This is a genomic window from Neobacillus sp. plas4 (assembly GCF_057221695.1).
In genome coordinates this window covers 2,134,776-2,192,446 of the sequence record NZ_CM170152.1, presented here as the reverse complement: position 1 = coordinate 2,192,446, position 57,671 = coordinate 2,134,776, and the positions used below count along the sequence as shown (strand labels likewise).

General features: G+C 37.8%; 46 protein-coding genes and 1 pseudogene (2 of these 47 cut by a window edge). 10 read left to right on the top strand and 37 right to left on the bottom strand.

Translation table 11 applies throughout. The features are described 5' to 3' along the window. The 8 genes from AC2TFD_RS10885 to AC2TFD_RS10850 form a co-directional block, all read right to left on the bottom strand. A protein-coding gene (locus tag AC2TFD_RS10885) for a response regulator (protein WP_335568316.1) crosses the window boundary here: on the bottom strand, positions 1 to 127 show its 5' portion. It extends 584 nt beyond the left edge of the window; 127 of the gene's 711 nt are visible here — the first part of the coding sequence; it begins with the start codon at positions 125 to 127; its stop codon lies off the left edge, out of view. Then, entirely contained in the window at positions 93 to 1,718 is a 1,626-nt protein-coding gene (locus AC2TFD_RS10880) for an ATP-binding protein (RefSeq protein ID WP_335568317.1), read from the bottom strand. The genes AC2TFD_RS10885 and AC2TFD_RS10880 overlap by 35 nt, the downstream gene beginning before the upstream one ends. 71 nt (positions 1,719 to 1,789) lie before the next feature. Then, the gene (locus AC2TFD_RS10875; RefSeq protein WP_335514039.1) at positions 1,790 to 3,316 is read right to left on the bottom strand and encodes a tripartite tricarboxylate transporter permease; all 1,527 of its coding nucleotides are present in this window, start codon (positions 3,314 to 3,316) and stop codon (positions 1,790 to 1,792) included. Between the two features lie 33 nt (positions 3,317 to 3,349). Further along, positions 3,350 to 3,805: a tripartite tricarboxylate transporter TctB family protein gene (locus tag AC2TFD_RS10870; protein WP_484675631.1), complete on the bottom strand. Its 456-nt coding sequence runs from the start codon at positions 3,803 to 3,805 to the stop codon at positions 3,350 to 3,352. A gap of 60 nt (positions 3,806 to 3,865) precedes the next feature. Further along, on the bottom strand, positions 3,866 to 4,894 hold the full coding sequence (locus tag AC2TFD_RS10865; protein ID WP_335514033.1) for a Bug family tripartite tricarboxylate transporter substrate binding protein: 1,029 nt from the start codon (positions 4,892 to 4,894) through the stop codon (positions 3,866 to 3,868). Positions 4,895 to 5,195: 301 nt separating this feature from the next. Further along, positions 5,196 to 6,170, bottom strand: coding sequence for a carbamate kinase (gene arcC / locus AC2TFD_RS10860; RefSeq protein WP_335514029.1), 975 nt, complete (start codon positions 6,168 to 6,170; stop codon positions 5,196 to 5,198). Continuing rightward, positions 6,167 to 7,348, bottom strand: a complete 1,182-nt coding sequence (locus AC2TFD_RS10855; protein ID WP_484675630.1) for a tetratricopeptide repeat protein — start codon at positions 7,346 to 7,348, stop codon at positions 6,167 to 6,169. The genes arcC and AC2TFD_RS10855 overlap by 4 nt, the downstream gene beginning before the upstream one ends. A gap of 99 nt (positions 7,349 to 7,447) precedes the next feature. Beyond that, positions 7,448 to 8,995 (bottom strand): xanthine permease, encoded by a 1,548-nt coding sequence (locus tag AC2TFD_RS10850; protein ID WP_335514023.1) that lies wholly within the window; start codon positions 8,993 to 8,995, stop codon positions 7,448 to 7,450. A 391-nt stretch (positions 8,996 to 9,386) separates the two neighbouring features. Here AC2TFD_RS10850 and AC2TFD_RS10845 point away from each other — a divergent pair, with 391 nt between their 5' ends. Next, complete coding sequence (locus AC2TFD_RS10845; protein ID WP_484675629.1) at positions 9,387 to 10,256, top strand: alpha/beta hydrolase; 870 nt, start codon at positions 9,387 to 9,389, stop codon at positions 10,254 to 10,256. Between the two features lie 64 nt (positions 10,257 to 10,320). Here the strand turns inward: AC2TFD_RS10845 and AC2TFD_RS10840 are convergent, their stop codons facing one another. The 5 genes from AC2TFD_RS10840 to AC2TFD_RS10820 all read right to left on the bottom strand — a co-directional run bounded on the left by AC2TFD_RS10840 (position 10,321) and on the right by AC2TFD_RS10820 (position 16,379). Further along, complete coding sequence (locus AC2TFD_RS10840) at positions 10,321 to 11,748, bottom strand: YlbE family protein (RefSeq protein WP_335568319.1); 1,428 nt, start codon at positions 11,746 to 11,748, stop codon at positions 10,321 to 10,323. Beyond that, positions 11,745 to 13,298 carry an acyl-CoA synthetase FdrA gene (gene fdrA / locus AC2TFD_RS10835; protein ID WP_335568320.1) on the bottom strand — a complete coding sequence of 518 codons (1,554 nt, stop codon included), beginning with the start codon at positions 13,296 to 13,298 and terminating at the stop codon, positions 11,745 to 11,747. Before fdrA ends, AC2TFD_RS10840 begins: the two co-directional genes overlap by 4 nt. Further along, positions 13,292 to 14,179, bottom strand: a complete 888-nt coding sequence (locus AC2TFD_RS10830) for an oxamate carbamoyltransferase subunit AllH family protein (protein WP_335568321.1) — start codon at positions 14,177 to 14,179, stop codon at positions 13,292 to 13,294. Before AC2TFD_RS10830 ends, fdrA begins: the two co-directional genes overlap by 7 nt. A gap of 361 nt (positions 14,180 to 14,540) precedes the next feature. Further along, on the bottom strand, positions 14,541 to 15,941 hold the full coding sequence (locus AC2TFD_RS10825) for an amidohydrolase (RefSeq protein WP_484675628.1): 1,401 nt from the start codon (positions 15,939 to 15,941) through the stop codon (positions 14,541 to 14,543). 144 nt (positions 15,942 to 16,085) lie between these two features. Then, positions 16,086 to 16,379, bottom strand: a complete 294-nt coding sequence (locus AC2TFD_RS10820; protein ID WP_420489089.1) for a TIGR04104 family putative zinc finger protein — start codon at positions 16,377 to 16,379, stop codon at positions 16,086 to 16,088. Between the two features lie 520 nt (positions 16,380 to 16,899). Here AC2TFD_RS10820 and AC2TFD_RS10815 point away from each other — a divergent pair. Beyond that, on the top strand, positions 16,900 to 18,609 hold the full coding sequence (locus AC2TFD_RS10815; RefSeq protein ID WP_484675627.1) for a PucR family transcriptional regulator: 1,710 nt from the start codon (positions 16,900 to 16,902) through the stop codon (positions 18,607 to 18,609). Between the two features lie 108 nt (positions 18,610 to 18,717). On the opposite strand, the gene AC2TFD_RS10810 is transcribed toward AC2TFD_RS10815, so the two are convergent. After that, positions 18,718 to 19,935: an MFS transporter gene (locus AC2TFD_RS10810; RefSeq protein ID WP_484675626.1), complete on the bottom strand. Its 1,218-nt coding sequence runs from the start codon at positions 19,933 to 19,935 to the stop codon at positions 18,718 to 18,720. 455 nt (positions 19,936 to 20,390) lie between these two features. Here AC2TFD_RS10810 and AC2TFD_RS10805 point away from each other — a divergent pair, with 455 nt between their 5' ends. Beyond that, on the top strand, positions 20,391 to 21,248 hold the full coding sequence (locus AC2TFD_RS10805; protein WP_484675625.1) for a YhcN/YlaJ family sporulation lipoprotein: 858 nt from the start codon (positions 20,391 to 20,393) through the stop codon (positions 21,246 to 21,248). A gap of 119 nt (positions 21,249 to 21,367) precedes the next feature. Here the strand turns inward: AC2TFD_RS10805 and AC2TFD_RS10800 are convergent, their stop codons facing one another. Continuing rightward, a complete protein-coding gene (locus AC2TFD_RS10800) occupies positions 21,368 to 21,514 on the bottom strand; it encodes a hypothetical protein (RefSeq protein WP_335513878.1) in 147 nt (48 codons plus the stop codon). Between the two features lie 124 nt (positions 21,515 to 21,638). Continuing rightward, positions 21,639 to 22,416, bottom strand: a pseudogene (locus AC2TFD_RS10795) (DUF2935 domain-containing protein). Between the two features lie 230 nt (positions 22,417 to 22,646). Between AC2TFD_RS10795 and AC2TFD_RS10790 the strand changes: the two are divergent. Beyond that, positions 22,647 to 22,985: a hypothetical protein gene (locus tag AC2TFD_RS10790; RefSeq protein ID WP_484675624.1), complete on the top strand. Its 339-nt coding sequence runs from the start codon at positions 22,647 to 22,649 to the stop codon at positions 22,983 to 22,985. Positions 22,986 to 23,087: 102 nt separating this feature from the next. Here AC2TFD_RS10790 and AC2TFD_RS10785 read toward each other — a convergent pair whose 3' ends face one another. The 5 genes from AC2TFD_RS10785 to AC2TFD_RS10765 all read right to left on the bottom strand — a co-directional run bounded on the left by AC2TFD_RS10785 (position 23,088) and on the right by AC2TFD_RS10765 (position 27,053). Beyond that, the gene (locus AC2TFD_RS10785; RefSeq protein ID WP_484675623.1) at positions 23,088 to 23,627 is read right to left on the bottom strand and encodes a chromate transporter; all 540 of its coding nucleotides are present in this window, start codon (positions 23,625 to 23,627) and stop codon (positions 23,088 to 23,090) included. A gap of 1 nt (position 23,628) precedes the next feature. Next, complete coding sequence (locus AC2TFD_RS10780) at positions 23,629 to 24,252, bottom strand: chromate transporter (protein WP_335513884.1); 624 nt, start codon at positions 24,250 to 24,252, stop codon at positions 23,629 to 23,631. Between the two features lie 209 nt (positions 24,253 to 24,461). Next, complete coding sequence (locus tag AC2TFD_RS10775; protein WP_484675622.1) at positions 24,462 to 25,100, bottom strand: DNA-3-methyladenine glycosylase; 639 nt, start codon at positions 25,098 to 25,100, stop codon at positions 24,462 to 24,464. Positions 25,101 to 25,247: 147 nt separating this feature from the next. Beyond that, positions 25,248 to 26,651, bottom strand: a complete 1,404-nt coding sequence (gene thrC / locus AC2TFD_RS10770) for a threonine synthase (RefSeq protein WP_335513889.1) — start codon at positions 26,649 to 26,651, stop codon at positions 25,248 to 25,250. Between the two features lie 219 nt (positions 26,652 to 26,870). Beyond that, positions 26,871 to 27,053 (bottom strand): 4-oxalocrotonate tautomerase, encoded by a 183-nt coding sequence (locus AC2TFD_RS10765; protein WP_335513891.1) that lies wholly within the window; start codon positions 27,051 to 27,053, stop codon positions 26,871 to 26,873. A gap of 370 nt (positions 27,054 to 27,423) precedes the next feature. Here AC2TFD_RS10765 and AC2TFD_RS10760 point away from each other — a divergent pair, with 370 nt between their 5' ends. Beyond that, entirely contained in the window at positions 27,424 to 27,618 is a 195-nt protein-coding gene (locus AC2TFD_RS10760) for an H-type small acid-soluble spore protein (protein WP_335513892.1), read from the top strand. Between the two features lie 134 nt (positions 27,619 to 27,752). Here the strand turns inward: AC2TFD_RS10760 and AC2TFD_RS10755 are convergent, their stop codons facing one another. The 13 genes from AC2TFD_RS10755 to gltB form a co-directional block, all read right to left on the bottom strand. Further along, complete coding sequence (locus tag AC2TFD_RS10755; RefSeq protein WP_484675621.1) at positions 27,753 to 28,793, bottom strand: cytochrome d ubiquinol oxidase subunit II; 1,041 nt, start codon at positions 28,791 to 28,793, stop codon at positions 27,753 to 27,755. 12 nt (positions 28,794 to 28,805) lie between these two features. After that, positions 28,806 to 30,167: a cytochrome ubiquinol oxidase subunit I gene (locus AC2TFD_RS10750; protein ID WP_484675620.1), complete on the bottom strand. Its 1,362-nt coding sequence runs from the start codon at positions 30,165 to 30,167 to the stop codon at positions 28,806 to 28,808. Between the two features lie 320 nt (positions 30,168 to 30,487). Continuing rightward, complete coding sequence (locus AC2TFD_RS10745) at positions 30,488 to 32,233, bottom strand: alkaline phosphatase D family protein (RefSeq protein ID WP_484675619.1); 1,746 nt, start codon at positions 32,231 to 32,233, stop codon at positions 30,488 to 30,490. Positions 32,234 to 32,615: 382 nt separating this feature from the next. Continuing rightward, a complete protein-coding gene (locus tag AC2TFD_RS10740) occupies positions 32,616 to 37,079 on the bottom strand; it encodes a hypothetical protein (protein WP_484675618.1) in 4,464 nt (1,487 codons plus the stop codon). Then, complete coding sequence (locus AC2TFD_RS10735; protein ID WP_335515034.1) at positions 37,057 to 37,803, bottom strand: DUF6063 family protein; 747 nt, start codon at positions 37,801 to 37,803, stop codon at positions 37,057 to 37,059. Before AC2TFD_RS10735 ends, AC2TFD_RS10740 begins: the two co-directional genes overlap by 23 nt. Beyond that, a complete protein-coding gene (locus AC2TFD_RS10730) occupies positions 37,800 to 39,314 on the bottom strand; it encodes a hypothetical protein (RefSeq protein WP_484675617.1) in 1,515 nt (504 codons plus the stop codon). Before AC2TFD_RS10730 ends, AC2TFD_RS10735 begins: the two co-directional genes overlap by 4 nt. Next, positions 39,305 to 40,387, bottom strand: a complete 1,083-nt coding sequence (locus AC2TFD_RS10725) for a Wadjet anti-phage system protein JetD domain-containing protein (protein WP_484675616.1) — start codon at positions 40,385 to 40,387, stop codon at positions 39,305 to 39,307. The genes AC2TFD_RS10730 and AC2TFD_RS10725 overlap by 10 nt, the downstream gene beginning before the upstream one ends. Positions 40,388 to 40,609: 222 nt before the next feature. Beyond that, positions 40,610 to 41,074 (bottom strand): hypothetical protein, encoded by a 465-nt coding sequence (locus tag AC2TFD_RS10720; protein WP_484675615.1) that lies wholly within the window; start codon positions 41,072 to 41,074, stop codon positions 40,610 to 40,612. A 239-nt stretch (positions 41,075 to 41,313) separates the two neighbouring features. Then, positions 41,314 to 41,868 carry a hypothetical protein gene (locus AC2TFD_RS10715; RefSeq protein WP_484675614.1) on the bottom strand — a complete coding sequence of 185 codons (555 nt, stop codon included), beginning with the start codon at positions 41,866 to 41,868 and terminating at the stop codon, positions 41,314 to 41,316. A 194-nt stretch (positions 41,869 to 42,062) separates the two neighbouring features. Further along, positions 42,063 to 43,022: an aldolase catalytic domain-containing protein gene (locus tag AC2TFD_RS10710; protein ID WP_335568322.1), complete on the bottom strand. Its 960-nt coding sequence runs from the start codon at positions 43,020 to 43,022 to the stop codon at positions 42,063 to 42,065. Between the two features lie 213 nt (positions 43,023 to 43,235). Then, positions 43,236 to 43,574, bottom strand: coding sequence for a hypothetical protein (locus AC2TFD_RS10705; RefSeq protein ID WP_335568323.1), 339 nt, complete (start codon positions 43,572 to 43,574; stop codon positions 43,236 to 43,238). A 154-nt stretch (positions 43,575 to 43,728) separates the two neighbouring features. Beyond that, entirely contained in the window at positions 43,729 to 45,195 is a 1,467-nt protein-coding gene (gene gltD / locus AC2TFD_RS10700) for a glutamate synthase small subunit (RefSeq protein ID WP_484675613.1), read from the bottom strand. 17 nt (positions 45,196 to 45,212) lie between these two features. Further along, positions 45,213 to 49,760, bottom strand: coding sequence for a glutamate synthase large subunit (gene gltB / locus AC2TFD_RS10695; RefSeq protein WP_484675612.1), 4,548 nt, complete (start codon positions 49,758 to 49,760; stop codon positions 45,213 to 45,215). Positions 49,761 to 49,895: 135 nt separating this feature from the next. On the opposite strand from gltB, the gene gltC reads away from it, so the two are divergent. Further along, positions 49,896 to 50,798: a glutamate biosynthesis transcriptional regulator GltC gene (gene gltC, locus AC2TFD_RS10690; RefSeq protein WP_335515061.1), complete on the top strand. Its 903-nt coding sequence runs from the start codon at positions 49,896 to 49,898 to the stop codon at positions 50,796 to 50,798. 148 nt (positions 50,799 to 50,946) lie between these two features. Here the strand turns inward: gltC and AC2TFD_RS10685 are convergent, their stop codons facing one another. Continuing rightward, on the bottom strand, positions 50,947 to 52,104 hold the full coding sequence (locus AC2TFD_RS10685) for a glycosyltransferase family 4 protein (protein ID WP_335515064.1): 1,158 nt from the start codon (positions 52,102 to 52,104) through the stop codon (positions 50,947 to 50,949). A gap of 180 nt (positions 52,105 to 52,284) precedes the next feature. On the opposite strand from AC2TFD_RS10685, the gene AC2TFD_RS10680 reads away from it, so the two are divergent. Together AC2TFD_RS10680 and AC2TFD_RS10675 are read left to right on the top strand one after the other, a co-directional pair. Beyond that, on the top strand, positions 52,285 to 53,040 hold the full coding sequence (locus AC2TFD_RS10680) for a serine/threonine-protein kinase (protein ID WP_335515068.1): 756 nt from the start codon (positions 52,285 to 52,287) through the stop codon (positions 53,038 to 53,040). Between the two features lie 48 nt (positions 53,041 to 53,088). Further along, positions 53,089 to 53,853 (top strand): glycosyltransferase family 2 protein, encoded by a 765-nt coding sequence (locus AC2TFD_RS10675; RefSeq protein ID WP_335515071.1) that lies wholly within the window; start codon positions 53,089 to 53,091, stop codon positions 53,851 to 53,853. A 65-nt stretch (positions 53,854 to 53,918) separates the two neighbouring features. Here AC2TFD_RS10675 and AC2TFD_RS10670 read toward each other — a convergent pair whose 3' ends face one another. Together AC2TFD_RS10670 and AC2TFD_RS10665 are read right to left on the bottom strand one after the other, a co-directional pair. After that, positions 53,919 to 55,406 carry a glycosyltransferase family 2 protein gene (locus AC2TFD_RS10670; protein ID WP_484675611.1) on the bottom strand — a complete coding sequence of 496 codons (1,488 nt, stop codon included), beginning with the start codon at positions 55,404 to 55,406 and terminating at the stop codon, positions 53,919 to 53,921. A gap of 33 nt (positions 55,407 to 55,439) precedes the next feature. After that, complete coding sequence (locus AC2TFD_RS10665) at positions 55,440 to 56,129, bottom strand: glycosyltransferase family 2 protein (RefSeq protein WP_484675610.1); 690 nt, start codon at positions 56,127 to 56,129, stop codon at positions 55,440 to 55,442. A 201-nt stretch (positions 56,130 to 56,330) separates the two neighbouring features. Between AC2TFD_RS10665 and AC2TFD_RS10660 the strand changes: the two genes are divergently transcribed. Together AC2TFD_RS10660 and AC2TFD_RS10655 are read left to right on the top strand one after the other, a co-directional pair. Then, positions 56,331 to 57,245, top strand: a complete 915-nt coding sequence (locus tag AC2TFD_RS10660) for an NAD-dependent epimerase/dehydratase family protein (protein ID WP_335568330.1) — start codon at positions 56,331 to 56,333, stop codon at positions 57,243 to 57,245. Between the two features lie 34 nt (positions 57,246 to 57,279). Next, positions 57,280 to 57,671, top strand: the 5' portion of a protein-coding gene (locus tag AC2TFD_RS10655) for a glycosyltransferase family 2 protein (protein WP_484675609.1). It continues 310 nt past the right edge of the window; 392 of the gene's 702 nt are visible here — the first part of the coding sequence; its start codon is at positions 57,280 to 57,282; its stop codon lies beyond the right edge, outside the window.

Below are 57,671 nucleotides of genomic sequence, written 5' to 3'. Positions count from 1 at the left end.
CTTCTATATAACTCGCAGCAATCCCAACCGTTTGGAAGCCTTTTATTTGTTCTATAAACCGTTTTTGAATTTCAGCTATCCTTGAGTCATCCTCAACAATTAACACTTCGATATCGCGGTCCCCCATCCTTTACTTCCCCCTTGATTTTTGGTATTGCTACAGTGAAAATCGTTCCTTCCCCGACATTAGAAGAAACTGTGATCGAACCACCTAAACTATCAATCGCGTTTTGTACGAGACTAAGTCCAATTCCTGCATTAGACTTGGCATTCTTTGTTGAAAATCCCTCTTTAAAGATCTGATCGTGATTTTTTCGATCAATCCCTTTTCCATTATCCTCAACCTCAATAATCAAATCTTTACCTAAATCTGTTAAGAACAACAAAACTCTTTTTACCTCTTTTTCATTTTCCCTCACAGCATCAAAAGCATTATTGATGAGATTTCCAATAATCGTAACCAATACATCTCTACTAATCTCATTCGGAATGTCCTTAAAGCTGCTCTCTCTGTCTATTAAAAAATTTACTTTTAATTCGCTGGCTAAACTAATCTTTCCTAAAATAAATCCAGCTATAATTGGATCTGGAATTTCCTTCATTAAATAGTGGATGAATCCTTGGGCAACATCCACTTCTTTTGAGATAAAGTCAATGGCTTCTTTATAAGACCCCAGTTGAATCAGACCAAGAAGCGTATAAAGGCGATTTGAATATTCGTGAGTTTGTGCACGTAATCCTTCAGCATAGGATCTTACATGGGACAATTCTTGCAATAATTGGGTAAGCTCCGACTTATTACGGAAGCTGGCAACTGCACCAATGACATTGCCTTTTTTATTATTAATAGGGATACGATTTACTAAATATATCTCCCCCAAAATGATCGTTTCCTTATCATACTCTGCCTGTCCCGTTCGAACCACTTTATTTAGATGGGTATTATCAAGTACCTCTTCGATTTTCTTTCCACGCAGCAGTATTTCATTTGGGACGCCCAAAATCTTATGAGCCGTTTCGTTCACTACCGTTATTTGTCCATTGGTATCAATGGCAATAATCCCTTCATGAATAGACTCTAGAATGGCATGTTTCTCCTGATACATCCAGGCTATTTCTTTTGGTTCCAGTCCAAATATTGCTTTTTTTATATTTAAAGAGATAAAAATGGCAGCTAGCAATCCTCCTATTAAAATAAGAAAGGTAGCAGCTAAGATTTGCTTCTGAATCTTTGAAACTTTCTTTTCAATATTGGTCTGAAGATACCCGACTGAAACAACGCCAATTACTTCTCCCTGGCGAAAGATAGGTGCTTTTCCTCTTAATGATGGACCAAGTGTCCCTGTAGATGCTGAGATTACAGATTCACCTTTAAAAACACGAATATTATCTCCCCCAACCATTTTCTGTCCTATCCGATTCGGATTAGGGTGAGTATAGCGGATTTCATTCCTGTTCCCAATCACAATAAATTCCGCCCCTACTTGTTTACGAATGGCTTCTGCAATCGGTTGCAAGACTGATTGTGGTTTGTCCGCTTGAAAAGCCTGTTGTATTTCTGGCATATTCGCAATCGTTTGGGCAACAGATAATGCTTTAGAACCAATTTCTTCTTTAAGGTGGGTTTCCATCATATTTTTAAATGTAATCTCAAAAATCCCGCCAATTGAGATTATTAAAATGGATATTACTAGCATTAATTTTGTATGTAATAGCATGCAAACACCTCTATGCATATTATAATAAAAAAACTCCTTAAAAAAAGGAGTTTTCGAATTATTTAAAATAATTATCCTTCGATATTAATGATTACTACTTTTCCTCGTTTTTTTAGCAAAAGTGGTATGACAAGCCAAAGAAGGGTAATAAGGATAAAAACCAGCGAAATCGGTCGTGTTAAAAATATACTGAAGTCGCCATTAGAAATCGTTAACGCACGTCGTAAGTTATTCTCAACCATCGGCCCTAAAACCAATCCGAGAACTAGCGGGGCAATAGGATAATCATTCTTGGTTAAAAAATAACCAATGATACCGCAACCCAATAAAAGCAAGAGGTCATAAGTGGATACTTGAACTGCATAGACACCAAAAATTGAAATGGCTATGATCATAGGAATCAAAAATTTCTTCGGTGTTTGAATAATTTTTGCAAACACTCTTACAAGTGGAAGATTTAGAATTAATAGCATAATATTACCGATAAACATACTAGCAATCAGTCCCCAAGCTACCTGAGGATGGTCCTCAAATAATAATGGACCTGGCTGGACATTATACATCATTAACGCTCCCATTAATATTGCTGTTGTTCCTGACCCCGGAATCCCTAATGTTAAAAGTGGTATCATCGCACCGCCAGATGCAGCGTTATTGGCCGATTCTGGTGCCGCAACACCTGCAATAGCTCCAGTACCAAATTTCGATGGATCTTTTGATACCTTTTTTTCAAGAATATAGGAGAAAAAAGAAGCAAGAGTTGCTCCGGCACCTGGTAAAATTCCTACGAAAAAACCTAATAATGAGCCACGGACGATGGGAGCTGCAGATTCTTTTAACTCCACTTTTGATGGCAGTAAATTATTAATCTTTGCAATTTCAGCATCTTCCTCATCTTTTTCCAAGATAGTCTTAAACACTTCACCAAGTGCAAACAATCCAACTGCAATGGTTAAAAACTCAATCCCCTGATACAGCCAAGGTACATCAAAGGTAAATCTAGCAATACCTGATACACTGTCAATTCCAATCGTTCCAAGTAATAACCCACAAACCGTCATGATTAATGCTTTCGTTACCGATTTTCCAGCTAGCCCGCTAACTGCTCCGAGCCCTAAAAGCATTAAAGAAAAATATTCGGCTGGTCCAAATTTTATCGCTACAGCTGATAGTGGTTTTGCTAATAGAATTAGCGCTGCAAGTGTAACAATCCCTGCCACGAAAGATCCGATTGCCGCGATCGATAAGGCACTTCCAGCCCTTCCTTTTTTCGCCATCTGGTAACCATCTAAAGTTGTCACAACAGAAGAGGATTCCCCTGGTGTATTTAATAGAATTGAAGTCGTCGAACCCCCATACATCGCCCCATAATAGACTCCGGCAAGTAGGATAATTGCACTCGTTGCTGCTTGTTCCGGAGGAAGTCCGCCTGTAATAGAAGCTGTTACTGGAATTAGCAGGGCTACACCACTCATCGGTCCAATCCCTGGTAACACACCAACAGCGGTTCCAATCAATACCCCAACAAAAGCAAATAAGATATTATACCAAATAAGGGCTGTTCCAAATCCCTGAAGTAAGTAATCGATTGTACTCATGCTTCGATCTCCTTTCTAAAATTCTCTAGTTGCCTACGAAAACCATATTGGCCAGCCTGGAAGCGTACCTTTTAAAATCTCTACGTAAAAGAAATAAACAAATCCTGAAAAGCAGGCAGATATGATAAGGGATTGAACCCACTTTGTACGTTCCATTGTTTGAAAACAAACAAATAAAAATAGAAAGGTAGTGATGACATACCCGATTGTTTCCAACGTCAAAATATAAAACAATGTCGCTATAAAGATGATTAAAAATGGCTTGTACAATAATTTTTCTTTTGAACCCTGTTGATTTTGCTTTTGGAATGTTTCATAAAATAAACGGATACTTAATAATACAAGTATGCTTCCAAGAATTAATGGAAATATATCTGGACCAACAGCACTTCCATAGGACGAGCTTCCAAGCTGCTGGCTACCAATGATAAAAAGAACACCTATCGCGAGAAACAATACGGAGGCAATGCGATCAAATTGAATAATCATTTGAAATCCCCTTTCAAGAAACAATACCGGGAAGGAGAGTTTGTCCCCTTCCCTCACCTTTTACTTCTGCATACCTAATGCTTCTAGTAATTGCTGTACTTGGCTTTCTTGCTCATCTAAGAACTTTGTAAAATCAGCACTATTCTTGTATTCTAATTCCCAGCCTTGTGTCTCTACTTCTTTCTTCCATTCAGGAGAGTTCACGAGCGTTTCAATGGATGTTTCCCAATAAGCTTTTGCCTCTTTTGACATTTTTTCCGGTCCAAAAACTCCGCGCCAAATGGTGAATTCTGCATCCACATCTTGTTCTATTGCCGTTGGCACATCCTTAAAATCGCCAGCTAAACGTTCTTCAGAAGTAATCGCCAGCACACGAATCTTACCCGCCTTTAGAAATTCCTTTACGCTGGAGGCATCAGTACCAATTACATCTGCGTTACCACCAAGAAGTGCTGTAACTGCTTCTCCACCGCCATCATAGGAAACGTATTTCACTTTTGTTGGATCCACTCCATACTTATAAGCTGGAAGAATAGAAATTAAATGGTCCATTGAACCTGGTGCTGAACCTCCAGCAAATGTTAGTTTACTAGGATCCTTTTTTACTTCTTCCAAAACTGACTTTAAGTCTTTAAAAGGGGAATCGGCTTTTACGACTATGGCACCAAAATCTTTTGTCAACTGCGCTAAAGGTGTAGTATTTTTGTAGCCATATGGACTATTTCCTTCTTTTTTCAAATTGTTAATTACAATTGGTGGTGAATTGACAAAGAGCATATCGTTATTTTCAACTTGCTGGGTAGCATATTCAGCCATAAAGACAGCACCGCCGCCACCAGGTTTATTCTCAACCGTTAAAGGCTGTTCTACAATCTTTGTTTCACTTAAAACTTTTGTAAACGAACGGGCGGTTAAATCCCATCCCCCACCTGCTCCAGAAGGTGCTACAACTGTAATTGCTTTTGTAGGATAACCTGTACTTTCTTCCTTCTTGTCTGGGCTTGCTGTTTCTTTGCTGCTGCATGCACCAAGAGTTAGTGCCAATGCCCCAGCACACATAAATGTTGAGATTTTTTTAATAGAAATCATTTGTAATTCCCCCTTGTAAACGTTTTCTTAATTTTATAAAATTTTTGAATATTTTACAGGTTATACATTTAAACAGCATTAAAAACTTAATAATCATTTTGTTCATTTTGTTTACAAGGAAACTCCATAAACTTTTTCTGGAGCAGTAGAAAATAATTTAATAATCTAGCAAAAATAAAAGGATTGAACTGTATGGTACACAGTTCAATCCTCCATTAAATTAATTAACTTCCCATGCCGGGTACACAACAAAAGCCGGCACTTTTTTGCTAGTACCGGACTTTCAAGTTATTACAAATTATTACACACAATGTGCTGTATTTAATTGTTTGACAATGTGAGTACCTTGTTTTTCGTTCATAGCATCTCTTAAACTTTCTGGGTTTGTAATAACTACCCTCTTTCCACCCTTTTCCAAAAAGCTTAGACTGGCTTCAATTTTTGGCAGCATACTTCCTTGTGGAAAGTGGTTTTCAAGAACATATTGTTTTGTCTCTTCTACTGAAATTTTTTCTAGGGCTAATTGATTAGGTTTTCCAAAATTTATACATACTCTAGGAACTCCCGTTGTAATAATTAAAGTCTCAGCATTAACTTGTTCCGCTAACAGACTGGTAGCAAAATCTTTATCAATTACCGCATCAACACCGAAATACTCATTCTCTCTTGTCTTTACAACCGGAATCCCGCCGCCGCCAGCTGCAATCACAACATATCCAGCATTTACTAACGATTTGATTGCTTCTTTTTCAACAATATCAATTGGTTTTGGTGATGGAACCACTCGACGATAACCACGTCCGGAATCTTCTATAAAAATCCATTCAGGATGTTCCATTTTCATTTCTTCAGCTTGTTCTAAAGTAAAGAATGAACCAACCGGTTTAGTTGGATTTTCAAAATTCGGATCATTAATGTCAACTTCAACTTGGGTAATGATTGTTGCAACTTTTTTATTAATACCTCTTTTAGTAAATTCATTTGTTAATGCCTGTTGAATTTGGTATCCAATTCCACCCTGTGTATCTGCTACGCAATTGACAAGTGGCACATCAGGCATACTCGCAATTTCATTTGCAATTTCAGACCTTCTAAGTCCAAATCCAACCTGTGGTCCATTTCCATGTGTTACAACTACATTGTATCCTTCTTGAACCATATCCGCGATGTTAACGGCTGTTTCTTGAACAGCTTCATATTGATCTTGAACAGAGTCGCGACCATTGTCTCGGACTAGAGAGTTCCCACCAATAGCAACAATAACTAATTTCCTCATCGGTTACCCCCCTGTGATTCTAATTGTTTGTTTAACAATTCAAGTGATTGGTTCTTATGCAATTGATATAATGGATTTGTCGGGTCGTTTGCAATCGCATTTTCAATTGCCTCAATCGCTGCTTCATGCTTTCCAAGGGATCTCAAACTGTTTGCCTTATGGAAAGAAAAATCATATCTGTGTGGCTGAAGTGCTAATAGCTTATCCATTTCGGCTACCGCTTCCTCGTGTCTGCCTAGTTCTCTTAGATAATTTGATTTATGGTAACGGTAAAATGTTTCAATAGAATCTAATTCACATGCTTTGTCATATTCAGCTAGTGCTTCTTCAGGTTTTTTCATTAACCTTAAGCAATTTGCGGTATAGAAATAATAATCAAGGTCATTCGGATTAAGGTCTAGCGCTTTTTTATATTCTTCGAGTGCTTCCTCATAACGCTTGAGTTCTTGCAAAGAATAGCCTTTATAGAAATACAAATCTAGATTATTTGGTTCTGTCTCGATAGCTTGATTCATTTCTGAAATTGCTTCTTCATATTTATCATCTAAATATAACGCTTTTGCTTTGTTAATAATTTCATTTTGTTCAACATACTCATTAGTAAGAATCTGTACTACTTTTTCATGCTTCAATTCTTTGGAGTGCTGAAGTGAAGACTTCCCATCTCGATCTGGTAAATTTCTATCAGCTCCTGCTTTTACTAGTAATTCAATGATCATGGAATATAAGCGGCCGCCGTTACCCAAAATTACTGACTCTAAAAGAGCTGACCAGCCTAAATTATTGGCATGATTAACAGGGATACCTGCTTCCAAACATCTTTGTACTGTTTTAAGATAGCCTTTTTCACTAGAAGGTAATAAGGCCGTACCGCCAAATCGGTTTACGCTATTTAAATCTGCGCCATAATGGAGCATTTCGCTTAAAATTTCATGAAAGCCATTGGCACCTGAACAAATAAATGGTGTCAATTGTGTAATATCTCTTGCGTTTACATCACTGCCAGCTATTAATAACAGTTTTACAACTGCAAGCTGATTTTTCTGTGTAGCAGCCATTAAAGCTGTTCGGCCATCTGCGTCTTTTAAAGCAACGTCAGCCCCGTTTTCTAATAATTGTTTTACTGCGTCTATATCTCCACGTTCACTTGCAAAAATTAGCTCCATGTTTTGATTCATCATCATTCTCCCCTTTTAACCATTCATTCGTCATATATAAATTTCACCTTCGAAAGCCTGATGAGTTTTAACTATCGAAGGTGAATTCTAAAGGTTTCATCACGCTACATTTTTTCCGGTTTCAAGTTTTGGCTGGGCCTTACTTCTATCCATCGCATATTTGATGACAAATATGCCTGCAATCATTAGATAGGCAAAGAAAAATTCTACTGAAGAACCTTTAGCAAATGCGACTGTTGGAGAGTGGATAAAACCAACGACGGACAATACAGATGCTATTGTTGCGGCGATAGCACCCCGTATCGGTTTGTCGGTGATAGCAAAAATCGCTATACATCCCCATAACAGACTGGCAATCGGTGCACCATTTCCTAAATGAGACAATCCTTCATAATAAACCCCTTTGCTAGCTAGCTTATCAAGACCAATTGTACCCGCAGCAGTTCCAGCTGCACCTAAAACATTATTAGCAAGTGTGAGAGCCCAGTTTGCAATCCATGGGAATAATGCAATGAAGATAACTGGTACTTCGAGTTTCGGAGTTTCTCGAACAACTTGGTTGGCCGTTACGACTCCAATATATACTAGGATCGGAGCGATGGCATAAACCGGAATGATCGCTAACAAAAATGCTCCAATACCGAAAAGTGAAAGAATTAACATCGATATACCCGTTGCTACAGTATAACCAATACCGGCGCCCATTGATTTCCACCCTGGGTGCCCAACATATACAGTTACTGGATATGGATTTCCAAATGCTGCACCAATACAAGATGCAACTCCATTTGTTAACATGACTTGCCTTGTATTATAATCATCCCCTGCAGTAGAGGCACTTTCAATGTTCTCCAAGTCAAACACATAGTTAGAAAGACCTAGTGGTATTGCTGATGCCAAGTACGGAAGGGCATGTGGCAATCCTTGCATAAAACCATCAATATTTAATGATGGGGGATTGAATCCAAATGATGCCAGTGATTGTGAAATTGCACCAGGCTCCATTAAACCTAAGGCCCAGGCGATGCCTGTCCCTACAGCTAGTAATAAAAACCCTGTTGGTATTTTTGCAAAGACCGGTGATTTACCAAACCAGTTAATAAAAATGATAATTAATACAGCAAAAGCAACCATCGGCGCTTCAAACGCTTGTAACATCGGATTCATAGCTAATAACAACAGTCCAAGACCAGCTAAACATGATAATAAGACTGTTTTAGGAATGACTTTTCTGATGGTATCACCCAATAATGATCCAAAAATTAGGATCATTGCTTCCACGAAACACCAGACTAGTGCAATCCCAATGGCAAATTCATAATCTTTTGTTTGTGTATAAACTGGCAAAATAACTAAAAAAGTTACCGTGAATATTGACGGTGCACTTGGGCCCGAAGGCAATGCAGTTACATCCGTCCTACCCGTTTTTTTAGCTAGTCGATAAGCAAAATATCCATAAGCACAACTTGCGATAAATATCCCCATACCAAAAGCTGGTGCAATTTTTCCATAAACAACTTCTTTCGGAATACCCACGACGAAAATTAATAATGACATCATGGTTAAAAGATTGGTTAAGTTATTGGCAAGTAAGCCGAAATAAGCAGCTAAGTCGCCTTTTTTCCAAAGTTTAATAGATTGATCCATTAAGTTTCACCTCTAATTTCTATTTAATTTGTTGAATGTGAAAGAATTATTTAGGACATTTTTACTTATATTGCCTCCTTTTTACTGCAGAGAATCATTCCTTTCTCCTGAAGACTTGTGTTAAATCAAAGAGTGAAAAAATAACATTTGGTAACCCCTTACATGTTTTATTTTAGTCTGTAAGCCTTTCTGGGTCATTGGCCACCAAAACCAAAAAGAATGGTGTCCATTTAGGCAAGTTATACAATAATGTTTGTACAAAATATGTCCTGAATTATAGATTAAAAACACTAGGATTATTTGTTATTTTGCACAATCCTTTTCATTGCATTATTTAACTATTTTTTTTAGTATTAATTGAAACAATTATTAGACAGGGTGTGTAATAAAAGTGAAAAACACAGTTATTTATAAAGAAGAAGTAAATTTCTCATTGAAGGCAGATTTTTATGAGACAAACCAAGAAAATGCTCCAGTCGTTATCTATATTCATGGCGGTGGATTAATTTGGGGGACAAGAGAAGAAATAAGTGAAGAAATGATCAAACTATACACCAGCAATGGATTCTCACTTTTTTCAATTGATTATAGGCTGGCTCCTTCAACAAAGCTGTCAGAAATTCTTAAAGATATTGAGGATTCAATCCTTTGGATTCAAATAGAAGGACCAAAACATTTTTCAATAGACCCCAAGAAAATTGCCGTTATAGGAAGCTCCGCGGGTGGTTTTTTAGCTCTTACTACAGGTACATTTACTCATAAGCCCCGTGCGATTGTTTCCTTTTACGGATATGGAGATCTTGTTGGGAGCTGGGCTACAAGCCCAAGTAAATATTATTGTCAAAAGGATAATGTTTCAAAGGAAATTGCTTACAAACTTATCACAAATAAAGTACTAACTGAGGCCTCAGTAGAAGAACGGTTTTTGTTTTACGTTTACGCAAGACAGTATGGAGTCTGGATTGAAGAAATTACAGGTGTTAATCCTGTATACAATAAAGAAGCCCTCTACTCATTTTGTCCGAATCGTAATGTTACAAAAGAATATCCACCAACTCTATTATTACACGGCACGAAGGATACGGATGTTCCATACGAACAGTCAGTATTTATGAGGGCTGCCATAATCAAAGAATCAGTTGAAGCAAAACTGATTACAATTCCAAATGGTGAGCACGCATTTGATAAAAACTTCCAAAATCCGATTGTTCAAAATGCACTAAAACAAGTTATTGATTTCTTAAAAACCCACCTGAGTTAAGTAACATCAAAAAGCCCAGCAGAATAATATTCCAAGCTGGGCTTTTTTTATTTAAGTTTGAATATTATTGAATGTTTTCACTTAAAGCTAGCAATGCTTTTTCGAAAGCTTCAACTGGAGGATAAGTAATTCCTGCACCTATCATTCCGATTCCTGCCTCTTTATGAGCGATTGCAGTATTAATGACTGGCATAATACCTGTTTGAGCAACCTTACGGACATCAATTCCTGTTGGGATTCCCATAAAGTCAAGTACTGGAATAGTCACGTTGGGATTCTCAGTTGTGGTAATTTCCTTCATTTTAGTCGTATAACCAATAGCTTCTTCTGGTGTTCCACCAACTAATGCAACAATTGCTGGAGCTGTTGCCATTGCAAATCCACCAAAACCATAAGTTTCTGTGATGGCACTGTCCCCGATATCAAGTCCAGAATCCTCTGGCTTGTAGCCTGCAAACATTGGACCTATAACTTTTTGTGCAGGGCCAGTAAACCATTTGTTTCCAGGCATTCCACTAACACGGATACCGAATTCAACACCATTCCGCGCCATAGTGGTAACAACTGTACTGTTTTCAATGCCGTGAGCAGCATCTAGTGCACATTTCGCCATCGCCATCCAAGTAGGACCAGAGAAGTAATCACTGCTTGCAACAAAATCAAATACTTCTTTCTTCTGTTCGATTGTATAATCTGTCTGTATAATATACGGAGTTAAAGCTTGAATTAATAACGTTGTACCCGCAACATTTCGGTTATGACACTCGTCTCCCATATGAAGTGCTTGAGCAAGCATTAAACGTAAGTCAATTCCATTTGGATTAAGTTTCATGGCGTCACGTAAAATTGGTCCGAAAACATCGCGCATCCAAATCAAACGATCAATAACACTTTGGTCATTTGCTCCCATTCGAAGGATTTTCGCTAATTGTTCACTTAAATTGGTATATGCAATATTTCCATATGTTTTGTTTTCCACTATATGCATAAACATCGACGCAGATGTAACACCAGCCATTGAACCTACACAGTTATGTTCATGACATGGTGAAAAAGTGATTTCACCGGACGCCGCAAGTTCGGCCGCTTCCTCTACATCCTTTGCTAACCCTTCAAATACGATGGCACCAGTAACAGCGCCTTTCATAGGACCATTCATTTTATCCCAAGTAATTGGGGGTCCAGCATGAAGAATCGTGGTTTTTGTCATACCTGGTACGCAATTAATAGCTTGATCATAACCAATTAAAACGGGTTGAGAATTAATAATTCTTTCAACTGCTAAGCTATTAGCTGCTTCGATTTTTTCCAAGAGTTCAGGACTCTCAAACTTGTCAAGTGCATCAATTAATTCCGGGTTTCCTCTGCCTGGCGGTGTCCATTCTAAATGAATAACTTCAGCACCTTGATGTAATAAATCATCTTTAAAGGACTCAATTCCTACATTAATAACATGTGGTTTACTTTTAAATAAATCGCTAATTCTACTCATGCATATTCTCCCTTCACAACAAATTCTCTAGCCAATAAACCGGCATTTTGCATGCTGCTGGCATGTGTTACTCCTGCAGCTAATAATTTATCAATTTGCTCTTGATAATTTTGCGGATCTAGTTCTGTTCCAAGAACATATCCAATAATTTCCAAATGCCTTCCTTCTTGTTCCGCTTGTTGTTTCGCTTCCATGATTGCTGGCAAGAAAGCTCCAACTGGGTCTTCATGAGCTCCATAGCCGATAACAAAGTCCATCACAATAGCACCAACAGATGGATCTTTTGCTTCTTGAATAAATCTTTCAAGACGTGTAGATGGATCAATCATTGGGTGTGGCTTTCCTTGTGTATATTCATCATCACCAAAGTCAATGAAGGTATGTTCCTTGCTGATATAACGGTCTTTTAAACGGTACTCAGGATTTCTTTGAATGTTGCTATAAACATTATCAAATTTCTCTAAAGCAGCATGCATTGCCTCATCTGCAAGCGTTCCGCCGCTGAAAAGTCCGCGAATGTATTTCTGTTCCGGAGTTAACTTTGTGCGAACTTCATCAATAAGCGGAATGTTTAATGCGCGTTTGTTTAACTTGCTTTCATCTGCCCCTGCTAATATTACCGCTTTAAGCGCTGCTTCTTTAGACATTTTCGCAAAATAAGCGCCAGTTGCCGTTATTTTTTCTTCGTTCCCGCCAACAAACCAAACGACAACTGGTTTTTTACAGGTTTTAATTTTGTCTAATACTTTTTCTTCCACACATGGTGCAGGTGGCTTGGAAATAACGACAATGACTTTTGTCTCTTCATCGTTTTCAAGAGCTTGAATACCGTCAAGCATCATAATTCCACCAACTTCTTCCTTTAAATCTCTGCCGCCGGTTCCAATTAATTGAGAGATCCCCATGCCAAATTCATGAATGCGGACACTTACCTCTTGGCTGCCAGTTCCTGATGCGCCAACAATACCGATATTCCCTTTTCTTACTGCGTTTGCGAAGCAAAGAGCTGTATTGCCGATAATCGCTGTTCCACAATCAGGTCCCATCATCAATAGGCCTTTTTCATGGGCTAATTCCTTTAATTCAATTTCTGTTTCAATGCTAACATTGTCGCTAAACATCATGACATGCAAATCATTTTCAAGAGCCTTTTTCGCCTCTCGAGCTGCATAAGCACCATTCACAGCAATAATGGCCAAATTTGCTTCCGGGTTATTTCCTGCAGCAGAAGAAATAGTAGAATATTTTATATCATTTTTCCCTTTTTTACCTGAATTCTTTTTTGTAAATAAATCATTAATTTTTTCGAAAGCGGTTTCGCATAATTCGTCAGTTGCCGCTTTGACAACAATCATTAAATCACTCGCACCCGCTACCTCTACTTCAGGTGTCATTAAACCGACATTTTTTATCACCTCTTTATTCATATCTGTACCCATTGCAATAATGGTCTGCTCCACTTCTTCAATTTGATTCGCTTTTGTGGAAAGCGACATTAAAGATACTGAATCGAAATATGTGTTTGGCTTAATCAATGCTTGTACTAACATGCTTTTCCTCCTGCTCTAATATTTGCCTCCATTCCGAATACAATGCCTAAAGCGATATCTGTTCCGGATGAAGAACCTATGTTTAATAATTTATTTAAAGAGAGAATTAAGTCTTTATCATCCTCAACAAATAGGGAGTTAAGCAATGAAATAATAGACTCTCTCACTTTACCAATTGCTGCTTTTTTCAAAGTCATGTAACTAATGTCATTCGTTAAGGTTTTTGCTTTCTTTAAAACTCCTTCACAAAATGATCGGTAAGGATAAAAAGGGCTGTTTTTAATATTAAAAATAGAAAATAACCCAGTTAAAAAATCATCCCCAGAAGGAGTTAACCCTGGCCCAAGGCCTAGAAGTGAAACCGCATGTGGCAATGCAGATGAAATCCGATCATTTAGTAATTCGTTGTAAAGTAAAAGAGTTCTTTTCTGAAGCATATTCGAGACTTCTGCTTCAAAAGAATTTTGGGGTATTACGTTTTTTTGTATTCCGCCGCCTACACCATGAATATTAATATGTTCCTTCATTTTCACTAAATTTCGTTTCAGAATTTCCATATTGTTTGGGTATGTTGGTAAAATACTTTCCCATATATTGACTTTATCAATTGAAATAGTCAGCTTATCCCCAATAAACAAGAAATTTTTCACAACACGTACCGGGTCATTTACTGCTATTTTCTTGGACTTCATATTATCAACATTAATGATTAAAGTATTAGGGCCGTTATCAAGTTTTCTGCATGCAATGGTATATAAATTGCCATTTTCGAAACATTTAATATTGAATGTCCGATTGAATGTACTATGCACAAAACCAGTGAATTTTGAGTTATTAATATCTTTTATAAAATCTGAATCACCAGAGATTGCAATAATCATGAGTAACACCCCAAAAAATCAAGAATTATTCAGTCCTATAAACTTTTTTAGCAGATCAAACCTCCTTTTAAAAAGAAATAAGCTATCTGCTTACATTTTTATTTTAGATAATATGCATAACACCGTCATCGTTTAAAAAATCCAAAAAGCTATGCATTCAATTGTGCAAATCGTACAATTGATTGTGTTTAAATTATGTCTAAGGAATGGCTCCAAGTAAGCCATATTTTAATTCCAAATAGTTACACTCCATAAAAAAGGAGATGTTAGAGTCCCTCCTACATCTCCAATCCAATTATTTAGTTAATTTTTCATCATTCAGTTTCTAAATAATTTCACGACGATTCCCACTAATTATGATTTAATTTACAGCTTCAAGAAAGCCTGATGCTAGAACGCCTTTATGCAGAACGGCAGCACGCTTAGGCAGACGGGCGACTGTTTCGGCAGAACAGCTTGCAGGAACTAGTACAGCATTTGCAGGGTCCCCAACCTTCGGCCATATTTGCTTTCCGGACTCATCTAAAGGTGTTATGCCTCCGGTAGCTAGGGAAAGGGCACGGGATAGCGTGTATTCGTGTTTCCATCCATAAAGCTGTGCAGCAAGATGAGCTTTTTGCAAGGTATCTCCAATTCCGAATGGATCCCATTGATCGGTAATACTATCATTACCCAGCAGTACTTTAACCCCTTTCTGCTGGAGAAGCGGAATTGGCATAACCCCCTTTCCAATTGGTACGGATGACGCGATGGATATTCCCTGGTAGGCGAGAAGGTTTGCCATCTCCTCATCCTCTCCAGCTGGTAAAGACGCTAAGGAGAACGCATGACTGACCGTCACTTTGCCCTGTAGACCAGCTTGTTCGGTTAGATCTGCCAATAGTCTAATCGCCTTAATTCCAGTTTCTCCACCTTCATGGAGGTGGATATCAATTCCTGCTTTATAGTCGGCAGCAATTTGGACCATCGTATTCAATGATTTTTCCATATTCCCATCAACCAAGGTTGGATCTAGCCCGCCAACATGGGTAACTCCAAGCTGCATTGCGTCACGGATCAAACCCTCTACATTTGAACGAAGCAATCCATGCTGAGGAAAGGCCACGATTTCATGTGTTATTTTATCGGAGTAGTTCACTAATGCTTTTTTCAGATTCTCGAGATTCTTTAACCCTACAACCTGATCGATATTGCAATGGCTTCTAACGTATGTTGAACCATAACTGAGAATCAGCTCAATTAATTTCTCTGCACGCTCCTGAGCAGTTGGCAGAAGCTCCAGTAACAGTGTCTGTTCTAATTCAATCATATCAAAAATACCGTTTTTTCTCAGATGGGCTGCTTTCCAAGGACCGCCATAATAGGTTTTATCCAAATGAATATGCATATCTCTAAAAGAAGGAAGTAATAGCATACCTTTGGCATCATAACAATCTAAATTTTTATTGTATGTAGCCTTAGTGTCTAGTATCCTGTTAATCTTGCCATTGGTAATTTGGAGGTTGCGTAATACAGTTTCCGTCGCAACAACTAGACCGTTTTCATACTTATAACCACTTTCTAAACGGACATTTAGTAACATATAGTGGCTATTTTTCCCTGGTTTTTTGCTATTAACTCTGACCTCCGCATTCGCGACGTTCTCTTGTGGTAAAAATAAATCCATCGTGCCTGTGACGCCAAGAACAGCGGAGGCGCCTCCAATTTTACCAGCATTACTCAGAAACTTTCTGCGTGAAAAACCTTCAATTTCCTTAACCAACTAAAATTCCTCCTCATGTAAATATAAATTTCTAAATACTTGGGTAACAATTTAAGCCATAAACTATAGAAATTATAATATATAATTATCGCTCCTTAGGATGGGGCGATTATCAGATTGATTCTCAACTGTGAGCTTTGCTATTTAACGATTAGCTTTATATGCTGCATAATAAGGGAAGCTGAGTACAACGGAAAGAAAGACAATGATAATTACCGTTACTCTTAAATTAAAAGGAAGATTAGCTTGACTGAAAATGAATAACAATCCTGCTATCAAAAGAGAAAATAGTAACCTGCTTTGTATCGTAATTTGATGTCTTGTTTCACATTTCCTACATACAAGTGGTTTATAATTCCAACGGATAGTTTTTTGTATTTCTTTCCATGTAAATTGACGTTTACAAGCTTCACACTTTTGTATTCCCAATACAAACACCTCTCTTTTTCAGGAAATCTAACAAATGCTTAATTGATCTATCTAATTTCAAAAATGTCAAAGTCTAGTACATTATGGTATAGAGCCGAGAGTAAGTTTTTTAATCTGCTATTCTCTTTCTTCCAAAACCCTTATGATTTTATTTTAGATACTATCTATAATTTTGTCTTCGGGTACAAACAACAAAAAAACTTAATTTTAATTAGGCACTATGTACAATAAAATACGACTAAATTATGTCATTGGTATAAGTACCACAATTAACAAGTGGTACAGTTGGATTCCTGCTACTTCATCTCTTCTTAAAAAAAGCTTATAAGCCATAAAAACTGAAATAGTTTATGAAAAACATGACTCTGTTTTTTAAAATAATTTTACAAACAAAAAATCTTACTCCATTTATTTTAGTTATATTACTTAAAACTAATCATCGTTTATTGAAACCAAAAACCTTCGACTTTAAATTGTGCAAGTTATACAATGACTATATTAATAATATTACGACCAGGGAGTGAACAGATTGCTTACGGTTAAAGAGCTATTTAATATAAAATCGATTGATGGGCTAAAAATCGTTGCTGGGGAAAAAGGAATTAATAATGAAATAACAATTGTAAATATTATTGAAAATCCTGAGGCATTTGACTGGCTTTCTCCAAATGAACTGCTTTTATCTACAGGATATATTTTTAAAGACAATGAAGACTTACAAAATCGAATCATTAAGGAGCTTTCTGATATTAACTGTGCCGGACTAGTTATCAAAATGAAAAGATACTTTGATAAACTCCCACAGAACATGATTGACCAAGCAAACAAGCTCGGATTACCTTTAATTGAGTTACCATTTGAATACACTTTATCAAAGGTAATCTCAATTATTAATGAAAAAGCGTCAGGGAGATACGATTTATTAAACAGAAAAACCCTGGATATTCATAATTTATTTTTTAGAATTACACTTGATGGCGGCGGAATTGATAGAATATTATCGATGTTATCTGAGACTATTAATAATCCTGTTATTTTTGTAAATGAAGATTGGAAGTTAGTGGACTTTAATGAACACATAAATAATAAAGTTCCGCTGTCATATTGTCTTGATTTGGTAAAAAATAGATCCGTATTCCCACAAGAATTCATTGACTCTATTCCGAAAAATATAAGTGAAATAAAAAAGACGATTAAACGAAATTATTATTTAGAAGGCATGGAAATAAAATGCAGAATCCTGCCTGTTGCGGCAGCAAGTTCTATTTATGGATATATAATTGTTTGGCAGACAGTTAGTGAACTGACAGAATTTGACTTCATTATTTTAGAGCAGGCTTCTACTAATATTGCACTAGAAAGGATAAAAGCCAAGGAAATCGAGGAAGTGAAATTAAAAATTAGACAGGACTTTTTCGATGATTTGCTATCTGGAAAAATCACTTCTAGCGAAACCATCCATACGCTAAGTGAAATGCATGGACTTCATTCAAATTATATGTATTACTGTATAGTGATTAATATAGAATCAGAGGAGTTCCAGAAGTATGAGGATATGGTGGCTAGAAGGGTTAGCTTGGAGAATAAAGCTAGAAAATGTGTGGATCTCATTTATGATTACTCTAATAAAGCAGACGGAGAAGTAACCTGCTTTCATAGAAACAATCGAATCATTATCTTAATTGGACAGCACGAGAAGCGATCAACAGTTTCTGTTAATGAAGCTAAACAATATACTACTAAACTATATAGTAAACTGAATCAGCAAATAAGCAATACCACCTTCTTAATAGGAATTGGCAGACAGTACGAATCCATTCAGTCTCTTCATAAAAGTTTTTCAGAGGCAAATGAATCGATTAGATTAATGCAAAAATTTGAAGACATTGGCGGAGTATCTCATTTTGAAGATCATACTATCTATCACTTTTTAGATTCCAATATTAAAGACATTGAACTAGAAGAATTTTTTATGAAACGGCTCGGAATGGTTTATAAAAACGATCAGTTACATGGAACAAGCTATATTTTTACATTAGAAAATTATTTTCAAAATAACTTAAATCTGAGCGAAACTGCAAAAGCGATGTTCTTACATCGGAACACACTCATCTATAGAATTGAGAAAATCAAAGAAATATTAAATTCTGATTTAAAGAATTCAGAGGAAATGCTTCAAATTCAATTAGCATTAAAGATTTTTAGACTATTAAATAAGAAACTTCATAAAGACTCATAAGCTTAAACTAATCTCCGATAATCAGCAATACCAAGGTGAATCAGGAGCATTATATAAAAAAGCCATTCCCTCCTTTTTAAATTGGAGAGAATGGCTTTTATACTAACCTTACACTGCTTTAGATAGATGACTGATATCTTCTTGACTGCCTTTTCCTTTTTGTAAACTAATCATTGCTATGAACGAGATACAATAAAGCGCCGCAAGATATCCCATTGCTACCGTTACATTTGCATGTTGCAGGATATATCCAACTAATATAGGAGATAATCCCCCTAAGGCCCTGCCAAAGTTAAAGATTGTGTTTGTTGCTGTACTGCGAATTTCTACTGAGTAATACTTGCTAATTAATGCTCCATAACCGGCAAACATTCCGTTCGAGAAGAATCCTACGATCGCACCGCCGATCAAAAGACCTGCACTGCCAGACGCATAGGAGTATAGAAAGACTGCTACCGCGGAAGCGAGCAAGAAAATTCCATAAGAGCGTTTCATACCTAAACGATCGATAAATTGTCCAAAAGTTAACATCCCAGCAATCATTCCTGCTGCAGTACTAATGGTCCAAAGAGCTGAGCTTGAGACTGATAACCCTTGTGATTGTTGGAGCATAGATGGCAGCCAAATCATTAAACCATTATAACCTGCAATTTGAACTGTTGCCATGATTGCTAAACCAATCGTTGTTCCAGTTATTCTAGGTGTTGCAAACAGCTGCTTTAACTTTCCTTGTTTCTGTACATGTTGTTTATTCCTTTGTGTTGCTAACCACACCGGTGATTCGTCAAGTTTCTTTCGCACGATAAAGGCGAATATGACCGGAGCCAATCCAATGAAGAACAATCCTCTCCATCCCAATGTAGGAAGGATCATCGCGCTAAGAAGTGCTGCCAGGATTACACCATATTGCGCACCAACACTAACATAAGAAGAAGCTCGTCCTTGTTTATTTTTTGGCCATGCCTCTGCGACAAGTGCCATACCTATCCCGTATTCTCCTCCTGCTCCTAAACCAGCAATAAATCGAAATAGATAAACTTGTTCAATATTTTGTGCCAGCCCGGTTAACGCTGTCCCGACTGCAAATAGCAAGATAGTATAGGTAAATATTCTAACTCTCCCAAATTTATCTGCTAGAATACCGAAAATAACTCCCCCAGCAAGCATTCCTATATTCGTAATAGAAGAAATAAGTCCACCCGCTGCCATATCAATATGAAATTCCGCTATAATCATCGACATTGCAAAGGATATAAACATAATATCCATTCCCTCTAATGTTAAACCTGCTACTGATGCGACTACTGTCTTTTTACGATAATCCAATTGTCATTCTCCTTTCAAGCCTCACAGGACTTATTTAAAAGATGGTTTAAAAAATAAATACCCTTTCATCCAAAGGACAAAAGGGGATTCAGACATAGAAGTTATATGTATGAATTTTACCTTCGCCTTTTTGGACTCTCTGGACCAGATTTAAAGGGAATTTAATTTCAACTAATAGTAACATGTTAATAATCAGATGACAATATAGTAAAAAAATAAATCCCTATGTCAAATTGCCCCATAAGCGGGGTCCGATTGTAGTTTTTTTATAAAAATATTTTTTCCCAATTACACTTTTTTTACCAAAGGCGATCTTTGTCCACTTTTCATATTGGAGAAAAAACTTGGCAATTTTTCTTTAAAAGTTATTATTTAACATCTCATCTACTCGAATATTTCCACTTAGATAAGCCACGATATATCTGTAAGATAATTTTTTTAGGAGTTGACATGACTTGAAAAAAGGCTTGATTACGTTCGTTTTAACCTCAACCCTTATCGGTTTAACTGGTTGTGCAGGAGATAATAATAATGCAGGCAGTGATAACAACGGTGGCCATTTTGGAGTAAACAATGTTAGAAACAACGTTAGAAACAATGATAACAATGGTGTTACGGGAAGAAATGTTTCGAACCAAAATTTAAGAGTTTCAATTCGCGCCGCAAACAATGTAGAACGTATAGGTGAAGTTGACCAAGCCCATGTAATTATCCGTAACAACGATGCATACGTGGCAGTCCGATTAAACAATAACCAAGGTACTACTGGAGACCGCGCCGGCACAGGAACTGGTAATCAGATCAATACTTCGTATAACGGGAATGGAAACGGCAATAATGCTGGATATACCCAATATACCGGTAATACCGGGATTACCGGAAACAAAACAAATGCTGGTACTACAGGTAGAAACATGAATAAAGGGACTGGCTCCATAACCGGAAACAATACGGTTGCTCGGACTGAAGGTTTAAATGGAACTAACACTGGTTTTGGGACTAATGGTTTAACTGGAACTAACACAAACACCGGTAATAATGGAATGGGAACAAATACTGGCAATGCCAACACTGGTCTGAATGGTAATAATGTAACAGGCGATACCACCTATAAAGAAGTATCCACTCGTCTTGAGCAAAGAATCGCTGACGAGGTTAGGGCTGCTGATAAAAAAATTCACAATGTTTATGTTTCATACGATAACGATTTCTATAACCAAATGAACACCTATACAAATGATATTCAAAATGGACGAAACAGAGATGGTATCTGGAATGATTTTACTGATACTGTTGGAAGGTTTTTCCAGTAATAATTTAATGGTAAAACTGGCGATCATTACAAATCGTCAGTTTTCCCCTTCCAATTAAATTTATTAAAACATAAATTTAGATGTAAAAAAATCAGCCAAGAATTATCTTGGCTGCGGCCTTAACGATCAAGTCCCTTTTTATTCTTTCCAGAATTATCATTTGGTGAATCACCTGTACCGTTCTTGCTTTTGCTATTAGGAGTCCCATAAACCTGATTATCTTTTGTCACTTTAGCTCCTGTAAGGAAATCATCCTTTGTTTTCATTCAATTCATCTCCTTTGTTTAACATTTTTATTATTAATGGAGATGATAATTAATATACAACAATAAAATTTATTAAGTTCAATATAAAATAAAAAGCCGCATACGCGGCTTCAATGATTAAATTTTATGCCCCTTTCAGGTTTGTCTCAAACATATCTATAATTTCCAGGAACCTTTCCGCTTCTCTGAATGTATGATCAGCTAAAAGAGGATGAATATTGCTCTTAATACGACAATCTCTTGCTGTTTTCTTGAAGTCCCTTAAAGAAGCAACAGAAACCCTATTCTGGTTTAGAAATTGATCTAGAATTGGTTTTGTTTCAGATTGTGGTCGCAAATAATCTAAATCTACTGCTTGAAAAAGAGGTTGGTCAAAATCATGACTAAACCTCTTGCCTGGTCAACTAATTTTCTTTCCGATGGATCTAAAAGGTGTCCAATAAACTTTGCGTGATCAGCCATAATTTTTAAGAAAAATACATTTTCTTCAATGACTTTATCCGGGGTTGGGGCTAATATTCCTTCGTTTAATTCTTTTAGTCGATTTGCAAAATAAGCTGCTTCTCTGCTAATATAATCAACCAACAAAGGAAAATTATTGTGCCTGATTTGACAGCGAAGTGTTAAATCTAATATCTTCCTTTTATACCCATAGATTGCTGCAGATGCTTGATAAACCTCGGTATTAAAAGCCTGAATTTGACTAGGGTCCGAATTTACTAAAATCTAGACAGCTTTTCCTCAATCCTTTCGAATAGATCCATAAACTGCCGTGCTTCCTCAATCAATTGCTTCTGCTCATATGTGAAACCTAAACTTAAAAACAAAGAATGTTCTTTCATGATCCTGGGCCAAAATGCAATTTCGTCTAATGACCTAGAAACAATCGAATCAGTTGCCATTCTGTCCCCCCTCATTTATAAACACTGCACTCCATCAAATAAATATGAAATGATTGTTAGTCTTAATTACCTATTGATACCAATAATCTTTATTTATTCTTAAATCGTATTGCGAAAGGGTTATCAGGACAAAACTAGAAATAGCAGACAAAATCAGAGAGAGAATCGATGTCCAATCAGATCGAACGTTTGATTGAGGAAGGGAAAAAACTCATTACAGGAGGAGCTCAATGACCAAGGCAGAAGTAGTAAAACTTTTAGCAATGATTGAATCGGTCTATTCCCACTGCATATTCAAGGACGAAACGATACAGCAATGGTTTGAATTTTGTTCTGAAATGGATTTTGAGAAAGTGAAGGCAAAGGTGAAAAATCATATTAGAAAAAGTCCTTTTCCACCTGCTATTATCGATATTGCTGTATTTCCCTTTGAAGAAAACAATTTTCCAGAATCATTACAAGACTGGATGAAGAAAGGACGTGAGAGAATTGAACGTGACCCTAAATCAAATAGTCGGGGACCCACACCTGCCTGGCTCGCCGAATATTCACCAAGAAAATTTATTTAATGCGGAAGGAATCCTTTTACTATTTTCAACTATTCCAAAGGTAAATATTAAAGCCGCAGAAGTAAGCGGCTGATACCATTTATTCGGTTTCATGTTTTTTATTTATGAATAAATGGCAGCACCCACTATACCAGACAATAGAATCACTAATGCAGGATGTAAGCGAAGTTTTATTAAAGCAAAAAGAGATAATAAAAATATCAGCAATAGACTAAAAGAGTGCCAGCTAAAAGTATCTACTAAATGATTACTAATGGCAAATTTAATCGCTGCGTATCCAATTAACCCAGTAATAATAGGACGTAATCCATAGAAAGCAGATTCGACATATTTATTTTTACTGATTCTACTAAAAAACATTCCAATAATAATGACGAGTAACAAAGATGGAATCACCATTCCTAACCCAGCCGCAATGGCTCCTGTCATACCCTGAACCTGGTAACCTACAAAAATAGCACTATTTGTTGCAATAGGTCCAGGTGACATACCGGCAACAGCAATTACATCAGTAAACTGTTGTGTTGTCATCCATCCATGTTTAAATACCTCTATTTCAATAATGGGGATCATTGCATAACCACCGCCAAATGAAACAAAACCGATCATTAAGAAAGTCCAGAATAGCTCAATTAGTATCACGTTATATCCCTTCCCCCATATACCATTCTAATTCATTTTGTGACGTGTATTTCTTCTTTTTAAGAGAATCATAACCTAAACGATTTTTGACCTTAACGAGCATGATTCCAAGGAATATCCCAAATAAGATTAGTAACACAGGATGTAAATGGAAAAATAATAAAATGAATATCGCTCCTACGGAAATACATAGAGTGGTTTTATCAATAATAGCGGATTTACCAATCATATACCCTGCATAAACAATTAGAGCAACAATGGATGCACGAATGGCCTGAAATGCTGCCTCAATTTTGGGATTTCCTTGAATCTGAAGAAAAACAATACTAAGAACAACTACGATGAAAAAAGTTGGTAAAAATATGCCTAATAATGCGGCAACTGCTCCTCTAATTCCACCAATTCTATACCCGATAAAGGTTGAAGAATTAATTGCAATGGCGCCTGGAATGGACTCGGCCAGCGCAAAAACATCCGTCACATCCTCGATTTTCAGCCACTTCTTCTTATGTACGACTTCTCTTTCGATGAGCGGAATCATGGCATACCCTCCGCCGAACGTCACCGGCCCAATTTTAAAAAACGTCCAGAAAATCCAAAATAACTTCATCCATCCATCTTTCATTTTTAATTCTCCTTTCGATTTATCTATCTGATTCTTCTGCTAATCGTTTAATATAAAACTCTCTATATACGTTATCCTTAGTTACTACGATAACATGGATAGTAAAGGAGGTATATTGCAACAAATGCATAGGATATAACAAAATGTTATATGGTTGAAATCCAGCCAGGTCCTAAGTTTCCAGAAAAAAGTAGATCATAGGAGCCTGCTTAAAATGATGATGGATTGATTTTGTATTCAAATTTTTGGTGCCTTGATACGAATCTATTATCGGTAACCCAGAACCGCCATGGATAATCCTTGGCTTCACCCGAGTTGTCGATTCCAATTCTTTTCCCGACTGATATACTTTCTGGACAATATCCTTTAGCTATATATAATGGCGGAAGTGTAAGTGAACTGCCATAGTCGTCCATGGTAATGCCCAATGATTTGGTCAATTTCCCAGGGCCATTGGTAAGATTTTTTAAATCTTCGATACCTCTCCTGATTTTCATAAGCTCAATCCCATACCGGGGTTCTATGGCGCGGACCAATACGGCCTCAGGTTTTTCTTCACCGCCGCTGACTATATTGAAAAGGCAGTGGGTATGCATGAGATACGTATAAGCAATGCCAGAACGATGGAACATGACCTCTGTTCTTGCTGTCCTCTTGTTGTTAAAGCTGTGTGCAGCCCTATCCCCGGGACCCATATATGCCTCTGTTTCTACAATAAATCCTGCAGCCATACCCTGATTTGTATGTTTTACCAGAAGGCACCCAAGCAATGCCTTTGCCAGTTCTAGGGTTGGCTGTTCAAAAAATTCCTTTGGCAACGGAAATATTTCATTTGGAAATTCACCCATGATAAATAGTCAGCCTCCAAAAAATGATTTTCTTATTGTTTTACCCTATTTACTGATAATTAAAAATGGATATACTCGAAAAATGAAAAAGGCACCTTCCAGGAAGGAAGATACCTCTTAAGTTAACAAGAACCTAATTTTGTGTTTTTATTTTGCGGATAAGCTAAAAAGCTTTTCTAAATGAGTAACAACTTCCGCTTTATCAGCTTCCACAACCTCTAGATACTGTGGCTTATTAAACAATTGATTAATTTGTTCAGGGAATGTCTGTTGGATATTACAACGTTCGATTGATTCATTAAATTTTGCCGGATGAGCAGTGGCTAGTGTGACGCAAACCTCACTTAGTGGACTGCACTTCTCGTATGCAGCAACCCCACATGCAGTGTGTGGGTCTAATAAATAACTTGTTTCAGCATGATACTTACTGATTGTTTCCAAGCATTCTTCCCCTTTTACACCATATGCAGCAAAATCTTCTTTCACCTGTTTAAGCAGTTCTTCACTTACGACAATATTGCCTTCTGAATTGAATTTTTCCATCAAAACCGAAACAGCCTTTGGATTCTCTCCAAGCAAGTAATAGAGATAGCGCTCAAAATTGCTGGCTACTTGGATGTCCATGGAAGGGCTATAGGTGCTGCGGAATTCACCAGGCTTGTACAATCCATCATGGATAAAGCCCTCTAAAATATTATTCTCGTTTGTAGCAACGATGAGTTTCCCCACCGGTAAGCCCATTTTCTTTGCAAGATATCCAGCAAAGATATCTCCAAAATTCCCTGTTGGCACACTAAAGTTAATATTCTCTGCGTTAATCTCTTTTTTCACTTGGAAATAGGCATAGAAATAATAAACCGTTTGTGCCATGATACGAACAAAATTTATAGAATTGATCGCACGCATATGGTATTTGTTTTTAAAATCCACATCCGCGAACAATTCCTTGATGATTCTTTGACCATCATCAAACGTTCCTGTAATCGCTAAGTTCAAAACACTTTCATCATCCACAGTGGTCATTTGTAATTCTTGTACCTTACTTACTTTGCCATGGGGGTGCAATATACAAATGCGAATGCCTTCTTTTCCTCTTACACCTTCAATCGCTGATGCCCCTGTATCCCCTGAAGTAGCGCCAAGAATATGAATAGACTCTCCTGTCTTCTTGGATACATAAGAATATAAATTTCCTAAGAATTGCAGTGCAATATCTTTAAAAGCAAAGGTTGGCCCATGGAAAAGTTCTAGAACATACATGTTATCCTTCAGCTTTTGAACGGGTGTTACCTCTGGGTGTCGAAATGTAGCATAGCTTTTCTCGATTAATACTTTCAACTCATCGCCTGGGATCTCCCCATCAACATAGTAAGAAAAGATTTCGTATGCTAATTCTTGATAAGTTAATGTAGACATTTCTTCTAACTTTTCTGCTGGAATTTGCGGGATTCTCTCAGGTACTAATAATCCTCCATCATTTGCTAATCCCATTAAGACTGTATCAATAAAACCAATTCTACTTACATTTCCGCGTGTACTAACAAAGTTCATAGCTGCCTCCAGTTTATCCTAAAAGTTTTATTTCCCTCGTTGGGAGATTTACCAATATTTTTAATAAAACTAAATATATAAAGTTCATTTTAATACAAAATTGCGTGAATAGTCTATGAATTATTGTTTTTTAACGCACATTTATTTATAAACATTCAACCTTGTAGGAAGGAATGAATCATAGGATGGTGGTATCTACTGCCATGCTCAGTCATATACCTATTTTTCTACAGGCTCCCCAGCTTTTCCCCAATGGGTTTTTGGAATCTCGGTTACGAGGACTCTTATATTCTCCTTCGGTGAATCTAGTGTTTCGGATACGGTGTTCGTAACATTACGAATTAATTCTGCCACTTTTTCTTTTGTTCTTCCTTCCATCATTTGCACATGAATAATAGGCATTCAATCCAACTCCTGACATTTTTTTAAATTCGTATTGGAAAAGGATACTTCACCAACCCATCAAATTTCCCGATTACAATATCCCCAGAGTTTAACTTAACTTAACTGCAGCTGCAGTGCCGAAAGTTAGAATTACATCGCCATTACGAACCTTTAAATCCCTGCACTTAATGGTTATATCAAATTCTAACAACTTATTAGCTATTCAAGCAACTCAATTGATTGGAGCCTAATGCAGCCGCACGAAATCCGAAGAATAGAATCCGAAGCCAACTAATGGAATACCATTGAACGATAAACGAACCAAAACCGTAATACTTCTTAAGAATATAAATTTGATGTTCGGAAAACATAATGTTGAGGTGTTCATATGAATCTAGATCGTGCCAAAAAAATCCTTACTTCCGACCAAGAAATAGCAGTACATTATCATGGAATTCCTATTTGGATTGAGAGCATAGATGATATATCAAATAAAGCGATTGTATCCGAACGAGGAATTCATAGTGAGAGACAAATCGTACCGATTAATGATTTGGAAGAAACAGGAGAGTATTATACATGAATAGGTACCATTTAAAACAACCTTTTAAAACAACCTTTTAAAAAGGAAACATGTTCTAATCTCCATTATCATCAACTAATTCTGCACATCATGTCCAAAAAAATCCCACCTATAGGTGAGATTTTTTTATGTTTTCACTGGTTCCCCTTTTGCCTCAAATATCGCTTATCATTCATAAATAAACTCCAAAAGTAAATAAAGCCAGGGAAGAGGATTGCAAATCCTACGATATAGGTGATAAACACCGCCCTAAAGGAGTTAGGGTCTGTAAATGCCGACTCAATTGTAACATTTGGATAGATGATATACGGCAAATGGGCCTTTCCATAGACATAGCTTGCTATCAGATACTGAAAGGTAACGGCAACAACAGCGAGTCTTGGCATGCCTCGTTCCCCTTTTTGAAAAGGATTTGGCGCATATAACCCGTATCCAATAATTAAAAAGAAGCCGACCGAGATCAATAGTAACGGAAGATCCTCCATCATTTTATTGTATAACCAACCAGCCTCACTTTTTAAGGTAATCACAATTAGCAATGCCATAATTAATGATATCGGACCAAGAATTTTTCCATCCCGAAGGTACACTCGGTAAGCTTCCATTTCATTTGAAGCCTTTGAATAATCTGCTAATAATAATGAAGAGAGAAAAAGTGTGCTCGTGATCGCAAACCCGATGAAGGCATACTCATTGGGACTCGAAAAGAGCTTACTAAGATTTAAATTCGCATTGCCATCTACAAAATCAACATAGTGACCATGTGTAATCGGCAATACACTAATTAACAGGCCGGGAATAATGATTCCTGCAATACCAGAAATGTAGGTTAACGGCTTTTTATATTCCGTCGCAATGTTTGAAAAAACTAAAAATGCACTCCGTAATGCCAGTAATAGAAGGATTAAACTGCCGGGAATCAGTAGTATGGTCCCCAGAATATTGGCCGCACTTGGAAAAAGGCTGTAAATAGCAACCACCAACGCAACAATAAAGGTATTTGTTACTTCCCAAGTAGGTGATAAATAGCGATTGGCAATGTTCGTTGCTTTCGTTTTTTCCCGGTTGATGTAAACCATTGACCAAAAGCCGGCTCCAAAATCCATTGTGGCCATGACAGCGTAGATGAACACGAACCCCCACAGCACGGTAATTGCAATAAGAGCATCAGCCATATGTTTCTCCTCCTACGAATTTGAACTAAATAATGGGATGCTTTTTTTCTCTGCACGCTCGATATCATCTAATTCTGTGTTTTTTCTAAAGAAGTAGAGTAACACAAGCACGACAGAAAGCCCTAAGATCATGTAGACAATAATAAACGATACAAAAAGTGGACCTAAGTTGGTTGCCGTCGTTGCAGACTCTGCCGTCGATAAGATATGGTAGATTACCCATGGCTGACGGCCTGTGCAGGCAAAAATCCATCCACATTCAATGGCGATCACTGCCAGCGGACCGGTTGTTACAAGCCCCCAAAGAATGACCTTCGGGTAATGTGCTTTTTTAAAGACTTTTCTCCAGAGGAAAATGAGTAAAGGAACCATAATCAGGGCGGAGCCGATGAACACCATTCCATTAAAAAGAGTATGAATGAATAATGGCGGCCATAGCTCTTCTGGATAATCGTTTAAACCGACAACCACCGTATCAAAACTGTTCCCGGCGAGAAAACTCAGCGCCCAAGGTATCTCGATAGCTCCTTTTATTTCTTTCGTTTTTGGGTCGGTAAAACCACCTATGGCTAAGGGTGCATGGGATTGTGTTTCAAATAACCCTTCGGCTGCTGCTAATTTTTCTGGCTGGTATTTATGCAGGTATTGAGCAGATTCATGTCCATTTAAAGCGGTTAGAAAAGCAAAAATCCCCCCCACTACAAGACTTAAAACCAGTGCTTTTTGATGAAACAGATATACTCTCGATCCGATTTTATTTTTCATCATTTTAAAAGACGCAACAGACGCGACAACAAAAGCTCCTACTACATAGGCAGACAATGCCACATGTCCGGCTGTAACAAAGAAGCTTGGGTTAAAAAAAGCAGCCCAAGGGTCAATATCGAGGAATTTCCCATCTTCATAACGGAAACCAGCCGGTGTACCTTGGAAGGCATGAACATTGGTAATTAAGACGGCAGAGGACAGTGCCCCAATTGCCACCAGAACTAAACTAACGATTCGCATCCAAGGAGCTATTCTTTCTGCTGCATAGACGTAGATCGACATAAACAATGCCTCAATAAAAAAAGCATAGATTTCGATTTGGAAAGGAAGAGGCATTACTCTACCTATCACTTCCATAAAACCAGGCCAAAGTAACGATAATTGCGTACCCGCAATCGTACCGGTGGGAATCCCAACACCAAGTAAAACTGCAAATGCTTTAGTCCAACGTTTCGCCATTACTACATAATCTTGATCTTTTGTTTTTTGATAGAGAAGCTCTGCAGCCAAAATCATGAGCGGCAAACCGACGCCTATCGTGGCAAAAATTATATGAAAGGCCATTGTCGTTCCAAATAAGGAACGGGCAAATAATAAATCACTCAAATTGAATTCTCCCCTTACGTATCATGGTCTTGATAATTATTTCCAAAAGAACCATTAATATGTAGAGTAGGTGATTTTTCAATAAAAAAATCTCACCTTCAATTTTGACGGTGAGATTTTTTTATTTACATATTGTGACCCAAAGTTGGCATGTCAGAAATGATTGTTGGATCAACCATTCCTGAGATATAGCGATTGGTGCATAGATTAGAAACATACAAACAAAGAATGCGTGAACCTTTAATTTTTCTTCTTGTGATTTGTTTTTGTAAATAATTATTAACAGTGGAAAGTGCAGGTGTTTTCGCTTTCCACTAAATTTAATTCGTAACAGCCTCGCGTTTGCGCTTTTTCTCCATTTGCTTTTCGTGCGCACGGGAGTGGGCACGGTGGCGGTCTTCTTCCACTTCTTTAGACATTTGAACACCCATTGGTACTGTAGTTGCCGCAATTTCTTTAAGCCCTTGCTGGTCTTTCTCAAAAACAAATGACGCTCTTGTTGAAATATCTGCTCCCTGCTCAGTTACAAATGGGACTACACGGTAATCTGCACGCCATTGTTCAGGAGTGACCCGGCAGCGAACGTAACCGCGGTAATTATTAAAAAATTTGATGTGCGGGTTATCCTCTAAAGATTTAGCCGTATCTGCCCGCCAATCTGAGCCATTTCCACCCGAAGTAATCGATGTTCCAACAAATTCTGCTCCAAAAATCGGAGCCTCTAGATTGTTGTAATCTGTCGTAAGGTTTGAAGCCCAACTTGCATGGACATCTCCAGTAAGAACGATAACATTGTTGATGTTATTACCAGCAACGAAATCCGTAATGCGCTGACGCGCGGCCGGATAGCCATCCCATGAATCCATACTGAATTTTGGTGCAGTGATGCTTCCAGATTTACGCTGAGCAAAGAAAATCTGCTGGGCAAGGACGTTCCAATGAGATTTAGAGTTTCCTAAATTATCAAGCAGCCATTTTTCTTGCTCTGTCCCAAGAAGAGTGCGTTTTGGATCCAAAGATTCTGGTGTATGAGCTTTTGATCCATCACCATTCGCCTGGTCATCACGGTACTGGCGCGTATCAAGGACATAGAAATTCGCCAAATCACCATATGTAAAATCCCGGTATAATTGCATGCCGCCATCGTGAGGCAATGACGACCTTCGGAGCGGCATATGCTCGTAATAAGCTTGGTAAGCAGCAGCACGGCGTTTGATAAATTCTTCTACAGACTGGTCTTTTTCTGGAATGACATTTGCGTAGTTGTTTTCCACTTCATGGTCATCCCATGTAACCACCCACGGGAATGCAGCGTGAGCAGCTTTGAGGTGTTCATCAGAACGATATTGGGCATGGCGATTGCGATAATCTTCAATCGTGATAATTTCGTCGCCTTTATGGGCACGGACATTGCCCGTTGGTGAAAGATACTCGTTCGTACCGTATTCATATATGTAATCGCCAAGGTGGAATACAAGATCAAGATCCTCTTTCGCCAAATGCTTGTAAGCAGTAAAATAGCCGTGCTCATACTGCTGACAGGAAGCGAATGCAAATGTCATGCTTGCTACGCTGGCACCTGCTGCCGGTAAGGTTTTTGTTTTTCCAACAGGACTTATTTCATTACCAGTCTTGAAACGGTAAAAATAAACACTATTAGCCTTCAGGCCGCTCACTTCTACATGGACTGAATGTGCGAGATTAGGAGAAGCATGTTCCGTACCTCGTTTGATTACGTTTCGGAAGTTTTCGTCTGTGGACAGCTCCCAATTAACAGGAACGACATGAGCTGGCATTCCTCCACCGTTTAACGGATCTGGAGCTAACCTTGTCCATAATACGACACTGTCTGACAGCGGATCTCCTGAAGCAACACCAAGAGTGAAAGGATATTCTGTGAAATTAGGAGCCGCCTCTACTTTAAATCCTCCCAATGATTGAGCAATGGTCAGCCCTAGGGACAAACCTGCGATCTTGCCGGCTCCGTGAAGAAAGCCGCGGCGGTCTAAATTTTTCTTAAAGTTTTGTTCGTTAAACTTCCTAATCATTTCTTCCAAATTTGTCATGACTTTTCCCCTCTCAGATTACATATTTTTACCACAACTAAGATTATAACTATGATTTGTTAAAATATTATGAAGATTGTAAATAGAAAAATAGTATGTTGTACGATAGGTGGTTCATTTATAATAGGCCTTTCAATATAGATAGGAATAAAAATTACTATTATACTACATAGTTTTTTCTAGCAACTGCTAATCTATTGATTTTCAATAGTCATACTCTCTTATTTTTATTAATATTATTTTCACGAAAAACTTACAAACTAGCATTCAGGTTATTATACATAATGCTTCTTGGCTCATATGGGTGGCTCAAGTAAATTAAAAATCCCACTTTCCATACGGAAAAGTGGGATTTCTACGTTAATTCTCATATTACAATTTGTTACCTTACCTGAGTAACTTCCTCACCCTGGTATATCCGGAATGCCGGAACAATCGTGTCGGAGACTATTTCTTTTCCTTTTTCACGAATGAAATCCAATTTATAATAGGCTTCGAATCTTTGGCTGATTTCTGTTTTTACCAGCTCAGGCGGGGTGACGACGATGAATTGGAACTTCAGTTTTTCGGCCACAGCGAAAATCGGGTCAAGGACATGTGCTGAAGCAGCCTGTCCAAATGGATTATCACAGACCAACGGAACCCAGCTTTGATCGGTTTCGCTTTTAACCGATAATAACATCATCATCATGACCATTCGGGCGGACAGTTTTTGACCTCCACTGCCATCCGATTTCGTCTTAGAACCTTGATTAATGGTCTGCCAAGTGGAATAATGCTCCCTTTGCGGCTTTCCGTACATAAAAGCATTATCCGTTCGCATGTTGTAGACCAAAAGCTCAGGATAACGATTTCTTAGTGAAACAAATAATATTTGCTCATCACTAATCAGTTGTTTTATTTCTTCGTCTAATGCCCGATTTTGATCATCAATTAAATCAAATTGTTTGGTAATTTTGTTAATCGCAGCAACAAAATGCTGTTTTAGCAGTGGTTCGATATCTTCAGGCTTTTTAGGTAAGATATCCTCTCTTAGCTGAACAAGCGGAAATGATCCTCGTTCATTCTTCAGTTTCATCTTTGCCACCATCGAACGAATCGCCTCTGATATGCTCATCACTTTCATACTGGCACGGCTTGCCCAGAAGTTTTGAGCCTTTTCTGCTCTTTCCTTATCGCGCTCTAATTGTTCCAAACCGCTCTGTGAAAAACGCTTCATATTCTTAACAATGCTCTGGATATGTGTATAATGCCTTGTATCCAAATGGTCTAGTGTGGTTAATACTTCATTTTTAAAACGAATCTCCCAATCTTTTCCTTCAATGGTGAGCTTTAAATTGCGCAATGATTGGTCAATTTTCGCATGCTTTTCCTGGCCTTCTTCTTGAATGGCTTGATGTTTTTCACACCAAGATAAGATACATACTTTCCCTTGACTCTTAATTTTTTCAACATCATCATTCGTAAATACAGCAGCTTCCTCTTTAAGGATAACCGATAGAGTTAATAAGTCTCCTTCAAAGCCTGCAATATTCGTTTCTGTTTCTTTTTGAACCTTCTCAGCTTTCTTTACTTCCTCTTTCGTGACCTTCGTTTGGTCTTTTATTTCTACTTCTTTGATTTCTAAGTCAAGGTCTTCCCAGGCTTCTGGCTGTTTTTCATGCTTTTCAATCTTTTTTCCTAATTTATCACGCTGTTCGATTGCGTGCTTTAGGCTTGTTTCAGCAACGGTTACTGCAGTGCCTTGTTCCCGTTCTTCTTTTTCTGCTGTCTTCGCTTCCTTTTGAGCACTTTGCAACATGTTTTCTAATATACTGATTGGTTCTTCAGGTTCAGCCGCATTTTTCCAATCCTCATCATGTGTATGGAGTTTTTTCTCTAATTTCTTTTGCTGCTTTTGCTCCGTTTCCTTTCTTGCTTGAAGAACAAGTAATTCCCTTGCCTGTTCTTCTTTTGATTTTTGCAGCTGTTTTAGCTCTTCGATGCTTCGATTTATCTCTTGTAATAAATGTGGTGATAATCGAGGGACCTCTTCACTTTGGTCACCTTTTTGTTCAGCAGGAAAAACGGCTTCTTCAATAAAGAAAGCAATTACCTTAATATTTTGTTCGGTTGTAAGTTTCCATTCTAGGTATGTTTGATTCCACTGGTTTTGAAGTTCAACTGTATGTTGGTGCACTTTTCCTATTTCTTGTTGCTTAGAATCTAATGCTTCCTTCTGTTTCTCTTTTTCTAGTTTCACCCGTTTATTTTCTTGGTGCTGCATTTTTTCTAGGTCAAAACCCTCTAAAGTTTTTACATTTCTTGTAAGCTTTTCTATTTTGCCTTGTGTCTTTTCCAGCTGTTCTTTTATAGTAAGCTGGAATTCTCTTTCTTTCTCTTCCTGTATCTTAATTTCTTGTAGTTTCGTTTTCAGAGAAAGAAGAGCATTTTGTTCCTGGATCATCTCTTTTTCGATATCAATAGAAAGCTCACTTGATGAAAAACGATCGATTTCTTTTAAAATACGACGCAAGGATGTTTCTGTTTTTTCAATTTCAAAGAGTGTATCTTTCCTATCTTCTATTTGTTTAGCAATCTTTACTTTCCAGCTGGTGAATTGATTTTTATCGGTTAAAAGCTCCTTCTCGTTTCCGTTAAGGATGACAAATGATGGGTGGTGCTGTTCATTGTTCATTTCTTCACGCAAGAAAATTGGAACAGGACTTTTAAACATTCTTCCTGAAAGAACCTGCTGGTTGATTTTTTGCCATTGCTGACCGCTTACGACCAAACCGTATGGAAGGAGCGGATGCGTGATAAGGGTATCCGCTAATTCTCCGGGACTTAATGACTGAAGAAATTGAGTACCATAAAAGACATCAATACCAGTCTTCTCATCTATCCATTCCTTTAACTCTTTCACATCTTTATTAGCAATCCAGAAGGGCTCATCGTTTAAGGAATGATCGAGTTGCGTTTCCCAAAGTTCTTTTTTCATTTGTTCAGCTTGCTGGCGGTTATTGCTCAGTGCTTCTTCTATTTGTAAGCTATACTTCGATAAGAGCGAGTGCGTAAACGGGACTGTCACATCATCTAATAAACCATGAAGCTTATCTAAAAGTTTTGATTCTCTTTCTTTTTGCTTTTCATTTGCGAGGTTTAATTCCTCACATTTTGCGTCTGAAAACTGAATCGATTGGACGAGAGTACCATGTGAATTTGCTAACTTGTTCTGCTTCTCGTTAGATTCCTTATTCTTTAAATGGAGCTCTGCTAATCTTGCTTTTTTCTCGTCAATTTGTTTCAAGAAACTATTGGTTAACCCCTTTAAGTCATAGGTTAAACGATCACCAAATTCTTGAACGAGTGCAGCTTCCTTAGAATCAAAGCTATACATTTGTGTATATAGAAAATCAATTTCTGTACCAAGCTGTGCAATGTCTTTTGTCTTTTGTTTATCTTGCTGCGACAGTTCCTTTGCTTTTTTAGTTAAGAACTTTTGATATCCTGCATACTGTTTCATCCCTTCCTGTAACGATAAAAAGGCATCCGCCCACTGAGATCTTGCTAATTGCTTAATTTCGTCCATTCTTTGATTTACTTGCTCTAAACCGCTATTTTGCTCTAACGTCGCAATCTGCTGTGAGAGTGAAACAATGCTCTGTTCGTTTTCATACCATTCTTTTAATAAAGCTTGAAAGGCAAGTTGTTCTTTTCTTTCCTGTTTCTCTATGACTATCCCTTGTAAGGTAACATGTTTTTCCTTTTCTTGTACTAACTTCTTTTCCCAATCCATGATCTCTCTGTGAGCTTTTGCAAACTCTAAATTATCCTTTTGATAACGTAAATCAGCCTGCTTAATAATTAGTTTCTCTATGTCTTTCTGTAAAGTAAGCAAACGCTCCTCTTCTGATTGCTTCAAATGCTCTAGCGCACCAAGAAGCTGCCTTCCTGTCTGTATACTTGCTTGAACAATTTCTTTATGTTCTACCCCACTAGCTAAGTGCTCTTCAAAGGGGACAATGTCTTCTAAAAACTCTTTATGCGCTTGCTCTCTTTTTAAAAGTACTGGCAGATCCTTTGCAATACTTGCCTGACTCTTAAATATCTCCACAAGATCGTTTTTTTGATGCTCGGTTCGATGTAAGACTTGACTTACAGTAGGGATGATTCGTTTTTGGAACAGAGAATGATCATCCTCAGCTCCCTCGAAATATTTCCCAACGCCGCCTTCATCCTTATTAATGTCCTTCATAATATCCCAGTCTTTACGGTTAATACCGTATGTATCAAGGATGCGATAGTGCTTCTTCGTATCTCGGTAAACGTCATATCCATTCCATTTTAAATAGTCTTTTAAGCTTTCAGTTTCAGCAACCTCACCATTTTCATAGAGCGGAATATGCTCAAGCGCGGCTTCTTCCTTCCGATCAAATTCTCTTGTATAAAATGTTATATTTGGAAGAATCTTAGATTCCTGTTCTAATGATTTACTTTCGTTTTCATCAGTCATCGAAATCCGCTGCTCAGCTGAAAACATTCCTCCGGTGATCAAATGGCGGCGGTCACCACCGTCCAATTCCCACTGAATGAGAACATGAAAGGTATAGGGAATAAACTGCTCTTTATTATTAAAGAAGAATTGCTGATAATAACGATTGTTTTGCTTACCCCAAGAGGTTCCTGGTTTAAGAATTTGGAAAATGGTCTGCAGGAAAACACCTTTTCCCCCGCCATTCATCATGGCAATCAGACCATTTGTTGATGTTTCATCGTTATGAAAATTAAACGTCGTATCTTTATATTGTTTTTGCATGCCATCATACTTGAGGCCGACAATTCTAATTCGATGGATTTTCGGCATGCTTCTCCTCCTCTGATGTCATTAACTTTTTAAAAAGTTCATAACGGTCATAATCGTGATACAAGTATTCAATCCGCTCAAAAAGCTCATTTCTAGGAATAACCTTGGCAATATCGTCCCGATCTAAAATGACGATAAGTCCCTCTGTCTCTAATAATCGCATAGCACCCGCAATTAATCCGATTCTCGTCCGTCTATTCCCTTTTTTTAATCCAAAATCGTCCGTATCGACCTCCATGTACTTCCATGTGGTCACCACTTCCTTCATATCGATCCGTTCTTCTTCCCCGAAGGTCGGTTGATTTTTAAGAATACTTTCCCATTTAATGATTAATTCATTGATTTGTCGTTCTAAAGCGTAGAAGCTAATCCCTTCCCGCTTTGTACGGATTTTTGCCGCCTGGTTGCGATCGATGGCTGCTAAAAAACACATAATGATGATGCTAATTAGATGAAAATGTTTTTTCGTTTCCACTTGCTTGTGTTTATCTTTCAAATGGGTGAAATTCGTAGCAAAGACGGAACCAGTTGGCTGAACAACTAAATGGATACGTTTAGGCGCTTCAATGATATATGTACCGGATTCGTCTGCTAATAAAAGAACAGTCTGTCTCACTTCTGGATCAAAATAAGTCTGGAAATGTTCACTATTCTCGTCGATGACTTTATCTTTTAATAGTGTAAAGTAGACAGCTGACGCTTTTTTGATACTATCCGCGTTCATCTCTTCTCCTCCTCAATACATATTTTAAAAGGGGTTATTTTCATTTGATACCATAAGAAAGGCTCGGCTCGGTGATCAAACATCGTGAAGATTTTAAAGCCTTCAAACATTTCAAATTGTGGATACTCCTTCATTAGTTTATAGAGGAGAATTTCTCTCTCATCACTTAAGGTTTCTTCCTTTCGTTGAAGCACTTGGATTTTTAACGGCTTTTTATCGAACATCATCCACAAATCAATCGTTTCAGATTCTTCAAACCATAAATCCTGTACTTCTAACGGTAGTTGCTTTATATCTGTTAACGAAAACTCACCGTTGGTTTGCAAAAATTGAAAAACATAACTCCATGCTTTTATCACCGAATCCCAGTTCGTCACGCGCGGATGAGTAATACTATCCTCTGTCTCATCCTCAATAATAGTTTCAGATAATGGTTTTTCATTGAATTCCTGCTCCCCCCAAATCCAATCGAGAGGCAAAATAAATTCATTCTTTGGCGAAAATAAAGGAGAAAGGACTTTTTCTAAATCTGTAAAAGCATGAACCCCTTCCTTCAAGAACCAATTTTCATAAAAATGCTCGCGAAATGAAACCAGACTGTTTTCCCAAAACAATGAAGGATTTTCCGCTTTTAATTTCATCTCATAGGAGATATTTTGAATGACCAGTTTGGCAAAACGGTCGTGCAATTGTCTGGTATGGCCAATTTTCTCCTGAAGAAGAATTAATTCATTCTGGATATAATCATCTTCTTCATTTCTACGTTTTGTCTTATCGATCATACTCGTTATGGTCCGAAAGTGATTTTTTTCTTCTTCAAATTGCTTTTCTATTTCAACACGATTGTCTGCTCTTTGCCATTCTTCTTCAATCAATAAGATTTTGGGATTGTTGATCATTTCCTTTTGGAAGGAGAATTCATTTGCCATTAAGCGGTTTACCCGTGAAATGAGGTGATCGAGGTTACGAGTAGCTTTTCTAAAATTACCATTCTTAATCAGCTGCATACTATAGAGCTGTTCAATCGTAATGGAGAATTCCTCCGCCATTTCTCTGCTGATAAAAATCATTTCCTGAGCGACATCCGTCAGTTTATAAACAATCGTTCCGCCCATCTCTAAATTTGTGTATAATTCATCCATCGTGACATATCTAAATGTCTGCGTCTCCCAGGATTGTCTTATTTCATCATAATATAGAGCTTCAAACGGTTTACTATATTCTTCTTTACCTTGATACAGGAGCCCGCTGGTAATCCGTTCCACCTGTTTCTCATCTGCTAAAAGCTTCATTTGTTTTATAGAGTCTTCTACCATATACCTGATATCTGCTTTTCGCCGATGATCATCATCATTTAATTCTCGGTAAAAGATAGTAAGAAGCACGTGCATAAGAATGGTTTGTATATGGGGTTTCAATTCCCCTACTTCCATTCCCCTCCCAAGCTCAAACAGTGGATTTAGTCTTTGCACACGCTTGCCGAATCCTTCCCATGATTCGTTCACTGCCATCTCCTCCATGTTTCAATTGTTAAAACTTCTTGCGGGATCCGTTTGTTTTCCTGCCATAATTGCTTTAATACCTTTTGCTCCTCTTCGGTAAACCATTGAAAGAAAGCATCGCGGTAGTTGTGATTTTGTGTTTGGCCTTGTTTTTGATTGTTTCTTTTATCCAGACATTCGAACATTTTACGATAAATTTTCAAGGCAGGCTGAATACAGCAATCCGGGTATTTTCCGATCAGCCTGCTAATGATACCGTATCCGGCAGCATCCAGATCACCTGCATAATAGAAAAGATAGTTGTTCGGCGGAAACATTCGAAAGAAAAAGGAAAAGCTTCGTTCAATTTTCGTACCTTCACCATAAATAATCAGTTCAGGTTCATAATCCAGTCGGTTTGCCTCCAATAACTTAATAGAAGTATGAAAGAAAGATAGATTCTCAACAATTAGTACTCTCTGAATATCTTTCATTTCTTTCCCTTGTTTCATCCAAAATACAAAGGGCTCTCCGTAGTTCACCATTTTAAGCTGGTCTTCTGTTACTCCAATCCTTGTTAAAAAACCTTTTCCCTCAGGAAAGCTATCAGCGTCGAGCAAGAATTTTTCATGGCCAAAGAGCTCTAAACTTCTTTCTTCTACTGAGACAACTTCCCGTTCCTGACTCGATTGGAGAAAGGTATAGACATGCTGAATGTGTTCCCATTCCTCTATCGTTTGCCATTCGGGATGCCGTTCATAAAAAGAAAAATCAAACTGGTCACTTAGTTTCATCATCGCGAGGCGATCCCATTTGGCTGACTGATCTTTTATATTCACCCAGTAATATAAGGGGAGCGCTGGATTTCTGCCATTATATTGATTATTTTGTATAGGAATTAGTTGTCCTTCAGCTGTCAAGGTTTCGATGGCACGGTAAAATAATGTATAACCGTCCATATCGAAATAATCATCCGTAAGCTTCCGTAACTGGAATTCTAAATCGTTACTATTAATTTTCTTTTTCTGTTTAGGGTGCTGTATATCAGCTATGAAACCTCTCACCCGTGTTTCAATGATGTCGATTGTACTCACCTGCTTCATTTCATAGAGTCTTAAGAATACTAACCATTTAGGACATCCTTTATTATAAACTAGTTGCGATATGGTTGGTAATTGAAATTTTATTAGAATAGTAACAAACTAAAAACGATCCAATACGCTCCTCACAGAAGTCTGAAAATGCGCTAAAAAAATCCGCACAGTGAAAAATTCACCGTGCGGTAAGACAGTGGACAAAGAACCCTTCTCCTTGTCCAAGAACCTTTATTTACTGCTAACCTTTGCAACCCCTAAGGCAAAATGATTCCATAAAATATTTTCTACTAGTTCAACTTGCCATTCTTCACAGTCAACAATTAAGATAATTTCTGAATATTTACCTTTAAGGAGTCTTTTATTTTTTTTTATGACCTTTTCAATAATAAGTCTAATACCGACACCCACAAAAAAACCAGTTATTGCACCAATTAATCCCCAATATATTGGACCCCATGATAGTTTGAACCCGATACTCGCACCAATAACAGAGAAAGCTGTTGCAAGTGCCATCCCTATGTCAATCAATGTGGTGCCATCGGCGCGATGTAGAGTATCAAACAGCTTGAGGTCCTGTGTTCGATTATCAAGGGGAATAGCAAATATTGATTCTTTATTTATTCCTTTTTTCTCAAGTGTGACAATAGCGATTTCCAAATAATTATTACTTTCAAAGGTAGCAAACAACTGCATACATATCACTTCACTTTTCGTCCCTTTAAAATTGAAAAGCGTGGGTGTTGATAGTTTTCCATTAGAAATTTCATTTGTTCCTTCTTAAAAAGTTTATTATTTTCGACTGTATTTATATAAGAATCATATGCCGCAAATCCATAGATGGATGGTAAGAATAGCAGCCATTGAGCATTTAAAACTGAAATAGATTCTTGGATTTTCCCTAAAAACAAAAGAGAAACCGCTTCAAAAAAATGTCAAAAATAACAGAAGACTATACAACAAAATATTAGAAAAAAGGCAGTGATCGTTCTATGCAGATAGAGCTGCCCAAGACCCGGGGCAAATAGTGACCATAATATAGCTAAAAATGGTTTTCTTTTGTCTAAGTAGTTCATTCCAAATGGTCCCATACTGAATGTGTTATAACGATGACCTTCATTATCGGCTAAAATATAAATAGCATTCAAGTCAACTGTCGATCGATAACTATCCCATATTCCAAACAAATAAACTGGGATATACATTAGCAGCCATCTTGTATCTAATATATCCTTAGCTAAATGGATATTTCCCTGGAAGGAGAATACCATTGCCTGGTTAAGATGAGAATTAACATTTACAATAACTTCCCAAATAATCAATATATATCCCCTATGATATTTTGCCAAAAGCAAATGTCCCAAACCAGGAAATGCTACTGACCACCAGGCAATGATATATGGATTCCTTAAATGAATTTGGGATGTACCAAACATGCTAACATCAGCAATATAGCGTCTAGCTGTATTATCATTCGAATAATTATTCATAAATTCACCAATTAACCCCATCTCTTACTGAACTACTTTGTCGCTTTTATACGAGCCAACATAACAAGAATCTGATATTTTTACTGGAATATCCAATTTGATTTATTTTTCCCAAAAAGGAAAATATTATTAAAAAGTTCATATGAACAACAAAAAGTACACCTCAATTCAGAGATGTACTTGATTAGTCTACTTTATTTGTTTGCTGGAGCAATATTGGATTCTGGTGATGTTACTTTATCATAAAAATTGACGAATTTATCACGGTCCGCGCTATCACGGTAAGCCATGGCAACACGTGGATGTTCATTGAGTACACCGGAAATCATATAAGGAATGATATAGCCCCACTCCCACTTTTGGCGCATTTCTAACATATGCTTTTCAATCATTCCAAGGACTGGCTTAAGTTCATAGCTTGGTTTTTGTATGTAACTAACGAGAAGTTCTGTATTACAGTTACCTGCAGCACGACCCATGCCATATACAGATGAATCAAGGTAGGTAACCCCGTTTTGCATCGCGGTTAATGTATTGGCAAATGCTAACTGCATGTTGTTATGTGTATGGATCCCAAGCTGTTTGTTAGGAATCAATTCTTTAAACTTTTGAACTTGGTGCGCAATATCCGTTGGATCTAAGCTTCCGAAGGAATCGACAATATATACTACATCCACCGGACTTTCCTTCACCATTTCAAATGCTTTTGTAAGCTGTTTTTCAGGTACACTGGATAAAGCCATAATATTAAGGGAAGTTTCATAGCCCAAATCATGAAACATTTGAACAAGTTCTAACCCTTTATCTACTTCGCGGATATAACATGCCACGCGAATCATATCTAAAACACTTTGCTCTCGAGGCAGGATATCATTTGGATCTACACGTCCAATATCTACTAAAGCAGAAAACTTCGTGAATTTTTTCTCAGGGAAAATTTCTTTCAGGAAGTTATCATCTAAAAATCTCCATGGATTTGGTTCTGTGGCATTGAGTAGTTTTGGGGAGTTTTTGTATCCTATCTCCATATATTCAACACCCGCTGCGCTTAAGCTATTATATAAGTCTTGAACAAATTCGACACTGAAATCCCAATTGTTAACTAAGCCTCCGTCTCGAATGGTGCAGTCTAAAATTTTACTACTTTGTTCCATGAAAGTAATTCCTCCTGATTTTCTTATTTTAATATTATTTGTATATTATATACTTTAATGCGCTAAAATTCTTACTGTGTTTATAACACGTTTCGTTTGATGTAGTCAATCTATTTTCAAAAAATTCGTTTTTTTTACAAAATAAAAAACCATTCTCTCTTTTTTCTTGTTTTAGAGAATGGCTTTTATTAGGGTAAAACATCTTATTTCAGGTTATGAGAACGCACTCATATGGCCGGTTTCTTCAAATATTATTAAACTTTCAATCTCTTTCATTACTTGAACACTTCTTGGAAGCAGTACAAGCACTTTATTTACGACCGTAATTTCATATTCAATATCACAGATTGCTGGTACTTGCCCAATAACCTTTTGAGCTACATCAAATGGTACCTCTAGCTGAGCAATACTGTGACCGTTTGAAACACCCTTATCATTCGAAAAAGTTTGTTTCTTATTAAGAATATGTATTTCACCGACTTGAACCAAATTTCCTTCATCGTTCAATACATCATATGTTTTTGCATAAATCACAACTTCCCTGCGTTTCAAGAAAACACCCCGCCTTCATTTTTAATCAACTCATACTAATTATAAGTTCTTAATTAAGAACATTCAAGTAAAACTAAACGCACTAGTAATCAATACTGTGCGGTTTAGTTCAATAATTTATAAATTTAGCAGGTTAAGTTAAAATGAGTTTTTTTCACCCCAGCAAGTATTTGTGAACTTCCCGTGCGACTTCCCTGCCTTCGTTTATTGCCCATACGATGAGGCTTTGACCCCTTCTGGCATCACCGGCAGCAAACACTCCTTCGACATTGGTTTTGAAATCACCATATGCAGCTTTTATCTTATGATCAACAGTTTCGACACCAAATTGGGTTAACAGTGGCTGCTCTGTTCCCTCAAAGCCAATGGCAACAAACACGAACTGAGCGGACCATACTTTTTCTGTACCAGGAATTTCTTTGAAAAAATAACGCCCTGCCTCATCCTTATGCTTCTCCATTTGGATGGTGTGAAGTTCTTTCACGGTACCATTCTCATCGGCCACAATTTTCTTCGTTTGAATACAATATTGACGAGGGTCTTCCCAGAATATTGCCTCTGCTTCTCTATATGCATAATCCTTAGTAAAAACATTTGGATATGCTGGCCATAAATTATCAGAAGTACGTCCAGCAGGTAATTGTGGATGCTTCCCAAATTGAACAATACTGCGGCATTTCTGACGAAGAGCCGTTGCCACACAGTCTGCACCTGTATCGCCACCGCCAATCACAATGACATCTTTGTCTTCTACATTAATAAATTGGTCATCCTCAAAATTCGAATCCAATAGACTTTTCGTAGCTAACGTTAAATAATCCATTGCTAGGTGAATCCCTTTCGCTTCACTGCCTTCAATCCCTAAATCTCGATGCTTTTGCGCACCTGTACAAAGGATTACAGCATCGAACTGTGCTTGGAGTTCTGTAGGTGTGATATCCTTGCCAACTTCCGTATTCGTTACAAAATTAATGCCTTCCTGCTTCAACAAACGTATCCTGCGTTCAACTACTTCTTTTTCAAGCTTCATATTCGGAATTCCATACATCAGCAAACCGCCAGGACGGTCGGCACGCTCAAAAATGGTTACTGAATGTCCTGCTTGGTTCAGCTGATCAGCAGCCGATAAACCTGCAGGACCGGAACCAATAATGGCCACTTTCTTTCCAGTCACCGTGGCCGGGATCCTCGGTGTGATCCATCCATTTTCAAATCCTTTATCAATAATCGCTTGTTCGATATTTTTAATCGTTACTGCAGGATCCGAAATCGCCAACGTACATGAACCTTCACACGGTGCAGGACAAACCCTTCCTGTAAACTCAGGAAAGTTATTAGTCTTCAGCAGCCTTTCGAGTGCTTCTTTCCACCGACCTCGATAGACGAGGTCATTCCACTCTGGTATCAGATTGTGGATTGGACAGCCTGAAACGGCACCTTGAATCTCCATCCCGGTATGGCAGAAAGGGGTGGCGCAATCCATGCACCGAGCTCCCTGTATGCTTAACTTTTCAGCAGAAAAAGGAGCAGTACACTCTTTCCAATCCTTCAAGCGTGTCAGCGGGTGCCTTTCTCCCACTTTTACACGGGAGTATTCCATAAATCCGGTTGTTTTCCCCATCTTCTCTCTCCCCTCTCCTAGCGAATTCCTGGTTCCTTCTGTTTTGATAATTCTGGTTTTATGGAGGAATTTTCTAAGAAGGCACGCATAACGGCTTTTTCTTCCGGTAGACCTGCTAGCTTTTGCTCCTCAATCATAGAAATCATCCGTTTATAATCCTTCGGAATGACTTTGGCAAATTTTCTTACACATTCTTTCCAGTTTTCTAGAACACAGCTTGCCTTCACACTTTGGGTATAACGGAAATGGTTTTCAATTAACCTTTTAAGCTCTTCCTGATCAGCAACAGTTGCTACCGATTCAAATTCAATCATTTCTTGATTACATAAAGCTTTAAATGCATCCTTGTCTTCCGTTAAAACGTAGGCAATACCGCCGGACATTCCGGCTGCAAAGTTTTTGCCAACATCCCCTAATATCACCACACGGCCTCCAGTCATATACTCACAGCCATGGTCGCCAATTCCTTCAACCACCACATTTGCACCGCTGTTACGGACGGCAAAACGTTCCCCTGCACGTCCGTTAATATAAGCTTCACCGCTTGTTGCCCCGATGAAGGCGACATTTCCAGCAATCACATTTTCTCCTGAAGCAATCTTTGTGTGTTCATCTGCTTTAACGATGATTTTTCCTCCAGACAGACCTTTTCCAACATAATCGTTTGCATCCCCTGCAAGAAATAACGTCTGCCCTTTCGGTATAAAGGCACCAAAGCTTTGCCCGGCAGAACCGGTAAATCTTAGTGTAATGGTATCCTCCGGAAGACCATTTTCACCATAGCGTTTAGTTAGTTCACTGCCAACCATCGTTCCAGTCACGCGATTTACGTTCGTAATCGAGAAGCTGACATCCACGGGTACCCCCTGCTCTAAAGCGTGTTGAACAGCCGGAATGATTCTTTTTATATCAAGCGTTTCATCAATTTTATGATTTTGCGGACGTTTAAAGGTGCGCATTCCTTCAGGCTTATAAAGCAATCTAGTTAAATCCAGATGCTTAGCTTTCCAATGTGCTCTTCCCCGCTCACTTACCATTAGTACATCGGTACGACCGACCATTTCCTCCACACTTCTAAAACCTAGTTCAGCCATAAGCTCACGTACTTCCTGTGCAACAAAACGCATAAAGTTAACGATAGAATCAGCTTCTCCGGTAAACCTTTTACGCAGCTCTGGGTTTTGAGTAGCGATTCCGACAGGACATGTATCCAAATGACAAACACGCATCATCACACAACCAAGAACAACAAGAGGCGCTGTTGCAAAAGCATATTCCTCTGCCCCCAAGAGGGCTGCCATGACAACATCAAGACCTGTCATTAATTTTCCGTCTGTTTCAAGTACAACCCGGTCTCGTAAACCATTCAGCATAAGCGTTTGGTGCGCCTCTGCTAATCCAAGCTCCCATGGCAATCCAGCATGTTGAATACTCGTTTTCGGGGAGGCACCCGTTCCTCCATCGTAACCGCTGATTACAATCACATCGGCAACAGCTTTAGCCACACCAGCAGCGATGGTTCCAACGCCGCCCTTGGAAACAAGTTTTACGCTGATGCGGGCATCACGGTTTGCATTTTTCAAATCATGGATCAGCTGAGCCAAATCCTCGATGGAGTATATGTCATGGTGCGGCGGAGGAGAAATTAAGCTGACTCCTGGCGTTGCCCCTCGAACGCCGGCTATCCACGGATATACTTTCGTACCCATCAACTGGCCGCCTTCACCTGGTTTTGCTCCTTGTGCCATTTTTATTTGCAGTTCTTTGGCATGAACAAGGTAATGACTTTTTACACCAAATCGACCGGAAGCAACTTGTTTAATGGCACTTCCTCTGTTGTCGCCATTTTCATCTAAATAGGAACGGCTCGAATCTTCACCGCCTTCACCGGAGTTACTTTTTCCACCTAGACGATTCATGGCAATCGCTAATGTTTCATGAGCTTCCTTACTAATAGAGCCAAATGACATCGCACCTGTTTTAAAACGTCGGACGATTGAATCAACGGATTCTACTTCCTCGATTGGGACAGCCGCTCTCGAACCATTAAAAGCGAATAAGTTACGTAGAAAGCCAAGCCTCTCCTCATTGGCAAGTGTCGAATATTTCTTAAATAATTTATAGTCACCATTGCGGCAAGCCCATTGCAGTGTATGGATAGTTCCAGGATTAAAGGCATGGTGTTCGCCATCATGTCTCCATTGGAAATTACTTCCTGATTCTAAAGTGTTGTCGCCCAAATCAGCATAAGCTGCCACGTGGCGAAGCTTCGCCTCCTCAGCTATGACATCTAAACCAATTCCTCCAAGCTGGGAAACTGTACCAGTAAAGCAGCGATCAATCACCTCCGTGCTAATACCAACCGCTTCAAAAATTTGTGCACCGCGGTAACTTTGCATGGTAGAAATCCCCATTTTGGACATGACCTTAACAACACCTTCTGTCATGGCATTTACGTATTTTTCAACTGCTTCTTGATAGGTATACGGGAAAATGCCTTTCTGGTAAGCATCCTGATAAATCGAAAAAGGCAGGTAAGGATTAATGGCCTCTACACCATAACCGAGCAATACTGCAAAATGATGAACTTCTCTTGCCTCACCGGTTTCAACCAAAATGCTTGCCTTTGTTCTTATACCTAAGCGAATTAGGTGCTGATGAAGGCTACTCGCTGCTAGTAAGGATGGAATGGCAGCATTACTTTCATTCATATTACGATCAGAAAGGATGATTAAACTCGCCCCTTCATCAATTGCTTCTTCTGCTTGAGTACAAATTTCGTTCAATCTATTATCCGAATCTTCTGAAAACAAAATTTCGATTACTTTGCTTTTAAATCGTTCGCTTTTCTTTAATTCTTCAAGCTGGCAGTTGGTAAGAATCGGTGTTTTCAGCTGAATCCGTCGGCAATTTTCTGCAGTTGGATGAAGTAAATTCCCTTCCGCCCCTAAATAGGAAATGGTTGAAGTGACGATTGTCTCACGTATAGAATCAATTGGCGGGTTCGTTACCTGTGCAAATAATTGCTTAAAGTAGTTAAACAAAGGCTGCGGGTGGTCTGATAGTACCGCAAGAGGTATATCTATTCCCATCGCTCCAAGCGGGTCTTTCCCCTCACTCACAACTGGAAGGATATATTTTTGAATATCTTCATACGTATATCCAAAGGCTTTTTGACGGACCAATAAATCTGATGGAATCTCTCCCTCAACCTCTACATTCACTTCTAAACGGACAAGCTGTTCATTTAGCCATTGCTGATAAGGTTGTTCCTGAGCCAACTGTGATTTGATTTCATCATCGGAAATGATACGTCCTTCTTCTAAATCAAGTAACAGCATTCTTCCCGGGCTCAGCCGCTCTTTGTATAACACCTTTTCTGGCTCTACATCAATGACGCCAACCTCTGAAGAAAAAATGATATAATCATCTTCTGTAACATAATAACGCGCCGGACGAAGCCCGTTTCGATCTAAAATAGCACCTATTTGTTTGCCGTCGGTGAAAGAAATAGCAGAAGGCCCATCCCAAGGCTCCATTAATGAACTGTGATATTCATAAAAAGCTCGCTTCTCACCCGTCATATGAGGGTTTTCAGACCAGGGCTCTGGAACGAGCATCATGGCTGCATGTGCTGGTTTTCGTCCAGCAAGCACCAAAAATTCAAGGGCATTGTCCAATATAGAAGAATCACTTCCGTCCGTACCAAGGATGGGCAGGACTTTTTCCAAATCACTTCCAAACGCCTCGGAAACGAATTGCCTTTCACGCGCCTTCATCCAGTGAATATTTCCCTGAAGGGTATTGATTTCACCATTATGAATTAAGTATCGGTTAGGATGTGCTCTTTCCCAGCTCGGAAACGTGTTCGTACTGAACCGTGAGTGCACAAGAGCAAACGCAGAGATAAAATTCTCATCCTGTAAATCCAAATAGAACTGATCTACTTGTTCAGGTGTTAACAGCCCCTTGTAAACAATGGTCCTGCTAGAAAGACTAGCAAAATAAAAACGATGTTCAGACTCCTTTGCCCAATTTTCAGCTCGTTTCCGAATTACATACAATTTTCGTTCGAATGCTAATGGATCCGTACTTTTTTCGTTGTTAGCAACAAACAACTGGCGAATTACCGGACAGCTTTCCTGCGCCGCCTCCCCGATTGATTCAATATTGACTGGTACTGTTCTCCAGCCTAGTACCGTTTTTCCCTCTTGTTCAACAAAATTATTAATCTTTGATTCAATCACTTCCCGTTCGCTATCATCCTTTGAGAAAAACACCATCCCCACACCGTATTTCCCTTTTTCAGGTAAGTTTATGGATGAACATTCTTTACGGAAAAATAAATCAGGTATCTGAACCATAAGCCCCGCTCCATCTCCCGTAAGCGGGTCACTCCCCTGTCCGCCGCGGTGATCCAATTTGCAAAGCATTTTTAGCCCTTTTGCCACAATATCGTGGGTAGCATTCCCTTTTATGTGAGCATACAAGCCAATTCCACAGGCATCATGTTCAAATTCTGGACGGTAGAGACCTTGTGCTTTTGGTAGTTGATGATACGTCATAACAAATCTCTCCCTTTTGGTTATTTTTGTATAAATTTCTTATATGAATTATTTTAGGTTTTCTAATCAATACAAACAATATATAATTTATATCAAACCAATCTAATTTTTATATAAATAGGAGGTGGAATAGCATTGGAGCTTCGTCAATTACGTTATTTAATCGAAGTTGCAGAGCGGCAGCATGTTACCGAGGCAGCTGATCACCTAAACGTGGCACAATCAGCCGTCAGCTATCAAATTACTAAACTAGAAGAGGAGCTAGGTGTTAAGTTATTAGAAAGAGTCGGCAGAAATATTAAGATTACACCGATTGGGAACATTTTTTTACAATTTGCTGTAAGTGCTTTAAAAACATTAGAAGAGGGGAAAGAAAAAATAGAAGAATACCTCAACCCATTAGGAGGTACGATTAATATTGGATATCCTTCGAGTCTTTCCATCTATTGGCTTCCAACTCTTATTTCGGCTTACAAGGAAGTTGCACCCCATGTGAATTTCCATTTGCGGCATGGCTCCTATGCCTATTTAATCGAAGCGGTAAAAAACGGGGAAATCGATTTAGCCTTTCTAGGTCCTGTCCCCATGAAGGAACCTGATCTCGAGGCTAAGATTTTATTTATGGAAAGTATCGTTGCCTTGCTTCCTGAACATCACCCCTTGGCTGAAAGCAAAAGTCTGTATTTAAGTGACTTGCGGACAGATCCTTTTGTCTTATTTCCAGAAGGATATGTCCTGCGAAAAATTGCTGTAGATGCCTGTCATGAGGCTGGCTTTGAACCGAACATTGCGTCCGAAGGAGAGGATATGGATGCGTTAAAAGGACTTGTTTCTGCGGGGATCGGCGTTAGTCTTTTACCCGAGAGCACTTTTTATGATTCTGTTCCACGATTAACAGTCAAAGTACCAATTGAAACACCAAAGGCCATGCGTACAGTTGGGGTGATTACTCCGAAACACAGAGACATTGCACCTTCCGAAAAGAATTTCTATCAATTCCTTATCCAATATTTCAACAGGTTGGATCAGTTTAAATAATGAGTGTTATGAACGCAGTAATTGTAAATTACTGAAGAAGTAATTTTGCCTCAAATGAAACCAAGAAACTACTAGGTTGTTCCTTGGTTTCATCATGTATGCATAAAAACCAAAAAAAGCCACAGACATATAAATGCCCATGGCCTCTTTATCCTTCTTGCAATTCTTGGTATAGCTTTAACATTCTTTCAACCGTATGCTGCCAGGTAAAATTGTTTCTTACCCGTAAAACACTTTCTATGCCCATTTCCTGTATTTTTACCGGATTTGACAACAAGCAAAGAATGTATTTAGTTAATTCTTCACGAACATTAGAAGGGTCTATTAAAAATCCGGTTTTTCCGTGTTCAATAATTTCAGGCATACCACCGGATTTTGTAGCAATGACAGGGGTACCGGTTGACATCCCTTCTACATTTACAAGTCCAAAAGCTTCATTTTCTGCAGAAGGAACTACTAGTATATCTGATATTTGAAACAATTCATGAATCTTATCATGTGGTATAAAAGAAGTAAAAACAACGTAATCTTCTATTTCCTTCGTCTGTTTAATTAAACGGGCAGCATATTCCGTATGTTTAGAAGAAAATTCAAGTGCGCTTCCTGCAATTATTAGCCGAATAGTAGGGTCAGCTTTAATTAGCTCTGACATAGCTTCTAAAATATGGTGCACCCCTTTAATTTCAATTAATCTACCTACATATAAGAGAATTTTATAATTGGGTACACCTAGTTGTTTTTTTAAAATCTCTAATGAGGTCCTACTATCAAGCTCCCATTTTGATTTAAATTGTTCAGTGTTTACACCCAAATGATTAACAATAATTTTTTCTGAATTACAATTGGTGTGGTTTACTACATAATTTTTTAAAAAATGGCTATTAACCATAATTGCATTCGTCAGATTTAAATAACTAATTAGTTTTTGCTCGTTCATGTATGGTGGGGAGATAAATTTTACGGAATGAAGGTTAAGGATTATCTTAGCATTTGGAAATGCACGACGAATGGCTTTAACCATTCTGGGGCGATTCTCTATTTGAATAATATCGGGCAAATCCTGTTGTAGTTGATCTACTACTTGTTGAATATAAGTCTTAGTTTTAAAGGAATAACGATAAAAAGTTATGTTGCCGCTTCTTTCAATGAATAATTGGTTTTTAGTTTTCATTCCAAAAATGATTACATCTACATCTTTTTGAAAAAGATTGGATGTATGTTGGACAACCAACTCAACAGAACTTGATTTATGGCCAGGTATAGGATAAGCCCCTGGCGTAATGATAGCTACCTTAAGCCTTGTCACCTCATTTCAACTCCTTTCTGAGATGCTTTATATTATACTAGCTTACTCACTAAGGAATTGAAGGGTGTGGACAGGCTGCCAAATTTTTGAAAAACAATTATATTATTGACCCTTTTATATCTCAGATACATAAGATGGTAAAAACATATTTTTAAACAGAAGGAGCGAAGATTGATTTGAATGGAAGAATTAAAGAACGGTAGATATGTTTATTTTCCTGAGCACATAGGCGAGGGGCGAACAAGCCAGGTCTTTAAAGGATTCGATACAGCAACCAATCGGGAAATTGCGATTAAGCGCATGATGAAAAGTGAAGAGGCAAATAAAGAATCGGATATCATGAAGAGAATCCCTAAACATCCCTTTCTCTGTGAATATATAGACTTTTTTGAAGATCAGCTGCATTCCTATATTGTAATGGGATTTAAAGACGGAGAAAGACTTGGTTACTACAGATATGGTAAAATTTATCCCCCTAACAAGGCAATAGAAATAACCATGAACATACTAGAAGGGATCGAGCCTTTTCATAAAGCAGGTCTGCTGCACTGTGATCTTTCACCTCACAATATACTACTCTCTAAAGATCAAAAAACCATTCAAATTATAGATTTCGGATGTACAGTTGTGAAAGACAAGAATGGGGAATTCAATGGCATGCATATGGTGGGCACGAAAGGTTTTTACCCGCGCGAGCAAAAAATGAAGGGTCTATCGCATCTTAACGATAGTACTGATCTATATAGCATTGCTTGTATCCTTTTATATTTAATAAATGGAAAAGCCCCTTTCTTTATTGTCAAGACTTGCAATCAAATAGATGACCCCGCTCTACAAAGTGTAGTAAGAAAGGCGACAAGCTATAAAAAAAGCGATCGTTATCAATCCGCAAATGAAATGAAAATGGCTATTTCCTCTCTCAGAAAAAGCTTGTAATCATTAATAGACCCCGCTCTACAGAGTGTACCTAGAAAGGAGTAAACCATGCAAAGTAAGTCAATTGGCATCATGATCACCACCGTTAATGTGAGGAAACAAGTCTTAATTGAGAACCTAGAACGCCTAGTTACCTTTATCCCATCGCCCTTTACAATCTATATATACAATGATTCAGGGCCCAAGCTGTATGATGATATTAAGACGGTTATTCCTATAACGAAAAACAAGGAAATCACACTTCATTGCTTCAATGATCTTGGAGAAATTAATAAGGATCCGATTGGTTGTGGTGGCGGCCGTCATTTTTTATTCGAACAAATGAAAGAAAAATTTGATATTATTATTTCTCTCGATGATGATATGCTTATTAAAGAAGGCTGGTTTGATGCTATCATGAAAGGCATTGAAGACTTCCCAGAGCATTCTATCTATACGGGGGTTGTCACAGATTCATTTGGAAGAGTTCAAATTGCAGGTTCAAGGATGAAATTTACTAGGAACTCCTTGAAAAGGAGAGAAAATCGTACAGTTTCAGGACTGTATACCGTAACGGACTGGGGACCTTTAGGTTGTTTAATCCTTTGTCGCCATGCCCTAAAAAAGGAAGTAACCATCCCTAATCTATTTGTCCGAGAAGATTCAGCCTTTTTCCTTATCTGCAAGAATTTGGGCATTAATGAAACCATCGTATGCAAAAACGCAGTTGCCGTTCATAAGGCGCAAGCTGTTCCAAGCTCAAATCTTCGCCAGCCTGAGAAACTGCAGGAAGCGAAAGAATATTATAAAAAGCATTATGGACTGGATATGTGACAAATGCAAAACACCTCCATTTGATTTTGATGGAGGTGTATTTTTATATACAGTATTAGAATTAACTAACTTTCTTTTGAAAGAATAACTTTCTCAATCATACCCTTATTCTCAATAAATTGCGGTTTGTAATGTCCCCCCCATTCCTCAAGCACTTTCTCTATGATATCTTTTAATTGCTGCTGACATTCTATTTGTTTTATTAAAGTAAGGTTATTCACTAGCCGGCGCTGATTATAAAGCGTTTTGTCAATCCAATAAAACGAATAGTGCTCTGCCAGTTTTAACATAATCTCAAAATCCTCAGCTATGCTTGTTGGCCAACCCCCAATGTGATCGATTGCACTTTTTAGATATAAACGAGGACAGTGTGTTTTCAATTCTGTTAATACTTCGTATTTATTTTTATAATTCATTCCCTTGTGAACAGGACCTGGTATAGGCTTGTATCTCTTTTGAAACCATATCTTTCTATTCCCATAGCATAGACCGACATCGCCCGATTGTTGGGACATTTCACTTACCATTGTTTCAAGCGTATCATGTTCTAACCAATCATCACCATCAAGCTCCAATATATACTCACCTAACGCAAATGGTAAGCCTTGATTTAATGCACTTCCCTTTCCGCTATTTTCAATTTTAAGTGGAATGATCCTTGGATCCTTATATTGAAGAATCTCTTGCCACGGATTATCTGTAGAACCATCATCAATTAATATCAATTGAAAATCTTCAAATGTTTGATTTAATACACTTTCAATCGCTTGTCGAATATATTTTCGCTGATTATAAAAGCTAGTCATTACTGTAACTTTAGGAGTCTTTCCTTGCTTCATGTAATGATAATTACTGGCCGCTACAGTTTTTATCCTAATATCATCAGGGGGTGTGATTGTCGTATAAGCATGTTCCCCTTTTAATCTGTATTCCAACAAAAAATGAGGAATAAATTTAATTTCACCAATTCCTAGAAGTCGAATCCAAAACTCATAATCTTCAACTTTTTCAAATCTAGTATCATATCCTCCCGCTTTAACAAAAGCGGATTGTTTAAATAAAAAGGAGGCCCCGATAAAATTTTGGTGAAGAATGTCTGCTTTATTCCGAGACATAAATTTTAGCTGAGTTTCTCGATGAATCACATCATTCCTCATATTTCTTCCATTTTGATCAATAAGTTTAAAAAGGGAATACACTAAAACAGTTTCCTCAGGTGCATTAACGAATTGTTCATAAAGTGTTTGTAAAAATTTAGGATCATGTCGATTATCACTAGAAACCCATGTTAAAAATCGACAATCATTTAAGTGTGAGAATCCTTGATTTAAAGAATATGCAATACCTTTATTTTCATTTCGAAAAATAATCTCGTAAGGAATGGTTAACATTTTAGATGCTTCTTTTACAGCTTGGACGGTTTCTTGATTAGCACCATCAATGACAATTACTAATTGAAACTCACGAAATTTTTGGGATTCTAAGGATTGAATACATTCATCAATATATTGTGGTTTCTGATTGTAAACTGGAAGAACTACTCCAACCTCCATTTTCTTCCCCCCTATAAAAGATTGAGATAATTATCATGATAGTTTAATAACCTTGCTTTTAAAGTCATCTGTATATGCAATAACTTCTCCGTGTTCAATTAGTCTTTTATCACTAATTTTCCAAGTATGTTCATTTACATTTTTTCCTCTGATCGCAGCGAAATTATACCTACTAGTTGAATAGATTCTATAACCAAACTTAATACATTTTTTTTGAAATTCAGTATCCTCTCCTAAAGTGAGGTTGGGAAACTTAATTTTATTTATGATTGATCTTTCAAAAACCAGGGTTGCCCCACTAACATTCTTAACATATTTGTTATTAAGCCCTTGACCACGCAATAAGAGTGCATTCATACTTTTTAAAAAAACAAAATATTCAAGTTTACCTACGATATTAGCTTTTGTTGTTTTAAGTGCATTCATTGCCTCTGTTAAATACTCCGGACCATAATAATCGTCATCGTCAAACTTTGAGATTACATCATATTTTGCTTTTTCTATACCATAATTCAAACATTCTCCAAGGGTATAAGCCTGGGGAAGTTGATGAATTGTCACACCCTTAATACTTCCCATTTTGCCCTTAATGAGGTTTATATCCATCGCATCATTATTTAAAATAATGATAAGCTCCTTATCCTGAAATAATTGATTCGTGTAGTTATCAATGATATTACTTATTAAATGTTCCCTTACTGTACAAGTAATGATTGAAATCAAGTCTATTCACTCCCCCCATCCTTATATATTTATATGTAAGATTTTGGGGACAGGTTCTGGACAGCTAAATGGATATCGCAAATAATTCCATTCTAAGGGCTAGCACACAAACCAAAATAGTAAATTTTAATATGATAATATTGCATTCTTTTAGACTTTAAAACGAAAACGAAAAATAACAGAATGGGCAGTGAATGATTGATGAAGGTATTAATTACAGGGGGAGCAGGTTTTATTGGTCTCCATTTTGTTGAAAAATTATTAAAAGAAAAAATAGATGTAGTTATTGTAGATAATTTATCAAGCGGAATCAAAGAACGTATTCCAAAATCTGCAGCATTTTACGAGGTCGACATTGAGGATTTATCAATTGAAAACATATTTGCTAGTGAGAAGCCTGATTACGTCGTTCATCTTGCTGCACAGGTATCCGTACAAGTTTCTATGAAAAACCCGTTAGGAGATTGTCTAGCAAATATTGCTGGAACCATTAATCTCCTTCAAAATTGTGTGAAATATAATGTTAAAAAATTTATTTTTGCATCATCAGCCGCAGTATATGGTGAACCAACCTATCTCCCAATTGATGAAGATCACCCACAACACCCCATCTCATTTTATTCCCTATCAAAACAGACTTCGGAACAATATATCAGGTTATTTGCTGAACATTTTGGCTTGAATTACAGTATTTTAAGATTTGCTAATGTATATGGTCCGGGGCAAAACGCCCATGGTGAAGCAGGTGTAATTTCCATCTTCTTAAATTCTATTTTGGAACAGGCCCCTCCAATTATTTATGGTGGTGAGCAGACAAGAGATTTTATATATGTAAAGGATGTAGCAGCTGGTATCTATAGCGCCCTTCATAATGGAAGGAATCGCACATTTAATATCAGTACCAATACAGAATCAAAGATAAATGAATTACTAACTTTAATGTTGGAAAAGCTAAACACCCATTTGCCTCCAGTCATTAAACCTCATCGAGAGGGTGATATCGGACAAAGCAGGCTGGATAATACGAAAGCCTTAACGGAACTACACTGGGTCCCTAGGTATTCACTGGATAGAGGGTTACAAGAAACCATTGATATTATCAACAAGAACTCATAGAAGTAAGACCGAAAAAACAATGGAGATGGTTGAATTGATCACGAGAGAAAAGAATTTAGTCAGTATCATTATCACTAGTTTTAACAGGGAGAAATATATAAAAGAGTGTTTGGAAAGTATATTGGCACAAACTTATAGAGATATAGAGATTATTTTAGTAGATGATTGTTCCACCGATAAAACATTAGAGATTTTTTATGAGTTTCAAAGAGAAGCTGTAGAAAAAAGACCAGAAATGAAAGATCGAATCATCGCGATATCACTGCCGAGGAACGTTGGATATGCAGGTCCTTTAACTATGGGAATGTTCCTTAGTAAGGGTGAATTTATCGCCATTCAGGATTCAGATGATCTTTCACATTTAGAGAGGATTGAAAAACAGGTCAGTTATTTAAACGCTAACCCGCAATATGAGCTTGTAGGAAC

What these genes read in the sequence shown, in the direction of transcription:
- AC2TFD_RS10850 (WP_335514023.1), bottom strand. Translation starts at nt 8,995, where the DNA reads ATGGATCAATCTATTAAACTTTGGAAAAAAGGCGACTTAGCTGCTTAT.
- AC2TFD_RS10775 (WP_484675622.1), bottom strand. Translation starts at nt 25,100, where the DNA reads ATGGGTGAATTTCCAAATGAAATATTTCCGTTGCCAAAGGAATTTTTT.
- AC2TFD_RS10865 (WP_335514033.1), bottom strand. Translation starts at nt 4,894, where the DNA reads ATGATTTCTATTAAAAAAATCTCAACATTTATGTGTGCTGGGGCATTG.
- AC2TFD_RS10735 (WP_335515034.1), bottom strand. Translation starts at nt 37,803, where the DNA reads ATGAACGCGGATAGTATCAAAAAAGCGTCAGCTGTCTACTTTACACTA.
- AC2TFD_RS10745 (WP_484675619.1), bottom strand. Translation starts at nt 32,233, where the DNA reads ATGACAAATTTGGAAGAAATGATTAGGAAGTTTAACGAACAAAACTTT.
- AC2TFD_RS10740 (WP_484675618.1), bottom strand. Translation starts at nt 37,079, where the DNA reads ATGCCGAAAATCCATCGAATTAGAATTGTCGGCCTCAAGTATGATGGC.
- AC2TFD_RS10720 (WP_484675615.1), bottom strand. Translation starts at nt 41,074, where the DNA reads ATGCAGTTGTTTGCTACCTTTGAAAGTAATAATTATTTGGAAATCGCT.
- AC2TFD_RS10855 (WP_484675630.1), bottom strand. Translation starts at nt 7,348, where the DNA reads ATGAATCAAAACATGGAGCTAATTTTTGCAAGTGAACGTGGAGATATA.
- AC2TFD_RS10790 (WP_484675624.1), top strand. Translation starts at nt 22,647, where the DNA reads ATGACCAAGGCAGAAGTAGTAAAACTTTTAGCAATGATTGAATCGGTC.
- AC2TFD_RS10780 (WP_335513884.1), bottom strand. Translation starts at nt 24,252, where the DNA reads ATGAAAGATGGATGGATGAAGTTATTTTGGATTTTCTGGACGTTTTTT.
- AC2TFD_RS10755 (WP_484675621.1), bottom strand. Translation starts at nt 28,793, where the DNA reads ATGGCTGATGCTCTTATTGCAATTACCGTGCTGTGGGGGTTCGTGTTC.
- AC2TFD_RS10875 (WP_335514039.1), bottom strand. Translation starts at nt 3,316, where the DNA reads ATGAGTACAATCGATTACTTACTTCAGGGATTTGGAACAGCCCTTATT.
- AC2TFD_RS10660 (WP_335568330.1), top strand. Translation starts at nt 56,331, where the DNA reads ATGAAGGTATTAATTACAGGGGGAGCAGGTTTTATTGGTCTCCATTTT.
- AC2TFD_RS10725 (WP_484675616.1), bottom strand. Translation starts at nt 40,387, where the DNA reads ATGAAGCAGGTGAGTACAATCGACATCATTGAAACACGGGTGAGAGGT.
- gltD (WP_484675613.1), bottom strand. Translation starts at nt 45,195, where the DNA reads ATGGGGAAAACAACCGGATTTATGGAATACTCCCGTGTAAAAGTGGGA.
- AC2TFD_RS10870 (WP_484675631.1), bottom strand. Translation starts at nt 3,805, where the DNA reads ATGATTATTCAATTTGATCGCATTGCCTCCGTATTGTTTCTCGCGATA.
- AC2TFD_RS10715 (WP_484675614.1), bottom strand. Translation starts at nt 41,868, where the DNA reads ATGAATAATTATTCGAATGATAATACAGCTAGACGCTATATTGCTGAT.
- arcC (WP_335514029.1), bottom strand. Translation starts at nt 6,170, where the DNA reads ATGAGGAAATTAGTTATTGTTGCTATTGGTGGGAACTCTCTAGTCCGA.
- AC2TFD_RS10840 (WP_335568319.1), bottom strand. Translation starts at nt 11,748, where the DNA reads ATGAGTAGAATTAGCGATTTATTTAAAAGTAAACCACATGTTATTAAT.
- AC2TFD_RS10675 (WP_335515071.1), top strand. Translation starts at nt 53,089, where the DNA reads ATGCAAAGTAAGTCAATTGGCATCATGATCACCACCGTTAATGTGAGG.
- AC2TFD_RS10670 (WP_484675611.1), bottom strand. Translation starts at nt 55,406, where the DNA reads ATGGAGGTTGGAGTAGTTCTTCCAGTTTACAATCAGAAACCACAATAT.
- AC2TFD_RS10765 (WP_335513891.1), bottom strand. Translation starts at nt 27,053, where the DNA reads ATGCCTATTATTCATGTGCAAATGATGGAAGGAAGAACAAAAGAAAAA.
- thrC (WP_335513889.1), bottom strand. Translation starts at nt 26,651, where the DNA reads ATGAACTTTGTTAGTACACGCGGAAATGTAAGTAGAATTGGTTTTATT.
- AC2TFD_RS10730 (WP_484675617.1), bottom strand. Translation starts at nt 39,314, where the DNA reads ATGGCAGTGAACGAATCATGGGAAGGATTCGGCAAGCGTGTGCAAAGA.
- fdrA (WP_335568320.1), bottom strand. Translation starts at nt 13,298, where the DNA reads ATGTTAGTACAAGCATTGATTAAGCCAAACACATATTTCGATTCAGTA.
- AC2TFD_RS10800 (WP_335513878.1), bottom strand. Translation starts at nt 21,514, where the DNA reads ATGAAAACAAAGGATGATTTCCTTACAGGAGCTAAAGTGACAAAAGAT.
- AC2TFD_RS10880 (WP_335568317.1), bottom strand. Translation starts at nt 1,718, where the DNA reads ATGCTATTACATACAAAATTAATGCTAGTAATATCCATTTTAATAATC.
- AC2TFD_RS10710 (WP_335568322.1), bottom strand. Translation starts at nt 43,022, where the DNA reads ATGGAACAAAGTAGTAAAATTTTAGACTGCACCATTCGAGACGGAGGC.
- AC2TFD_RS10830 (WP_335568321.1), bottom strand. Translation starts at nt 14,179, where the DNA reads ATGATTATTGCAATCTCTGGTGATTCAGATTTTATAAAAGATATTAAT.
- AC2TFD_RS10760 (WP_335513892.1), top strand. Translation starts at nt 27,424, where the DNA reads ATGAATCTAGATCGTGCCAAAAAAATCCTTACTTCCGACCAAGAAATA.
- AC2TFD_RS10680 (WP_335515068.1), top strand. Translation starts at nt 52,285, where the DNA reads ATGGAAGAATTAAAGAACGGTAGATATGTTTATTTTCCTGAGCACATA.
- gltB (WP_484675612.1), bottom strand. Translation starts at nt 49,760, where the DNA reads ATGACGTATCATCAACTACCAAAAGCACAAGGTCTCTACCGTCCAGAA.